Here is a 57,073-nt window from a genome sequence, read left to right as displayed (position 1 = left end):
GTCACGTACCAGCGGCCGTGCCGCTCGCGCAGCTCCAGGGTGCGGGGGGTCGAGACGGGCGCGCTGTCGTAGCCGGCGATGCGGTAGCGCAGGTCGGCCCGGACGGTGGCGCGGTCCCCGGTGCGCCGCACCGGGCCGAGGCGGTACGTCCATGAGCTGAGCGGCACCTGGGCGAGGTTCCGGAACTCGGCGCGCTCCGCGGCGAGCAGCGCGTGGGCCGCCGGGTCGACGGCCGCGAGGTAGCCGCTCTCGTCGCGGTGCAGCAGCGCCTCGGCCCTGCGGTCGAGGGTCCGGCCGATCTGCGGGGTGGCCCGGTCGGGCACCGCGGCGGGGGAACCGCAGCCTGCCAGCAGGAGCCCGGCGAGTCCCAGGAGGGCGTTACGGCGGCGCATGCCGGAGATCGTACGGGGGGCCGGCTCAGACGCGGGTGACGGAGGAGATCGGCATCATGCCGACGGGGTCGTAGCGCACCGGGGCGCCGGGGTAGGGGGCGTGGATGACCTGGCCGTTGCCGACGTACATCGCGATGTGGCTGGCGTCGGCGCGGTAGGCCACGAGGTCGCCGGGCCTGGCCTGGGAGAGCGGGATCTGGTGGCCCGCGTAGCGCTGGGCCTGGGAGGTGCGGGGCAGGCCGACGCCGGCGCGGGCGTACGACCACTGCATGAGGCCCGAACAGTCGAAGCCGGAGGGGCCGTTGGCACCCCACACGTACGGCCGGCCGACGGCCTGTCTGGCCGCCATGACGGCGGCGGCGGCGCGCGAGGAGGCGGGGCCGAGGCCGCCGGCCGGGGACAGGTCGTCGGCCCGGCCGGTCGAGCGCGAGGCGCGGCCGTAGGAGGCGCGGTCGGCGGTGGGCAGCGTGTTCAGCAGCCGCCGGGCCTTGGCGAGCTTGTCCTGGACGGTGCGTTTGTGCCGGGCGACGGTGGCCTTGCTCTGTTCCAGCTCGGCGAGTTCATGGGTGGCGGTGGCGCGTTCCTGGTTCAGGGTCCGCTGGGCCTGCTGGAGTTCGGCCAGGGCGCCCGACTGGCGTTCCCCTGCCCGGTCGAGCAGAGAGGCGCGTTCCAGGTAGGTGTCGGGGTCCGACGAGAGCAGCAGGGCGAGGGCGGGATCGATGCCGCCCGAGCGGTACTGGGCGCTCACCACCGAACCGAGCGCGCCGCGCATCTGGTTGATGCGGTCCTGGCCGCGTGCCACCCGGTCCCGTGAGCGGCCGAGGAGCTTGCGGAGCGCGTCGGCCCGCTCGTCGGCCTTGTCGTACTGCTCCGTGGCCCGTTCCGCCTGTTCGTACAGCCGGTCGACCTTGGACCGGGTGGTGTCGGGCGTGTCCTTGGGGGCCGCGCCCGCGGGGGCCGCGGCGAGTGCGGCGGCCGCCGTCGCCGCGGCGGCGGACAGGACCGTCACGCGGGTGGTCAGGACCAGGCCGGAATGTGAGGGACGCCGATGGGAGACCACGAGAGAGCCGCACTTCCTTCCGCTGTGCGCGCCGTACGCACCGGGCGCGCTCCGCGCGGCACCTGCCGCGCGGATGCAGACAGTAGCCGGGCGGACACGGGACGGCCAACGACCCCACCGGGCATACAAAGTGACGCCCCGCCGGAGACCAACAGGTCATCGGCGGGGCGCGGCGTCAGCGGAGGACGCGTTATTTCGCCCGAATGGGCGGGTGTCAGCGGCGGGAGAGCGGCTTAGCCGACGCGCACGCCGTAGTTGAACGGCATGTTGCTCATGGCTTCGTAGCGGACGTTGGCGCCCGGGTGCGGGGCGTGCAGCACCTGGCCGTTGCCCGCGTACAGGCCGATGTGGCTGCCGCCGCTGAAGATGACCAGGTCGCCCTGCTGGAGCTGGCTCGCCGAGAGGTGCGGGCCGGCGCCGCCCTGGGCCTGCGAGGTGCGCGGCAGCGAGACGCCGGCCTGGGCGTAGGCCCAGCCGGTGAGTCCCGAGCAGTCGAACGAGCCGGGGCCCGTCGCGCCGTAGACGTACGGCATGCCGATACGGGTCTGGGCGGCGGCGAAGGCGGCGGCGGCGCGCTGCGAGGCGGGCACGGAGGCGCCGAGGTCGACCCGGCTGCTGGCGCGGTTGGCGCGGCTCTCGTCGTCGGCGAGTGAGGCGCGCTCCTGGGCGGTGAGGGTGAGCAGCACCTTCTGCGTCTTGGCCAGCTTCTCCTGGACGTCCTTCTTCTTCTGGCCGAGTTCCTTGCGGGTGTCCGCGAGGTCCTTGACCTTGTCCTGGGCTTCCTTGCGCTCCTGGGCCAGCGTGCGCTGCTTCGCCTGGATCTGCTGGAGCGCGTCGGCCTGCTTGGCGCTCACCTGGTCCATGGTGGACGCCTTGTCCAGGTAGGTGTCCGGGTCCGAGGAGAGGAAGAGCTGCACCGAGGGGTCGATACCACCGCTGCGGTACTGGGCGCTCGCCATCGAACCGAGGCTGTCGCGCAGCTCGTTCAGCTCGTCCTGGCCGCGGGCCACCTTGTCGCGCAGGGCGTTCACCTGCTTGGTGAGCTTGTCCTGCTGCTCCTTGGCGCCGTTGAACTTCTCGGTGGCCACCTCGGCGTCGTGGCGCAGGCCTTCGACCTTGGCCTTGACGTCTTTCGTGGTGGGCTTCGGGTCGGCGTGCGCGGCCTGGGAGGTCAGCGCGACGGCGGCGGCGGCAGTGGCGGTGAGCACAGTCACACGGGTGCGGCTCGGAGGCTTGGGACGACGGTGGGACGCCACGAAGGCGAGCTCCTTCTTCCTCAGCCGCCTACCGGGCAAAGGGGGACACATGTCCCGGCTCCACATGTTCGGCTCCCCCGTGCTGAGCTGAACTGCGTGGATTCGGCGGTGCCTTCGCCGACACCCCGGATGGGTGATCGACCGCGCGAAGGTTCGACCTGACCTTAGTGACCTTCTTGTGATCAGTTCAAATCCTCACGAGAAAAATCTTGATCTCGAAGGCATAATTTACGTACAGCACACGTTCAGTGATGACTATTTGACGCCATGTTGTGACGTGAAGCCATCAATTCGGGCATTAGCCTCACCAGTTGCTCAGGCGCGCGAAAGCCGCTTCAGCAACAAGGCGGACGCGACCGGCCGGGCACCGGCCTTCGCCACTCCGTCGGCGACCTCGCGGTCGGTGGAGACCACCACGACGGGCCGGCCCGGCGGTTCCGCCCTGACCAACTGGCGGATCAGCTCGTCCGCCGTGACCCCCGGCTTGGAGAACAGCACCCGCACCCCGCGCGGCGGCGCGAGCAGTACGGGAGCGGCCAGTTCGGCGCCGTCGAAGACGCACGTCATCTCGGCGCCCGACTGCGCGGCGAGCATGGCGAGACCGCCCAGCAGCCGCAGCCGCTGCTTCTCCAGTGGCATCGTCGGATAACCGGTCTTGGTGACGTTGTAGCCGTCGACGAGCAGATGCGCCTGCGGCAGCGCCAGCAGTTGGTCGAGCAGCGCGGGGTCCGTGTCGGACAGCGCACGCGCCGCCACGTCCTTCGGCGACATCCGGCCGGGCTCGACCGCGTCGACCGTGTCGGCGGGCCGCGCGGAGGCGGGCGGCAGCGCCAGCTCGCGGCGCAGCCCCTGGGCCGACTCCAGCACCGTGTCCAGCAGCAGCCGCAGCCGCATGTCCTCGATCGAACGGCCCTCGCGCGCCGCGCGCCTGCTGGTCTCGACTGCGGACTCCGCCTCGGCGAGCCGCGCCCTGATCCGCCGGGTCTCGCTCTCGGCCGCCGACACCTGCGCCGCGCTCTCCGACCTGACGCCCTCCAGCTCCGCGTTGACCCGGCGCAGCGCCGCCTCGCCGCGCTTCACGTCGCTCTGCGCGCTGCGCAGCTTGCGGTGCAGCGACTCCGCGTCCTTGCGTACGGACTCCAGCTCGGCGCGCAGCCGCTCCGTCTCGCTCTTCGTCTGGGCACGGGCGGCGGCGAGATCGTCCCGCAACTGCGCCAGCTCGCGCCTGGCCTCCTCGTCGGCGCGCTCCGCCTCCGCCCGCAGGGCCTCCTCGCCCGCGGCGGTCACCAACTTCACCCATCCGGGGGGCCTGAGTACGTACGCGGCGGCGGCCACGTCGACCGGATCGGCGGCCGCCGGCGGCGATCCCGCCTCCAACGCCTCGGCCAGTTCGGGCTGCGCCGCGGCCAGCCGCTCGCCGATCCGCTGGCGGAACAGCGGGTCGCTCTCCAGCGCCGCCGCCATCGCGTTGCCGGCGAACTTCGCGCGCCTGTTCGGGGTGAAACGGGCGTACTGCCGCAGTTGCGTGGGCAGCTCGGCGACGGTCAGGCCGCCGAAAGCGTCCGAGACCAGCGCGACGACCCGCCGCCTGACCCCGTCGGGCAGCGGGCGGTCGAGCACCTCGGCGGCGTCGCCGTCGGCCGCGCCGGCCGACTCAGCACCGCTTGCGGGCTGCTCCACGATCCGTCACCCCACTACCCCTTTCGGGCGGCTCCCTCAGGAGCCGGCGCCCGGCCTGTCCACCAGCTCGATCTGATCCACCGCGTTGCACCAACGGCACCGCACGGACTCGATGGTCTCACTGACCACCTCGCGCTCCTCGACCTTCGGATCCCCTGCCAGGTCCAGATGGACGTACTCGACGGCCTTCGACGTACGTGTCACGTCGAACCGGGTGAGATTGCCGCACAGGGCACAACGCCACCGCTGCTCGGAAGTCGGCTGGGGAACCGTCGCCATCGTGCCGTCCTCTTCTCGTCGCCCGCCACCGCCGTTGCCCGCGGTGGCGTAACCCTACGGCCTTCCGCTTACCCACCGCCTACCCCGAACCCCGGCGAGGCACTCTGTACCGGTACGCCCCCGTACGACATGCTCTGTCAGTGAAAAGGTGGCGGACGACGGACGACGGCCCTGTGGTGACCTACGGCCTGATCGGGCTGTGCTGTCTGGCCTTCCTGGCCAGTCCGCTGTCCGGCTTCAATCCGGTGTACGGGAGAGGCGACGCGCTGCTCGCGGCGCAGAGCGCCTACTTCGAACGGTGGGGCGTCATCCCGAGCCAGTTGCTGACCGGGTCACCGCACGCGCTGCTCACCCCTCTCACCGCCCTGTTCGTGCACGGCAACTGGCTGCACCTGCTCGGCAACATGCTGTTCCTCTACGTCTTCGGCGCGATGGCCGAGGAGCGCATGGGCCGGCTGCGGTTCGCCGTGTTCTACCTCGTCGTCGGCTACCTCGCGCTGACCGCCTACGCCGTCGCCAACGCCTCGTCGCAGGAGACCCTGGTCGGGGCCTCGGGGGCGATCGCCGGCGTGCTCGGTGCCTTCCTCTACCTCTTCCCCAAGGCGCGGGTCACCAGCCTCTTCCCGTTCCTCTTCTTCCTGCCGCTGCGCTTCCCCGCCTGGATCGTGCTGGTCTTCTGGTTCGCCCTGCAGTACGTGGCGCAGCAGCAGACCCCGCCGGACGGCCCTGCCGTCGCCTATCTCGCGCACCTCGTGGGGTTCGGCGGAGGGTTCCTCTACGCCTGGGTGCGGTACTGGCGTACCGATAGAGTGGGGGGTCAGACCGGGGCCACCGAGGGAGAACGCCAACCGTGATCACCGCGATCGTGCTCATCAAGACCAGCGTGGACCGGATCCCCGAGATCGCGGAGGCCGTCGCGGCGCTGGACAGCGTCAGCGAGGTCTTCTCGGTGACGGGGACGTACGACCTGATCGCCATGGTGCGCGTGGCCAACCACGACGACCTGGCCGATGTCATCCCCGGCAGCATCAGCAAGATCAAGGGCGTCGAGGCCACGGACACGCACGTGGCGTTCCGTACGTACTCCCAGCACGACCTGGAAGCGGCCTTCTCGATCGGCCTCGACGCCTGAGTCCGCGCGGCCGGGCGCGTCCCGGTCCTTACGCGGCGTCGCGGTCCGGGACGCAGCGGCCGTCCTCGGTGCGGTAGCTCCACCGCGCGCCGTCGCGCACCAGCTCCGCCACGGCCGCCACGAACCGCTCCACATGCTCGTCGGGGGTGCCGGCGCCGAAGCTGACCCGGATCGCGTTCAGCGAGCGCTCGCCGGGCGCGGCCTCGGGGGCGCCGCACTCCCCCGGCTCCTGCGGGTCGCTGTCCAGCAGCGTCCGCACCAGCGGGTGCGCGCAGAACAGGCCGTCCCGCACCCCGATGCCGTACTCGGCGGAGAGCGCCGCCGCGAAGTGCGAGCTGTTCCAGCCCTCGACCACGAACGAGATGACGCCCACCCGGGGCGCGTCGTCCCCGAACAGCGACAGCACCTTGACCCCCGGCACCTCGGCGAGTCCGGCCCGCACCCGGCCGACCAGCTCCTGCTCCCTGGCCACCAGCGAGTCGAAGCCCGCATCGGTGAGCGCCTTGCAGGCGGAGGCGATGGCGTACACCCCGATCACGTTCGGCGAACCCGCCTCGTGCCGGGCCGAGTTGGCGTGCCAGTCGACGTCCACGCCACCGTCGTCGCGGCGCGTGACCTTACGGCTGGCGCCACCGCCCGCCAGATACGGCTCGGCGGCCAGCAGCCAGTCGGCGCGGCCCGCGAGCACCCCGGAGCCGAACGGCGCGTAGAGCTTGTGTCCGGAGAAGGCCACCCAGTCGACGTCCAGCGCGGCGATGTCCACCGGGTGGTGCGGCGCGAGCTGCGCGGCGTCGAGCACGATCCGCGCGCCGTTGGCGTGCGCGGCAGCGGCCAGTTCCCGTACGGGCCACAGCTCGCCCGTCACGTTCGAAGCCCCGGTCACACAGACCAGCGCGGGCCCCTCACCGGTGCGCGCGGCGAGCGTCCGCTCCAGGATCTCGACGGCCTGGGCCGGGGTCCTGGGCGCGTCCAGGTACGTCACGTCGCTCACACCGGAGGCCCGCCACGGCAGCAGCGCGGCGTGGTGCTCGGTCTCGAAGACGAAGACCTGACAGCCGGCCGGCACGGCGGCGGCGAGCAGGTTCAGCGAGTCGGTGGTGGAGCGGGTGAAGACGACCTGGTCGTCGGCGCGGCAGCCGAGGAACTCGGCCACGGTGCGGCGGCTGTTCTCGAACAGGTCGGTGGAGAGCTGCGACAGGTAGCCGGCGCCGCGGTGCACGCTGCCGTAGTACGGCGCGTACGCGGCGATGTCGTCCCACACCCGCTGCAGCGCGGGCGCGCTGGCCGCGTAGTCGAGCGCCGCGTAGCTGACCTCGCCGCCGGTGACCAGCGGCACGCTGACGTCGCGTCCGAGGACGGGCAGCGGGGCGGTGGTGGTGACGACATCGGAAAACACGGACATGCCAGACTCCCTGGGGACCAGGACCCCACAGCAGAGAGGGGTCCGCGCTTGCCGTAGACCTCGCTGCCTACGGCCTGGTCTTCACCCGGGGCACCCCGCCACGGACGGAGGGTTGCCGGACAGCAAGCCGGGGCCTTAACGCTGTCACTCATGACCTTGGAAAAGAGTCTGGCACAGGGTGCCGCCCGGCCTCAACCTCGTTCCACGTTCCGGACAGGGGTGAGACCGGGCCGCACACCACGGCCCGCGCGCGCCTTACACGCGCTGCGAGGCCGCCACCCAGCGCTCCAGCGTCCGCCCCGCGGCGCCCGAGTCGATCGACTCCGCCGCCCGCGCGAGCCCCGCCGAGAGCTGCATCGTGAGCGGGTCTCCCGTCTGGTCGAGCGCCACCAGGGCAGCCGCCGCGTTCAGCAGCACGGCGTCCCGTACGGGCCCTTCCTCGCCCGCCAGCACCCGGTGGGCCACCTCGGCGTTGTAGGCGGCGTCGGCGCCGCGCAGCGCCTCGACGGGGACGATTTCCAGGCCGACGTCGCGCGGGTCGAACGCCTCCTCGGTGACCTTGCCCTCACGGACCAGCCAGACCCGGGACGTCGCCGTCGTCGTCAGCTCGTCGAGCCCGTCGTCGCCGCGGAAGACCAGCGACGAGTTGCCGCGCTCGGCGAACACGCCGGCCACGATCGGCGCCATCCTCAGGTCGGCGACGCCGACCGCCTGGGCGCGCACCCGGGCCGGGTTGGTGAGCGGCCCGAGGATGTTGAAGGTGGTCTGGGTGCCGAGCTGGGCCCGTGCCGTCGCCGCGTGCCGCAGCGCGGGGTGGAACTTGACGGCGAAGCAGAAGGTGATACCCGCCTCCTCGGCGACCTCGACCACCCGCTCCGGCGTCAGCTCCAGATTGACGCCGAGCTGCCCCAGCACGTCCGAGGCGCCGCTCGCCGACGACGACGCGCGGCTGCCGTGCTTGACCACCTTCGCGCCGGTCCCGGCCACGACGATCGACGCCATGGTCGAGATGTTGACGGTCTTCGCCATGTCACCGCCGGTACCGACGATGTCGACGGTACGGCCGGGCACTTCGATGGTGCGGGCGTGCTCGTACATGCTGCGGACGAGCCCCGAGACCTCCTCGACCGTCTCGCCCTTCGCCCGCAGCGCCACGGCGAAGCCGGCGATCTGCACGTCGGTCGCCTCGCCGCTCATGATCTGGTTCATCGCCCAGGCGGTGTCCTCGACGGACAGGTCCTGGCCGCGCATGAGCGGGGTGAGGACGCCCGGCCAGGTGCGGGCCGCCACGGTGTCGCCTCCGACGGGGGTAACAGCGCTCATGCTCGCTCCTGGGTGTCTGGGGACCGGCCGCAGGGCCGGTGCGACGTGGCCGACGTGGCCGACGTGGCGGCAAGCCTATCGGCGCGCACCGGCGGTGAGATACGCCGAGGGGACGGCCGAGGGCCCCGGCCGGCCCCCTCGCGGGGTGCCGGGCCGGGGCCCTCGGTGGTGTCGGCTGTCGGGCCGGGGATCAGTGGTGGCCGTGGCCGCTCGTGATCTCCTTGTACTCCTCGGCCGTGGGCTTGGGGATCTGGTTCCCCTCGCCGTAGTAGCCCTTGCTGAGCTTGACCCTGGCCTTCTCGACGGGCGAGACCTTGCGCTCGACACCGTTCTCGTCGGTCGTGGGGCCGATCTCGTCCGGCGTGTACTGCTCGTGCGCCGTGAGCTTGTACAGGTCGCCCTGGGCGAGCGGGGTGTGCACCTCGACGAACTCGCCGTGCGGCAGCCGCTTGATGACCCCGGACTCGCGTCCGTGCAGCACCTTCTCGGCGTCCCTGCGCTGGAGTCCGATGCAGATCCGCTTGGTGAGGATGAACACCAGGACCGGGGCGACGAAGAACGCGATCCGGATGACCCAGGTGATCGTGTTGATCGACAGATGGAAGTGCGTGGCGATGAGGTCGTTGCCACCGCCGGCCAGCAGGATCATGTACCAGGTGATCCAGGCGACACCGAAGGCGGTGCGCGTCGGGGCGTTGCGCGGCCGGTCCAGGATGTGGTGCTCGCGCTTGTCGCCGGTGACCCAGGACTCGATGAACGGGTACACGGCGATGGCGGTGAGCACCAGCGGCAGGAGCAGCAGCGGGATGAACACGCCGAGCACGAGCGTGTGTCCGGCGAAGTTGATCTCCCAGCCGGGCATCGCTCGGATCAGGCCCTCGGGCATGCCCATGTACCAGTCGGGCTGGGCGCCGGTGGACACCTGGTCGGGCCGGTAGGGGCCGATGGCCCAGATCGGGTTGACCGAGGCGATGGCGGCGACGATGGCGATGACACCGAAGACCAGGAAGAAGAACCCGCCGGCCTTGGCCATGTAGACGGGGAGCAGCGGCATGCCGACGACGTTCTTGTTGGACTTGCCGGGGCCCGCGTACTGGGTGTGCTTGTGGTAGACGACCAGGATCAGGTGACCCACGATCAGGCCGAGCATGATGCCGGGCAGCAGCAGGATGTGGACCGAGTAGAACCGGGCCACGAAGTCGCCGCCGGGGAACTCCCCGCCGAAGATGAACGTCGAGAGGTACGAGCCGACGATCGGGACGGAGAGGATCGCGCCGTCCACGAACCGGACGCCGGTGCCGGAGAGCAGGTCGTCCGGGAGGGAGTAGCCGGTGAAGCCGGTGAACATACCGAGGACGAACAGCAGGAAGCCGAACATCCAGTTGATCTCGCGGGGCTTGCGGAACGCGCCCGTGAAGAACACGCGCATCATGTGCACGAACATGCCGGCGAGGAAGATCAGCGCGGCCCAGTGGTGGATCTGCCGGATCAGCAGACCGCCGCGGACGTCGAAGCTGATGTGGAGCGTCGAGTTGAACGCCTCCGACATCCGGATGCCCTGGAGCGGGACGTAACTGCCGTGGTACACCACCTCGTTCATCGACGGGTGGAAGAACAGCGTCAGATACACACCCGTGAGGATGATGATGATGAAGCTGTAGAGGCAGATCTCCCCGAGCATGAAGGACCAGTGGTCCGGGAAGATCTTGCGCATGTTGGACTTGGCGAGGGTGTAGATCCCCAGCCTGCCGTCGGCCCAGTCGGCGAGCTTCTCGCCCGCAGGCGCCGTACGGTTCGTCTCGTCAGTCGCAGTACTCATCCGCGCTCCCAGAAGGCAGGACCGACAGGCTCGTCGAAGTCGCCGAGTGCTTGCAGGTTACCCTCACTGTTCACGCCGATGCGCAGTTGCGGAAGGGCGTGGCCGGCCGGGCCGAAGAGCACGCGCGCGCCGTCGGCGAGGTCGAAGGTGGACTGGTGGCACGGGCAGAGCACGTGGTGTGTCTGCTGCTCGTACAGGCTGATCGGGCAGCCGACGTGGGTGCAGATCTTCGAGTACGCCACGATTCCCTCGTGGGACCACTCGAGTTCGCGCTTGTCCTTGATCTCGTCCGGCTGGATCCGCACGATCATCAGGGCCGCCTTGGCGATCTCCTTCTGGAACTCCTCCTGGTCCTCGCTGAGTCCCTCCGGCATGGCGAAGGTCAGCGAGCCCACGGCGACGTCCTCGGGGCGCAGCGGCAGATTCGTGTTCATGTTGATGAGCTGCTTGCCCTTGGCCCACAGCGTGACCCGGAACTTCTTCTCGGGCAGCGGACCCAGGTCGCGCAGCAGCACCACGCCGGCGAGCGGCACGACGGCCAGCGCGCCGAACATGGTGGTGCGGATCAGCTTGCGCCTGCCGAGGGCGGACTCCCTGGCGCCGGCCGCGAAGTCCGCGAGGACCTTGGCCTTGACCTCGGGGGACGCCTCGATCGGGTGGCGGTCGTCGGCGATCTCCTCGTCCGACATCAGCGTCCGGGCCCAGTGGACCGCGCCGGCGCCGATGCACAGCAGTGCGACACCCAGCGTCAGGCCCAGTGAGAAGTTCAGGATGCTGACGTGGCCGAACGGGAAGATGTACTCGATCTTGTCGACCGGGAAGATCACGTAGCACGCGATGAATCCGACCGTCGCCAGGATCGACAGCGTGAACAGGAAGGCGACCACGCGCTCGGACCGGTCGGCCGCCCGCTCGTCGATGTCCTGTACCCGCGGCTGGTGGGCCGGCAGGCCCGGGTCGGCGAAGGGGTCCTTCGCCGTGACCACCTCGCTGTGCGAGGTCTCCTGCGCACTCGGCAGGTTCTCTTCTGGAATCTCTTGGCTACTCATGACTTCTTGGCCTTAGCGGTGTGGGCCGCAACCCAGATGGCACCTGCGATGAGCGCGCCCAGACCGAAGATCCAGGCGAACAGTCCCTCACTGACGGGGCCGAGGCCACCGAGCGACAGGCCGCCGGGGCTCTCGGCCTCGGCTCCGTTCACCGACTTGATGTACGCGATGATGTCCTGCTTCTGCTGCTCGGGCATCGTCGTGTCGGGGAAGGACGGCATGTTCTGCGGGCCGGTCTGCATGGCCTCGTAGATGTGCTTGGGGTCGACACCGTCGAGGTTGGGGGCGACCTTCCCGTGTGTCAGGGCGCCGCCCTCACCGGTGAAGTTGTGGCACTGCGTGCAGTTCGTACGGAACAGTTCGCCGCCCTTGGCGATGTCGGCGCCCGCGGGGCTGTACTCCTTGGACGTCGGCACGCTCGGGCCGGCGCCGAAGGAGGCGACGTACGCGGCGAGCTGGTTGATCTCCTCCTGCGTGTAGATCACCTTCTTCGCCGGCACCTGGGCTCCGGGCTGCTGCGCGGGCATCCGGCCGGTCCCGACCTGGAAGTCCACGGCGGCCGCCCCGACACCTACCAGGCTCGGGCCGTCGGAACCGCCCTGACCGCCCATTCCGTGGCAGCTCGCGCAGCCCACGGCGAACAGCTTCTTGCCCTCGGTGATATTGGCGGTTGACTGGGAGCCCGCCTGGGCCTGGGCCTTGTCGGCGGGCGCGAACGCGGCATACAGCCCCCCGGTGGCCGCCAGCGCGAGGAGTAGGACGACGACCGCCGCCAGCGGATGGCGTCGTCGTGCGGAGAGCTTTTTCACGGATTACCCCGGTGTCAGGATCTTCAGCGTCGGTGCTTCTGGACTGTATGCGAGCGCGTCGGGCGCTCTGCCCGCTACTTGATCAGATAGATCGTGGCGAAAAGGCCGATCCAGACGACATCGACGAAGTGCCAGTAGTAGGACACGACGATGGCGGCGGTTGCCTGCTCATGGGTGAATCTCTTCGCCGCGTACGTCCTGCCGAGGACGAACAGGAACGCGATGAGACCCCCCGTCACGTGCATCCCGTGGAAGCCGGTGGTCAGGTAGAACACCGAGCCGTACGGGTCGGACGACAGCGAGATGCCGTCCTTCTTGACCAGCTCCGTGTACTCGAAGATCTGACCGCCGATGAAGATCGCGCCCATCACGAAGGTGATCGAGAACCAGGTGCGGAGCTTCTTCACGTCACCCCGCTCGGCGGCGAAGACGCCGAGCTGGCAGGTGAGGGAGGAGAGCACCAGGATCGTGGTGTTCGTCGCCGAGAACGGAACGTTCAGGCTCGACGCCACTTCCTTCCAGTGCGTGTCGCCCGTCACCGATCGAAGGGTGAAGTACATCGCGAAGAGGGCCGCGAAGAACATCAGCTCGGAACTCAACCAGATGATGGTTCCGACGCTGGTGAGGTTCGGCCGATTGACCGACGGGTGCGCGTGCCCGGTTTCTACTGTCGTTGCTGTCGCCACGACCGACATTATGTCGGTCGCTTATCCCGCCCTCACTCCCGGGGGTGCTGTTCGGTGTGTCCATGGCCCGTGTCCTGCCCGAACAGCCCAGTGAAGTGCTGCGATTACCGGTGCGGAACCGGTGCTGACACGCTGTCCGACGGAGTAGCATCCGCCCATCGGTACTGATGTGACGGAGGAAAAATGCAGCCGACTGCCACGGTGCTGGTCTACAGCGACAACGCGAACACCCGCGAGCAGGTGCGGCTGGCGGCGGGCCGCAGGCCCGCCGCGGACGTGCCCCCGGTCAAGTTCCTGGAGTGCGCGACTCTGCACGCGGTCCTCAAGGAACTCGACAAGGGCGGCATCGACGTCTGCGTGCTGGACGGGGAGACCGTGCCCGCCGGCGGTATGGGTGTCTGCCGGCAGATCAAGGACGAGATCTTCAACTGCCCGCCCGTGCTGCTGCTGATGGGGCGGCCCCAGGACGCCTGGCTGGCCACCTGGAGCCGCGCGGAGGCCGCTGTGACCCTCCCGGTCGAACCGGTCGGTTTCGCGGACACCCTGGCCTCCCTGCTGCGCCGCAGGCTCGCCGTGGGCGCCTGACGGCCTGTCCGCGCACGGCGGCGGTCAGAGCTGCGGCCGCAGCCTGGCCGGGTCGGCGGGGCCGGCGGCGCTGTTGGTGGTGCCCGCCCCGCTGCCCGCCGACGCCTGGAGGACGCTGCCCTGGGTCCACTTGTTCCAGGGCATGTTCCAGTCGCCGAAGCCGTTCCCGAAAGATTCCATCGTGTGGCCGTCGCTGTTGACGACCTTCACGATGTCGCCGGGCCGGACGGTGTTGAAGAACCACTCGGCGTTGTCGGTGGACATGCCGACACAGCCGTGGCTGACGTTGGCCGAGCCCTGCGAGCCGACCGACCACGGCGCGGCGTGCACGTACTCACCGCTCCAGGTGAGCCGGGTCGCCCAGTGGACGGGCAGGTCGTAGGACTCGCTGCTGCCCGCCGAGATGCCGACGGTGGTGCTGCGCATCTGGACGAACGCTTCCTTGCCCAGCACGACCTTGACGCCGTTGCGGGTGTCGAAGCCGGGCTTGCCCGTGGTCACCGGGATGCTGTTGATCTCCTTGCCGTCGCGCAGCACCGTCATGGTGTGCGAAGCGGCGTCGGTGATGGCTTCGAGCCGGTCGCCTGTGGTGAGCCTGAGCGGCTTGGCGGCGCCCCCGTACAGCTTGCCGGCGACCTTCACGCCCTCCAGGGTGCTGGTGGCGGTGACCGTCGCGTGGGCGGGCCAGTACTCCTTGGGCCTGAAGTGCAGGTTCTTGTCGTCCACCCAGTGCCAGCCGCCTTCGACGGCGGGGGTGGAGCGGACCTTCAGGGAGCGCTCGACGACGGCCCTCGCCGCCTTGGACTTGACCGGCGCGCTCAGCGCGGCGGTGACCGGCTGGCCGACGCCGTACTCCCCCGCGTCGGGGCCGAAGGTGACCTTGAGCTGCTTCTTGCCGGGCGCCGTCGCCGTCTGGAAGCTGTACGTACGGGCGCCGGGGGCGCCGTCGTCGTCCTCCGTGGCGATCTTGACGGTGTAGTGGGTGCCGGCGGTCAGCGGCGCCGTGGAGTGCCAGCGGGAGCCGTCGGCGGCCAGTTCGCCCTTGAGGTAGTGGCCGGCCGTGTCGGAGGCCGTGACGTCCGTGATGCGGCCGTCGCCGCTCTTGGCGGTGATCTCCAGCGGCTTGTCGAGGCCGACGAGGTCGCCCTTCGACGTGCCGCCGGGGGCGTGGAAGGAGATCTGGTCGGCGGCGTCGAACGGGGCGGCGGAGAGCGGGCTGCTGTCGCTGCCGGCGCACGCGGTCGCGCCCGCCCCGAGGGACACGACCAGCAGGGTGCAGCCGACTACGGTGCGGAAGCGTGGCGTGTGGTTCATGAGTCACACGGTATGAAGGTTCATCAGCCGCAGCACGATGAGTGTGGCAAACGGGGGGCCCCGGCACTCCGGCCGGAGTGTCGGGGCCCTGTCGCTTTTTCGGATGTGCTAGTGCCGTGACCGGCAATGTTTGCCCGACAGGGCAAAGCTTGCCGAGAGGGGCACTACCGCCGGGCGGTCACTGGTTCTGGTTCTCGCCGCGGTAGTACTCGAAGACCCAGCCCCACAGACCGACGACGATCAGCGGCGCCGAGAAGTAGAGCAGCCACCAGCCGATGGCCACGCCGAGGAACGCCAGAGCGCCACCGATGGCCAGCGAGAACGGCTGCCAACTGTGCGGGGAGAAGAACCCCACCTCGCCGGCCTCGTCGGCGACGTCGGCTTCCTTGTCGTCCTGGGCCAGCGAGTCCATCCGCCGGGCCGTGAAGGACAGGTAGAAGCCGATCATGATGGCGAGCGCGAAGGCCAGGAAGAGCGCCGTCGTGCCGGCCGCTTCCTTGGACCAGTAGCCGTAGACGATGGCGACGGCCAGGATGAAGAAGCCGAGCCAGAGGAACAGCCTGCCTTGGATCTTCACTTGCTGGCCTCCTTGCTACCGGTGAGGGCGGGGTCCGTGCCGCCGTGACCGACGTTCTCGAGCTGGTCGAGAGCGGCGATCTCCGGGTGGTGCAGGTCGAAGGCCGGCGATTCGGACCGGATACGCGGCAGCGTGATGAAGTTGTGCCGCGGCGGCGGGCAGGACGTCGCCCACTCCAGCGAACGGCCGTACCCCCACGGGTCGTCGACCTCGACCTTCTTGCCGTACTTCGCCGTCTTCCAGACGTTGTACAGGAAGGGCAGGATCGACAGGCCGAGCAGGAACGAGCTGATCGTGGAGATGGTGTTCAGCGCGGTGAACCCGTCGGCCGCCAGGTAGTCGGCGTACCGGCGCGGCATGCCTTCGGCGCCCAGCCAGTGCTGGACGAGGAAGGTCCCGTGGAAGCCGATGAACAGCGTCCAGAAGGTGATCTTGCCGAGCCGTTCGTCGAGCATCTTGCCGGTGAACTTCGGCCACCAGAAGTGGAATCCGGCGAACATCGCGAACACCACCGTGCCGAAGACGACGTAGTGGAAGTGCGCGACGACGAAGTACGAGTCGGACACGTGGAAGTCGATCGGCGGCGACGCCAGGATGACCCCGGTCAGACCGCCGAAGACGAAGGTGACCAGGAACCCGACCGTCCACAGCATCGGTGTCTCGAAGGACAGCGAGCCCTTCCACATCGTGCCGATCCAGTTGAAGAACTTCACCCCGGTCGGTACCGCGATGAGGAACGTCATGAAGGAGAAGAACGGCAGCAGCACACCGCCGGTGACGTACATGTGGTGCGCCCACACCGTCACGGACAGGCCCGCGATGGAGATCGTCGCGGCGACCAGACCGATGTAGCCGAACATCGGCTTGCGGCTGAAGACAGGGATCACCTCGGAGATGATCCCGAAGAAGGGCAAGGCGATGATGTACACCTCTGGATGGCCGAAGAACCAGAAGAGGTGTTGCCAGAGCAAGGCGCCGCCGTTGGCGGCGTCGAACACATGCGCCCCGAATTTCCGGTCGGCCTCCAGGGCGAAGAGCGCGGCGGCGAGCACCGGGAAGGCCAGCAGGACGAGAACGCCGGTGAGCAGCACGTTCCAGGTGAAGATCGGCATCCGGAACATCGTCATGCCGGGCGCGCGCATGCAGATGATCGTGGTGATGAAGTTGACCGAGCCGAGGATCGTGCCGAAGCCGGAGAAGGCCAGACCCATGATCCACATGTCGGCGCCGATGCCGGGCGAGCGGACCGCGTCCGACAGCGGCGAGTAGGCGAACCAACCGAAGTCGGCGGCGCCCTGCGGGGTGAGGAAGCCACCCACGGCGATCGTCGAGCCGAACAGGTAGAGCCAGTAGGCGAACATGTTCAGCCGCGGGAACGCCACGTCGGGCGCGCCGATCTGCAGCGGCATGATCCAGTTCGCGAAGCCGGCGAACAGCGGCGTCGCGAACATCAGCAGCATGATCGTGCCGTGCATCGTGAACGCCTGGTTGAACTGCTCGTTCGACATGATCTGCGTGCCGGGACGGGCGAGTTCGGCGCGCATGAAGAGCGCCATGATGCCGCCGATGCAGAAGAACGCGAACGACGTGATGAGGTACATCGTCCCGATCGTCTTGTGATCGGTCGTCGTCAGCCAGTTCACCACGATGGTTCCCGGCTGCTTGCGCCGGACCGGTAGCTCGTCCGGGTAGGGATCAGCCGGCGCGGCACCCTTGGGTTCGTTGAGGATGCTCACAGTTTCTTGTCCTCCGCGTTCCTGGCCGGGGCCGTCTGCGGGATACCGGCGGGGATGTAGCCGTTCTGACCCTTCTTGGCCAGGTCCTTCAGGTGCTGCTGGTAGCGCTCAGGAGAGACGACCTTCACGTTGAACAGCATGCGCGAGTGGTCGACACCGCAGAGTTCGGCGCACTTGCCGAGGAAGGTGCCTTCCTGGTTCGGCGTCACCTCGAAGGAGTTGGCGTGCCCCGGGATGACGTCCTGCTTCATCAGGAACGGCACCACCCAGAAGTCGTGGATGACGTCGCGCGAGGTCAGGATGAACCGGACCTTCTCGCCCTTGGCCAGCCACAGCGTCGGACCGGGGTTGCCGGTCTGCGGGTTCTTCTCGCCGGGGACACCCGCGTCGTAGACGCCTTCGGCGCCCTTGGGGAACGCCTTCGTGAACCGGGCGGGAATCGCGTCGAGCTGGCTGGGGATCTTCGTCCCCGTCGAGGCGCTGCCGTCCACGTTCTCGATGTAGTTGAAGCCCCAGCTCCACTGGTAGCCGACCACGTTCACCGTGTGGACCGGCTTGGGAGAGAGTTCGAGGAGCTTCGACTCGTCACGCGCGGTGAAGTAGAAGAACACCGAGACGATGATGAGCGGGACCACGGTGTACAGCGTCTCGATGGGGACGTTGTACCGGGTCTGTGGGGGGACCTCAATCTTCGTGCGGCTGCGCCGGTGGAAGATGACGCTCCACAGGATCAGACCCCATACCAGGACGCCCGTGACGAGCGCTGCCGCCCACGAGCCCTGCCAGAGGGAGAGGATCCGAGGGGCCTCTTCCGTCACCGGGGTGGGCATACCCAGGCGGGGGAAGTCCTTGTATGTGCAACCGGTTGCGGTTACCAGGATCAGGCCCGCAGTCAGCACCTGCGGCAGCTTCCGCCGCATCGGGCGCCGCGACGAGCGGTCGGAGCCGTTGGGACTCACGTAGCGCCTTCCCGAGAGTCTCGCCCGCGCGGCCGGCTGCGGCCGTCTCGGTCGGTCGCCGGCCCTGACGCGGGCAGGGGTTTGGATGTTTATGCGGACCAAACCCTACTGGACGCAATTTGGGGTCGCGCGGGGAGGGTGCCCAACGCGCCGTCCGACACCCCGAAGGGGTGGAATGCCAGCATCCGGGCCACTTCTGACGCTCACTTCGCGTGCGGGGTTAGCGTGGCGCGGTGCCGTACTTCGACTCAGCCTCCGCCGCCCCGCTGCATCCCGTCGCCCGCCAGGCCCTCCAGGCGTCCCTGGACGAGGGTTGGGCGGATCCCGCCCGGCTCTACCGGGAGGGCCGCCGGGCCGCGCTGCTCCTGGACGCGGCCAGGGAGGCGGCGGCCGACGCCGTGGGATGCCGTCCCGACGAACTCGTCTTCACTCCTTCGGGCACGCACGCGGTGCACGCCGGGATGTCCGGGGCTCTTTCCGGCCGTCGGCGTGTCGGACGCCATGTGGTCGTCTCGGCGGTGGAGCACTCCTCGGTGCTGAACAGCGCCGCCGCCCACGAGGCGGCGACCGGCGGCACGGTGACGGAGGTGCCGGTCGACCGGTACGGGGCCGTGTCGCCCGGCGCGTACGCCGAGGCGCTCGGCACGGGGACCGCGCTGGCCGCCCTGCAGTCCGCCAACCACGAGGTGGGTACGGAGCAGCCGGTGGCCGAGGTCGCCGAGGTGTGCCGGAGCAGGTCGGTGCCGCTGCTGGTGGACGCGGCGCAGTCGCTGGGCTGGGGGCCGGTGGACGGCGCCTGGTCGCTGCTGGCGGCGAGTGCCCACAAATGGGGCGGTCCGCCCGGGGTCGGGCTGCTCGCCGTACGCAAGGGGGTCAGGTTCGCGCCCCAAGGCCCCGCCGACGAGCGGGAGTCGGGGCGTACGCCGGGTTTCCAGAACATCCCGGCGATCGTGGCGGCCGTGGCGTCGCTGCGCGCGGTACGGGACGAGGCGGCCGGTGAGGCGGCGCGGCTGCGGGGGCTGGTGGAGCTGATCAGGGCCCGGGTGCCCGAACTCGTCCCCGATGTCGAGGTGGTGGGTGATCCGGCGCACCGGCTCCCGCATCTCGTCACGTTCTCGTGCCTCTACGTCGACGGGGAGGCGCTGCTGCACGAGCTGGACCGGGCGGACTTCTCCGTGTCGTCGGGCTCGTCGTGCACGAGCAGCACGCTGACCCCGAGCCATGTGCTGAAGGCGATGGGCGTGCTGTCGGAGGGGAACGTCCGGGTCTCGCTGCCGCTCGGCACCCCCGCGGCGGACGTCGAGCGGTTCCTCGGCGTGCTGCCGGCTGCCGTGGCGTCGGTACGGGCCCGGCTGGGCGCTCCGGTGACGCGGGTCGGCGCGAAGCCGGCGGGCGCGGGGTCGCTGCTGGTCGACGCGGTCGGCAGGCGCTGCCCGATCCCGGTGATCGAGCTGGCGAAGGTGATCGGTGACGTGCCGGTCGGCGGGACGGTGACGGTCCTCGCGGACGACGAGGCGGCGCGGCTCGACATCCCCGCGTGGTGCGAGATGCGCGGCCAGGAGTACGTGGGCGAGCAGCCGGCGGACCACGGTGTCGCGTATGTGGTCCGCCGGGTGTCGTAGCCGCGTGGCGTCGTACGAGCGGCCTCGTACAGGTGGCGTCGTACGGCCGGCTTCGTACGGCCGGCTTCGTACGGGTGGTACGGCGGCGGGTCAGGCCAGGTGGGCCTGGACCTCGGTGGCCGCGTCGTGGCCGTACGCCTTGGTGAAGCGCTCGATGAAGTGCGTCCTCGCCAGGGTGTACTCCTGCGTGCCGACCGTCTCGATCACCAGGGTCGCGAGCATGCAGCCGACCTGCGCCGCGCGCTCCAGGCTGACGCCCCAGGCGAGCCCGGAGAGGAAGCCGGCGCGGAAGGCGTCGCCGACGCCGGTCGGGTCGGCCTTGGTCTCCTCCAGCGCGCAGCCGACCTCGATCGGCTCCTCGCCGACGCGCTCGATGCGGACGCCGTTCTTGCCGAGGGTGGTGACGCGGTGGCCGACCCTGCCGAGGATCTCGGCGTCCGTCCAGCCGGTCTTGGACTCGATGAGCCCCTTCTCGTACTCGTTGGAGAAGAGGTACGCGGCGCCGTCCAGCAGGACGCGGATGTCGTCGCCCTCCATCCGCGCGATCTGCTGGGAGAAGTCGGCGGCGAACGGGATGCCCCGGGTGCGGCACTCCTCGGTGTGGCGGAGCATCGCCTCGGGGTCGTCGGCGCCGATCAGCACCAGGTCGAGGCCGCCGACGCGGTCGGCGATCTTCTTCAGCTCGATCTGCCGGGCCTCGCTCATGGCGCCCGTGTAGAAGGAGCCGATCTGGTTGTGGTCGGCGTCCGTCGTACAGACGAAGCGGGCCGTGTGCAGGACCTCGGAGATACGCACGGAACCGGTGTCGACGCCGTGCCGGTCGAGCCAGGCCCGGTACTCGTCGAAGTCCGAGCCGGCCGCGCCGACCAGGATCGGGCGGGTGCCCAGTTGGCCCATGCCGAAGCAGATGTTGGCCCCGACACCGCCCCTGCGCACGTCGAGGTTGTCGACCAGGAAGGACAGGGAGACCGTGTGGAGCTGTTCGGCGACCAGTTGGTCGGCGAAGCGGCCCGGGAAGGTCATCAGATGGTCAGTGGCGATGGAGCCGGAGACTGCGATTCGCACGGCGTGAACGCTCCTGGGGCGGAGAACGGTTGACAGTTCACGCTACCGGGTCGCACGGGCGGCCGGTCCGCTCGGCGTCGTCCCGTCGGCCGGCGGACCCGACGGCCGGTGGAGAGGAAACTACCGGATGGTAGGGGTTTGTCCGGCTGACGGAGCCTGCCTACCGTGGACGTATGGCAAACCACAGCGTGCTTTCCGAGAACGGTACGGCGGTCGGCGGGCCCGAGGCCGAGATCAGCCTGGCGCAGTTGCGCGGGGACTGCGCGCGGATGGCGCCGCACTGGCTGGCGCCCGCCCCATCGGCCGCAGCCCCTGTGCCGCCTTCCCATATCCGGGGGATCACGGTGCCGGCCGGTTCGGCGCTGCTGATCGCCGGAACGGCGCAGTACGGCGAGTGAGATCGCGCTGAGCGCCGGTCCTGGGGAACCGGCTGCGGGCCGCCGCCGTCCCAGGGGTGTCCACAGGACGGCGAGTCGGCCGAAGGAGCGCAGCGGTGACCGGTACGGAACAGCCCCGCGACAGCGCGGGAGACGGCGAAGGCGACAGCAGGCGGCGGAGGCGGCATCCGCTCGCCGTCGGGGCTGTCGCGGCAGCGGTACTGATCGCGGCGGGCGGCGGCGCGTACTTGGCGACCGCCGCCTCAGGGGACGGTGAGGCGAAGGCGGCGCACCACCCGCCCAAGCTGGCCCTCGACGGCTATACCGTGCCGACGGCGGCGACGGGTCCGGCGCCGAGCGCCCCCGAGGGGATCGCGCCGGGCGAGCCGAATCCGAACGGGGTCGTCTACCGCGCGGGGGGGAAGCTGCCGGCCGGGCCCAAGACCGCCAACGTCTACCAGCCGGGGCCGGGCGTGACGGCGGCGGAGGTGACCCGGCTGGCGAGCGCGCTCGGCGTGTCGGGCCCGCCGCAGGCGGACGGCACGGGCTGGCAGGTCGGCACCGACAAGGACGGTGCGGGGCCGCTGCTGCGGGTGGCGCGGCAGGCGCCCGGCACCTGGACGTTCAGCCGGTACGCGCCCTCGCCCGGCGGTGACAACTGCCTGAAGGGCAAAGCCTGTCCAAGCGGCGGAAGCGTCGGCGGGGGCAGCGTCGGGGGCACGGCCGACGGCGTCGACGGCGGCGTCGACAGCGGCGGCCCGGTGAGCGAGGAAGCGGCGAAGAAGGCGGCGGCGCCCGTGCTCAAGGCCGCGGGTCAGGGCGACGCCCGCCTGGACGCACGCCAGTTGATGGGCGCGGTCCGGGTGGTGAACGCGAATCCGCTGGTCGACGGCGTGCCGACGTACGGCTGGTCGACGGGGCTGCAGATCGGCGCCGACGGCACGGTGACCGGCGGCAGCGGTCAACTGAGCGCGCCCGCGAAGGGCGACAGCTATCCGGTGATCAGCGCGGCCGAGGCGCTGGAGCAACTGAACGGTACGGCGGCGGGCGCCGGCCGGGGCGGGGTCGGCGGCTGTGCGACGCCCGAGCCGCTGACCGGTGCGGAGAAGCCGGCCGCGCCGTGCACCCCGAAGCCGTCGGCGCCGCCGGAGGCCGTGGTGATCGACAAGGCCGAGTTCGGTCTCGCGGCGCAGAGCGTCGGCGGCCACCGGGTGCTCGTACCGTCCTGGCTGTTCGAGGTGTCGCCCGGCGGCAATCTGCCGTACACGCTCACCCAGCCGGCGGTGTCGCCCGAGTTCCTGGCACCGGCGCTGCCGCCGCACCAGGAGATGCCGGGCGGCCCGTCATCCGTGGGCCCGGGGAAGAGCGCGGGTGACGCCTTGGGCAAGCAGGTCGTCTCGTACAGCACCGAGGGCAGGAAGCTGACGGTGCGGTTCTGGGGCGGGGTCTGCGGCACGTACACGGCGCGCGCCGCCGAGAGCGGTACGGCGGTGCGGGTCGAGGTGGTGAAGCCGGTCCAGGACCCGGGGACGGCCTGTGTGGCGATGGCCGAGGAGCAGACGGCCTCGGTGACGCTGGAGCGCCCGCTGGGCGGCCGGCAGGTCGTGAACGGCGCGACGGGCGAGAAGCTCAGCGGCGGCTGAGCCGCGTACAAAAGGCGCCAGGCATGCGAAAGGCGGCGGTCCCGTAGGGGATCGCCGCCTTCTTCGGCTCTGTCCGGCAGCCGAAAAGATCTAGCTGAAGGAGTCACCGCAGGCGCAGGAGCCCGTCGCGTTCGGGTTGTCGATCGTGAAGCCCTGCTTCTCGATGGTGTCGACGAAGTCGATCGAGGCGCCGCCCAGGTACGGGGCGCTCATGCGGTCGGTGACGACCTTGACGCCGCCGAAGTCCTTGACGACATCGCCGTCGAGCGAGCGCTCGTCGAAGAACAACTGGTAGCGCAGACCGGAGCAGCCACCGGGCTGAACGGCGACGCGCAGTGCGAGGTCGTCCCGGCCTTCCTGGTCCAGCAGGGTCTTGACCTTGCCCGCGGCGGCGTCGGACAGGAGGATGCCGTCGCTCACGGTTGTGGTGTCGTCCGATACGGACATCTGCTTCTCTCCCGGGTTGTTCGGACTGCTTGCCGACAGTGCAACCGGCATGGCCGCTGATTCATTCCGGCCCTGGCATTTGTCTTTCTCTTCCCCTTCATGCTCGCACACCACGCGGGGGAACGGCACGGGGCAAGGTGCCCTTCGTCATGCGTCACATCGACGCGATCGGCATCGTCAAAGTGACGTGAAGGGGATATGATGGATAACGTCAATTAGACGAAAAGGCTCCTCCGCAGAGAAGAAAGGGTGCGTGACGTGACCACCACCACCGCCCAGCCCCGCCAGGATCTCGATGTCCGGCCGACCCCCCTCGCCCTGCTGCTGCTCGGCCGCGACGCCGACCCGCGCAGCGAGCGCGGCGTCGAGTGCCCGGGTGATCTGCCGTCGCCGTCCGACCCCGGCCTGGTGGAGCGCGCACGCGCCGCCAAGGAGAAGCTCGGGGACAAGGTGTTCGTCCTGGGCCACCACTACCAGCGCGACGAGGTCATCCAGTTCGCCGACGTGACCGGCGACTCCTTCAAGCTGGCCAGGGACGCGGCGGCCCGCCCGGAAGCGGAGTACATCGTCTTCTGCGGTGTGCACTTCATGGCCGAGTCCGCCGACATCCTCACCGGCGACGACCAGAAGGTCGTCCTGCCCGACCTCGCGGCCGGCTGCTCGATGGCCGACATGGCGACGGCCGAGCAGGTCGCCGAGTGCTGGGACGTGCTGACCGAGGCCGGGATCGCCGAGCAGGTCGTGCCCGTCTCGTACATGAACTCGTCCGCCGACATCAAGGCGTTCACCGGCAGGCACGGCGGCACCATCTGCACGTCGTCCAATGCCGAGCGCGCCCTGAACTGGGCCTTCGAGCAGGGCGAGAAGGTGCTGTTCCTGCCCGACCAGCACCTCGGGCGCAACACCGCCGTACGGGACCTCGGGATGTCCCTGGAGGACTGCGTCCTGTACAACCCGCACAAGCCGAACGGCGGGCTGACCGCCGAGCAGCTCAGGGACGCGAAGATGATCCTGTGGCGCGGCCACTGCTCCGTGCACGGCCGCTTCTCGCTGGACTCGGTGAACGACGTGCGCGAGCGGATACCGGGCGTCAATGTGCTGGTGCACCCGGAGTGCAAGCACGAGGTCGTGTCGGCCGCCGACTACGTCGGTTCGACGGAGTACATCATCAAGGCCCTGGAGGACGCCCCGGCCGGTTCCAAGTGGGCCATCGGTACGGAGCTGAATCTGGTCCAGCGGCTGGCGAACCGTTTCGCCGCCGAGGACAAGGAGATCGTCTTCCTCGACAAGACGGTCTGCTTCTGCTCCACCATGAACCGCATCGACCTGCCGCACCTGGTGTGGACGCTGGAGTCGCTGGCCGAGGGCAACGAGGTCAACCGGATCCAGGTCGACCAGGAGACGGCGGATCTCGCGCAGCTCGCGCTGGAGCGGATGCTGGCGCTGCCGTAGAGCGCGTCCGTGACGCACCAGGGGCCCCCGCCGTCCGGCGGGGGCCCCTGGGCGTTCCGTACGTCCTCCGTACGGCCGGTCAGGCGTTCGCGGGCTCCCTGTCCGGCTCGGCGGACGTGTCGTCCTGCTTCGCCGACCGCTTGGCCGCCTTCTTCTTCGCGCGGCGCTCCTTGCGCAGCTCCACCATCGCGTACAGCGTCGGTACGAGCAGCAGCGTCAGCAGCGTGGACGTGACCAGACCGCCGATCACCACGACCGCCAGCGGCTGGGCGATGAAGCCGCCCTCGCCGGTGACGCCCAGCGCCATCGGGAGAAGCGCGAAGATCGTCGCCAGGGCGGTCATCAGGATCGGGCGGAGCCGGTGCCGGCCGCCCTCGACCACCGCGTCGACCACGCTCAGACCCTGCGACCGGTACTGGTTGATCAGGTCGATCAGCACGATCGCGTTGGTCACCACGATGCCGATCAGCATCAGCATGCCGATCATCGCGGGCACACCCAGCGGCGTACCGGTGATGAGCAGCAGGCCCAGCGCGCCGGTGGCGGCGAACGGGATGGAGACCAGCAGGATCAGCGGCTGGATCAGCGACCTGAACGTGCCGACCAGCAGCATGAAGACGATCGCGACGGCCGCCAGCATGGCGAGGCCGAGCTTGACGAAGGCGTCGTCCTGGTCCTGCGAGACACCGCCGATGGTGGCGGTGGCACCGGCCGGCAGCTTCAGATCGTCGATCTTCGACTGGAGCGCGGTGCTGACGGCGCCGGTGTTGTCACCGGTCGGCCTGGCCGTGATCGTCGCGGCGCGGGCACCGTCGATCCGGGTCATGGTGACCGGTCCTGGCACCACCTTGACGTCGGCGATCTGGCCGAGCTTCACCGGGCCCAGCGGCAGGGCCTTGAGCTGGGCGATCGTGGTGGCCGGCCGGGCGGAGGTGACGACGACGTCGCGCTCGGTGTCGCCGAGCATCGCCTGCCCCGACTTCGTACCGCTGACCGCCTGGGCGACGGCCATACCGAGCGTCGTGTCGTCGAAACCGGCGTCGGCCGCCTTGGAGTTCGCCGTGACCGAGATACGCGGGATGCTCTGCGACAGGTCGCTCTGCACGTCCGTGACGTCGTCCAGCTTCGCGACGGCCGCCCGTACCTGGTCCGACGCCTTCTTCAGCGTGTCGGCCTCGGACGCCTTGACGACGACGCTCAGGTCCGTGCTGCCGAAGCCGCCGCCGGCGGCGACGGTGGTGTCACCGATGCCGTCGAGCTTGGCGAGGCCCTTCTCGATCTCGTCCTGGGTCTTCTCGTACGCCGAAGCGTCCTTCAGCGTCACCTGGTAGGACGCCTGGTTGGCGCCCGTGCCGCCGCCGAAGGCCGCCATGATCCCGGAGGAACCGACGGTGACCTGGTAGTCCTTGACCTCGTCCAGGCCCGCGAGGACCTTCTCGACCTTCTTCGCCGCCGCGTCGGCCGACGCCAGGTCGGTACCGGCGGGCAGCTTCTGCGTGACCGACAGGACGTCCTGGTCGCTCTGGTCGAAGAAGTTGGTCTTGATGAGACCCGAGATGCCGAACGTGCCGATCAGGATGACCACGGCGATGATCACGCTGGTGAGCCTGCGCCGGGTGGCCCAGCGCAGCACCGGTACGTAGATCCGCTGGAGCCGGCCGCGGGACTCCTTCTCCTCGGCGACCCTGCGGGCCTCCTCGGGGCTGACGCCGAGCGCCGACTTCGGCGGGCGCAGGAACCAGTACGAGAAGACGGGCACGACGGTCAGCGACACCAGCAGTGAGGCGAGCAGCGCCGCCGTCACGGTCAGCGAGAACGAACCGAAGAGTTCGCCGACGATGCCGCCGACGAGTCCGATCGGCAGGAACACCGCGACGGTGGTGAGGGTCGACGAGGTGACGGCGCCCGCCACCTCCTTGACCGCGGTGATGATGGCGCTGTGCCGTTCCTCGCCGTAGCTCAGATGGCGCTTGATGTTCTCCAGCACCACGATCGAGTCGTCCACGACCCGGCCGATGGCGATGGTCAGCGCGCCGAGCGTCAGCACGTTCAGCGACATGCCCTGGGTCCAGAGCACGATCAGCGCGAGGACCACGGAGAGCGGGATGGAGATCGCCGTGACCAGCGTCGAGCGGATCGACGCGAGGAACAGCAGGATGATGATCACGGCGAAGAGCAGCCCGAGAGCGCCTTCGGTGGTCAGCCCCGAGATGGACTTGGAGACGGCGGGACCCTGGTCGCTGGCGACCGTGATCTCCGAGCCCGGACCGAGGTCCTTGCGCATGTCGGACAGCTTGTCGTTGACCGCGTCCGAGATGGCGACGGCGCTGCCGTCGTTGTCCATCGTCACGTTGACGGCGAGGCTGGGCTTGCCGTCGGTGCGGGTCAGCGAGGTCGCTGCGGCCGGCTGCTGCTTGACGGTGGCGATGTCGCCGACCCGTACGGGCTTGGCCGCACCGCCCGCGTCCGCTCCGCCGCCGGGGCCGGCCGGCGGCGGGATCCGCAGGTCCTCGATCTGCTGGAGCGAGGTGTAGCTGCCGCCGACCTGGACGGTCCGGCTGGTGCCTTCCTCGGCGAACGAACCGGCGGGGACGGGCACACCGCCGGCCTTGAGGGCGGCCGAGAGCGACGCGGTGTTCAGCCCCGCCTGCGCGAGCTTCTTCGCGTCGGGCGTGACGGAGATCTGCAGGTCGCGCACACCGTCCACGGTGACCTGGCCGACGCCGTCGATGTCCTGGAGCGCCGGGACGACCGAGCGGTCGAGCTGGTCGGCGAGCGCCTGCTGGTCCTTGTCGGAGGTGACGGCGAGCACGACGGTCGGGATGTCGTCCGTGGAGCCCGCGATGACCTGCGGGTCGACGCCTTCCGGCATCTGGTTGCCCGCGCGGTTCACCGCCTGCTGCACATCGGCGACGAGCTGCTTCGTACCGTCGTCGCCGAAGTCGAAGCTGGCCATGACGACGGCGTTGCCCTCGCTGGCCGTCGAGGTGATGCTGCTGATGCCGTCGACGGCCTTGAGGTTGTTCTCCAGCGGCTCGACGACCTGCTTCTCGACCACATCCGGGGAGGCGCCCTGGTACGGGGCGAGCACCGAGACCACGGGCAGATCGATGGTGGGCAGCAGTTGCTGCTTGAGCTGGGGGATCGCTATCGCGCCGAAGACGAGCGCGATGATCGACATCAGCCCGATCAGGGCCCGTTGCGCGAGGCTGAATCTGGACAGCCAGGACATGGGGTCTCTCTTCTGTGGTGTACGCGGCAGTGGGGCACGGCCGTGGGGCGCGGCCCGGGTGGTTCGTGGTTGATCGTCGGCGGGGCCTGTCGCCCCCTACATACGATCAGCCATTCGGTGCGGCGGATCCGTCGCCCGCCAGACGCATTTCCTGGGGCGGCGAGTACCGCGCATGGAGTACGCGGAGGGTGGGGTGCTACTCCACCCTGGCCCGCACGAGGCCCGATTCGTAGGCGATTACCACCAATTGGGCCCGGTCTCGGGCGCCAAGCTTTGCCATCGCCCGGTTCACATGGGTCTTGACAGTGAGCGGGCTGACGCGCAGCCGCTCGGCGATCTCGTCGTTGGAGTGGCCGCCCGCCACCTGCACCAGCACCTCGCGCTCGCGCACGGTCAGCGCGGCGAGCCGCTTGGTGTACTCGGCCGGGGCAGGCCCCTCCGAGTCGGTGCCGCCCTGTGCGAGGAAGGTGGCGATGAGGCCCTTCGTCGCGACGGGCGACAGCAGGGCGTCGCCGGCGGCGGCGATCCGGATGGCGTTGAGCAGTTCGACGGGCTCCGCGCCCTTGCCGAGGAAGCCGGAGGCACCCGCGCGCAGCGACTGCACGACGTACTCGTCGACCTCGAAGGTGGTCAGCATGACGACATGCACCCCGGCGAGCGCGGGGTCGGCGCTGATCATGCGGGTCGCCGCAAGACCGTCCGTACCGGGCATCCGGATGTCCATCAGTACGACGTCGGGCGCGGCGGACCGGGCCAGTTCGACGGCCTGGGCGCCGTCGGCCGCCTCGCCGACGACCTCCATGTCGGGTTCGGAGTCGACCAGCACCCGGAAGGCGCTGCGCAGCAGGGTCTGGTCGTCGGCCAGCAGGACTCTGATCGTCATACGGTCTCCCCTGCCCGGCAGCCGCCGGTGCCCGTGGCGGGCCGCGCCTCGGCTGTCGCGCGCGGCTTCCCCTCCGCCTTCACGGGCAGTATCGCCTGCGTACGGAAGCCGCCTCCGTAGCGGGGTCCCGCGGTGAGCGATCCGCCGAGCGCGGTGACGCGCTCGCGCATGCCGAGCAGGCCGTGGCCGCCGCCGTCGGTCGGCTCCGCCGTCCCCGCCCCGTCGTCGAGGACCGTGATCTCCACGGTGGGGCCGACCCGTACGACGCTCACCTCGGCCCTGGCGCCGGGGCCCGCGTGCTTCTGCGAGTTGGTCAGGGCCTCCTGGATGATGCGGTACGCGGCGAGGTCGACGGCGGCGGGCAGCTCCACGTCGCCGTCGGTCACGTACTCGACGGGCAGCCCCGCGTTGCGGAACGTGTCGAGCAGCCCTTCGAGGTGGGCGAGGCCCGGGGCCGGTTCGGTGGGCGCCTCCGGGTCGCCGGACTGGCGCAGCAGCCCGACGGTGGCGCGCAGTTCGTTCAGCGCCGACCTGCTGGCCTCCCGTACGTGGGCCAGGGCCTCCTTCGCCTGGTCGGGCCGCTTGTCCATGACATGGGCGGCGACCCCGGCCTGGACGTTGACCAGGGCGATGTGGTGGGCGACGACGTCGTGCAGATCGCGGGCGATCCGCAGCCGCTCCTCGGCGACCCGGCGCCTGGCCTCCTCCTCACGGGTGCGCTCGGCGCGCTCGGCCCGTTCCCGTATGGCGTCGATGAACGCGCGGCGGCTGCGTACGGCGTCGCCCGCCGCGCTCGCCATGCCGGTCCAGGCGAAGATCGCCAGATTCTCCTGGGAGTACCAGGGGCCGGTGCTGAAGACCATCGCGACGGCGGTGAGGACGGCCATGGTGGCGAAGCCGATGCGCCAGGTGGTGGGGCGGTCGGTGCGCGCGGCGACGGTGTAGAGGGCGATGACGGCGCTGAACACGACGGGCGCGGGCGGATCGCCGGTCACCAGTTCCAGCACCGTCACCGCGCTGGTGCACAGCAGGACGGGCCGGGGCGCGCGCCGCCGCAGGACGAGCGCGGCGGCGGCGACGGCCATCAGCAGCAGGCTGAGCGCGCTGGGCGGCTCCGTGCTGAAGGTGGGGCCGCCCTGCCCTCGGTGCGGGTTCGCGAACGACCCGATCACCATGGAGACGAGCACGGTGACCGCGAGCGCGCCGTCGGGCGCGAGCGGATGCGCGCGCAGCCAGTGCCGGGTGCGCGCGAAGGCGGTTCCGTACGCGATGCCGAGGGAGGTCACATCTATGCACGGTACGGGGTCGGCTTCGCGCACCCGGGAAAACGGCGGGGTGCGCTCCGGCACACCCGGCGGCTCGGCTCACGCGGCAGGGCGGGAACACCCGGCAGCTCGGGAACACGACGGCGCCCCGCCTGGGGCGGGGCGCCGTCATATGCCGGGAGGTGCAGGAGTGGGGCGCCGTCAGACGGAGGGGATCAGCCCTTCGTCGCTGAGCAGCTCGCGTACCTCTTCGAGGGTCGCGCCCGGTGCGGGGAGGATCAGCTCCGACGGCTCCAGCGAGTCGTCGGGCAGCGGCTCGCCCAGCTCGCGCACCTTGTCGAGGAGGGCGTGGAAGGTGCGGCGGAAGCCGTCCCCGTCGCCGTTCCTGACCTCGGCGAGCAGCAGGTCGTCGAGCTTGTCCAGCTCGGCGACATGGCTGTCCGCCAGCCGCCGCTGGCCCTCCCCCATGATCCGAACGATCATGACGAATCCTTAACTCTTGTCGAACTTCGACTGGGACGGCGGCGCGTCCTTCTCACCGGCCGCGCCTGCGGCGCCTCCTTCGATCGCCTGCTGCGGCGACCCGCCGGCCAGCTCGGCCTTCATCCGCTGAAGTTCGAGCTCGACGTCCGAACCGCCGGAGATCCGGTCCAGCTCGGTGGCGATGTCGTCCTTCGCGAGCCCCGACTGGTCGTCGAGGGCGCCCGAAGCGAGCAGTTCGTCGATCGCGCCTGCCCTGGCCTGCAGTTGCGCGGTCTTGTCCTCGGCCCGCTGGATCGCCAGACCGACGTCGCCCATCTCCTCGGAGATTCCCGAGAACGATTCGGCGATCCGGGTCTGCGCCTGCGCCGCCGTGTACGTGGCCTTGATCGTCTCCTTCTTCGTACGGAAGGCGTCGACCTTGGCCTGGAGGCGCTGCGCCGCGAGGGTGAGCTTCTCCTCCTCGCCTTGCAGCGTGGTGTGCTGCGTCTCCAGATCACTCACCTGCTGCTGGAGCGCGGCGCGGCGGGACAGCGCCTCGCGCGCCAGGTCCTCCCGGCCGAGGGCGAGGGCCTTGCGACCCTGGTCCTCCAGCTTGGTCGACTGCCCCTGCAACTGGTTGAGCTGCAGCTCAAGCCGCTTGCGCGAGGTCGCCACATCGGCGACGCCGCGGCGTACCTTCTGAAGCAGCTCAAGCTGCTTCTGGTACGAGTAATCGAGGGTCTCGCGCGGATCCTCGGCCCGGTCAAGGGCCTTGTTTGCCTTCGCGCGGAAGATCATCCCCATACGCTTCATGACACCGCTCATGGGCTTCGCGCGCCCCCTTCTGACGGACTCCAGCTCCAGCACTCCTACAGAACCCACAGTACGGGGCCTGCATCCATTACCGCACTGTTCGAGCGCGGATGCGCTCCTCCCCAAGGACGACTGGGCCCCCCGGCCGTCCGGCGCAGGGAGTAGGTGACCGTCAGGGGAAGCGGAGGCAAAGTCCCCGCCGTGCCCCCTGTGTCCGGTCCGTTCCGGCTGATTCCGACTGTTTCCGTCATTGAGGACGCAGGCCGTTGCGGGATCGTTCCCCTCGGGGGTGGGGTCCATGCACGGCACCCCGTACCCTTGGGCTTTGTGTTCCGTAGCCGCGCCAAGGAAGAGAAGGTCCCCGGCACGAAGGTGTCGATCGACCTCTCCAAGCAGACCCGTGACCCGCAGGCCCCGAAGGGCCGCCCGACCCCCAAGCGCGCCCAGGCGCAGTCGCAGCGCCGACGCGCCTCGACGGCGCCGACCGACCGCAAGACGGCCACCAAGCAGCAGCGCGAGGCGCGGCGTGCCGACATGGCCAGGCAGCGGCAGGCTCTCGCCAACGGCGACGAGCGCTATCTGCCGGCCCGCGACAAGGGCCCGGTGCGCAAGTTCGTCCGCGACTACGTCGACTCGCGCTACTCGGCCGCCGAGTTCTTCCTGCCGCTCGCGGTCGTGATCCTCGTCCTGAGCATGGTGCGGATCGGCTCGCTGCAGAACATCGCGCTGCTGATGTGGCTCGTGGTGATCGTGGTGATCGTCGTCGACTCGATCGGGCTGTGGTTCCGGCTGAAGAAGCAGCTCGCGATCCGCTTCCCCGACACCCCGAAGCGCGGCGCCGTGCCGTACGGCCTGATGCGCACGCTCCAGGTCCGCCGGCTCCGGCTGCCGAAGCCGCAGGTCAAGCGCGGAGAGCGACCCTGACCGCGGACGTCCCCGGCTTCCCAGGGAAGCTGCGGGACGTCGTGCGTCAAGAGCTGGTCGCCCGGCAGCTCGATGAGCAGATCGCCGGGCGGTTCCCGGTCGGACAGCGGCTGCGGATCCTCGACGTCGGGATGGGACGGGGCGTCCAGGCGCTCCGGCTGGCCCGTGCGGGACACACGGTGACGGGCCTGGAGTCGGACTCCGAGTCGCTGTCGACGGCGCGTACGGCCCTGTCGGTCGAGCCCGAGGGCATACGTGAGCGGGTCCGGCTGCTGGAGGGCGACGGACTTGAGACCGGTGTGCACTTCCTGCCCGGCGGTTTCGACGTGGTGCTGTGCCACGGGGTGCTGATGTACGTCGAGGAGCCCGACGCGATGATCGCGGGGCTCGCCAGGATGCTGGCCCCCGGCGGCATGCTGTCGCTGCTCGTACGGAACGCGGACGCGCTGCCGCTGCGGCCCGGCTTCGCGGGCGACTGGCCGACGACGCTCGCCGCCTTCGACGCGCATCTGTACACCGACCGGCTGGGCGCGCGGGTGCGCGCCGACCGGCTCGACGACGTGACGGCGACGCTCGCCGGTATCGCGGCCCCGCTGCACGCCTGGTACGGGGTGCGGGTCTTCACGGACGGCGCGGGGGACGCGGCGGCGCCGGAGGGCGAGGAGCTGCGCCAGCTCCTCGCCGCCGAGGACCGCGCGGGGCGCACGGAGCCGTTCCGCAGGATCGCGGCGCTGCTGCATGTGTGCGGGGTCCGGGGCTGAGCTGTCCGGCCGGTCCGCGTGTCGGGCCGCCGCTCCCCTTGCCGCCACTCCCCTTGCCGCCGTTCCTTGATCTCCGGCGCCCTCTGATGATCTTCGGTACCCCCTGATCGGCGGCGCACCGCAGGCCGACCCCGATGGGCAAAAGGGATACTCCGGACATGGACGTATCTCTTCTCCGTGGCCGCACGCGCCGGCTGCTGCTCCCCCTGACCGCAGGCGTCTGCGCCGTGGCGCTGGCCGGCGGCTGCTCCGGCCCCGGTGCACCGGCCGCGGGCTCCGCCGAGTCCGAAGCGGACACGACGACGCAGGCCGCCGCCGTGCAGCGCGCGGACGGCGACAACCTGCAGAGCGACTACGAGAGCGTGATCAAGAACGCGCTGCCTTCGGTCGTGCAGATCGACGCCGGGGACGCGCTGGGCTCGGGCATCGTCTACGACGGCAAGGGCCATATCGTCACCAACGCCCATGTGGTGGGCAAGGGCAAGACCTTCAAGGTCACCGTCGCCACCCAGGAGCAGCCGCTCCAGGCCCGGCTGGTCTCCAGCTTCCCGCAGCAGGACCTCGCCGTGATCGAGCTGGAGAACCCGCCCAGCGGGCTGAAGGCCGCCACGTTCGGCGACTCGTCGAAGGTCGCCGTCGGGCAGATCGTCCTCGCGATGGGCTCGCCGCTCGGGCTTTCCAGCAGCGTCACGCAGGGCATCGTGTCGGCGGTCGGACGGACCGTCAGCGAGAGCGACTCGGGCGGCGGTACGGGCGCCACGATCGCCAACATGGTGCAGACGTCGGCCGCGATCAACCCCGGCAACAGCGGGGGCGCGCTGGTCAATCTCAACAGCGAGGTCATCGGCATCCCGACGCTCGCGGCGAGCGACCCGCAGATGGGCAACAGCGCGGCGCCCGGCATCGGCTTCGCGATCCCCGTCTCGATGGTGAAGACCGTCGCGGACCAGATCATCAAGAACGGCAAGGTCACCAACTCGGGCCGGGCCGCGCTCGGCATCACCGGGCGGACCGTGCTCGGCGACGACTTCCAGCCCGAGGGGGTCGCCGTCGTGACGGCGGTGAAGGGCGGGGCCGCGGCCAACGCCGGGATCAAGTCGGGGGACATCATCACCAAGCTCGGCGGCCGGAGCGTGACGACGATCGACTCGCTGTCGGAGATGCTCGCGTCCGACAAGCCGGGCCAGAAGGTCCAGGTCAGCTACGTGCGGGGCGGCTCGGTGAAGACCGTCCAGGTGACGCTCGGGGACATGTAGCCGAGCGGCGTACGGCGCGGCCCGCGGCCCCGGAGGGCTGCGGGCCGCGCGCACGTACCGGGGGTCAGCTCTGCTCGGCGTGCAGGCTCATCGGGCCGTAGATCTTCTTGCTGTCCTCGAAGAGCTGCACCTGGTCGGCGCCGCCCTCCTTGAGTTCCTTCCACGCCTCGCCGATCCAGGACTCGGCGTCCCCCTGCGTGGTGAACTCCTCCGGCTCGACGGCCGGCGGCACCTCCGTCCCGTCGGACTTCTCGAACCGCCACGTCCACGCCATGTGCGCCTCCCGGGTCCCGCGAGCTGATCAGTTTCCTGCCCGCAGCGTAGCCGGGCGCGCACCGTGAGCGCGGACACGGGAGGATCATCCCGTGGAACTCACTCTGCTCGGCACCGGAGCCCCCGAAGGACTCCCCCGCCCCGACTGCCCCTGCGCCGCTTGCGCCGCGGCCCGTGGCGCCGCCGCGCGCGCCGCGACCTCGCTGCTGGTGGACGGCGTCCTGCTGCTGGACCTCACCCCGGGAGCGGCGTTCGCAGCGGCGCGCGCCGGGCACACGCTGACCGGCGTACGGCAGGTCCTGCTCACCCATCCGCACGACGGCCCACCGGTGGAACTGCCCGCGGGGCTGCCGCCCGCCGGGCGGGTGGCGGACGGCCGGGTGCTGACGCTGCTCAGCGGGCACCGGGTGCGGGCGGTGGCGATGGACGCGCCGGGCACCGGGTACGAGGTGACGGCGCCCGGCGGCGAGCAACTGCTCTACCTGCCGCCGGGCGGCGCGCCCGCCGGGCTGCTGGCAGGGCAGGACAGGAACGTCACGTACGACCTGGTGGCCGCCGATGTCGTGGGGCGGCCCGAGGCCGTGGCGCGGCTGCGGGAGTCCGGGGCGATCGGCCGGGCCACCGATGTGCTGGCCGTCCATCTGGACCACGACGTACCGCCCGGCGCCGAACTGGCGCGGCGGCTCGCCGCGGCGGGCGCGCGGGCCGTGCCGGACGGTACGACGCTGACCGTCGGCGCCTACCAGGCCGTCCCTGACGTACCGCGCCGCACGCTGGTCACCGGCGGGGCGCGGTCCGGCAAGTCCTGGGAGGCCGAGCGGCGGCTGGCCGCGTTCCCCGGCGTGCTGTACGTCGCGACGGGCGGCACCCGGGCGGGGGACGCGGAGTGGGCCGAACGGGTCAGGACCCACCGCGAGCGCCGCCCCGCCTCCTGGCGTACGACCGAGACCTGCGACCTCGTACCGCTCCTCGCCGACGACGGCCCGCCGCTGCTGATCGACTGCCTGTCGCTGTGGCTGACGGACGCCATGGACCGGGTGAACGCCTGGGACGACGCGGCGTGGGCGACGGACGGCGAGAAGAGACTGCGCGAGCGCACGGCCGAACTGACCGCAGCGGTACGGGAGACCAGACGCACGGTGGTGGCGGTGACGAACGAGGCAGGCTCGGGCGTGGTGCCCGCGACGGCGTCGGGGCGCCGCTTCCGCGACGAACTGGGCAGGCTGAACGCCGCGTTCGCGGCGGAGTGCGAACACGTCCTGCTGGTGGTGGCCGGCCAGGCGCTGCCGCTGCGCGGCCAGGGCCTGGCCGACACATAGCGCCGTCCGCCCGCAGGGCGGGGCTTGCGGCGTCTGGTGCGTGCGATCGCAAGGCGGAGGTTCGTCCTCGTACTGGACACCCGCCGACAAGCCCGACAAGCCCGCCGAGCCCGCCGAGCCCGCCGAGCCGACAACGCGGCGAGCGTGCGTGCCAGGCGTCGCAAGCCAGGCGGGATGTGTCAGACAGGACCTAGCCGCGAGCAGGACAGGACTGAGCGGAGCCGCCCGGAAGTCTGCCGGTACTGTTCGGCGAATGAGCTCGCTGAATCTCGATGACTTCTCCGACCTGATCGAGCGCCCCGACGGCAACATGCGGCGCGAGGCCGAGGAACGGCGGGCGCGGCTCACCGTTCCGCCCGGTGCGCTCGGGCGCCTGGACGAGTTGGGCGAGTGGCTGTCGGCCGCGCAGCACTCCGTCCCCGTCAAGGCCGTCACCCAGCCCCGCGTGGTGGTCTTCGCGGGCGATCACGGGGTCGCCGCGCTCGACGTGTCGGGACGCCCTGCGGGCAGCGCGCATCTGCTGGTACGGGACGCCCTGGAGGGCGCGAGCCCGGCCGCCGTACTGGCGCGCCGCGCCGCGGTGCCGGTACGGATCGTGGACGCGGGGCTCGACTGCGACCCCGGGCTGCTGCCCGCCGAGGTGGTACGCCACCGGGTGCGGCGCGGCAGCGGTCGGATCGACGTCGAGGACGCCCTGACGGCCGAGGAGGCCGAGCAGGCCGTACGGCTCGGCATGGCGATCGCCGACGAGGAGGCGGACTCCGGCACCGATCTGATCGTCCTGGGCGACCTGAGCGTCGGCGGCACCACGCCTGCGGCCACCCTGATCGCCGCGCTGTGCGGCACGGACGCCAGCGTGGTCACGGGACGCGGCGGCGCCGGCATCGACGACCTGGCCTGGATGCGCAAGTGCGCGGCCGTACGGGACGCCCTGCGCAGGGCCCGCCCGGTACTCGGCGACCAGTTGGAGCTGCTGGCGGCGGTAGGCGGCGCCGACCTGGCGGCGACCACCGGCTTCCTGCTGCAGAGCGCGGTACGGAGAATGCCGGTGATCCTGGACGGCGTGGTCTCGGCGGCCTGCGCCCTGGTCGGCCAGCGGGCGGCGTTCCGCGCACCGGACTGGTGGCTGGCGGGCCAGGTGAGCGGAGAACCGGCCCAGGCGAAGGCGCTGGACCGGATGGCGATGACCCCGGTACTGGACCACGGCGTAAGGGCGGGCGGCGGCACGGGCGCGCTGCTGGCACTCCCCCTGGTCCAGGCGGCGGCAGCACTGGCGGCGGAACTGCCGGAGCGTCCGGACGCGGCCCCGGAAGCGGACCCGACCGCCTGACGGCCACGCCGGGCGCGGTGCTCACGGGGTAACCGGTGCGGGCGCTCGGTCCGTCGGCCTACGCGCAGGCATCGGATGCGCGCGAAAGACCGCCGGGGGCCGACGCGGCGCCGGTTCACCGGGCTCACCGCCCGCGAAGACGCGGACACCTGACGGGCTGTCAGCCAGTGACTCCGCGAAGCGGCACCGTCCGCCCGCAGGGCGCGCGGCCAGGCGCACGCCTCTGCCCGGTCACCGGCGGGTGCCGGACGCACCGCCCGCGTCCGGGCCCGGACGCGGACCCTTGACGCCCCCTCAGCCCGCAGGCGCGTGACGCCTCGGGCCCGTCACCGCCCCGGGCCCGGTGGCAGTGCCGGTTTGTCGGGGGCTCCGCCGATCAGGTCCTGGAAGCGGCGGCTCGGGCCCGACCAGCGGATGTCGTGGCGGTACGCGCGCCGTATCGCCCTGGCTCGCCTCTTCGGGCGGTGGCGGTAGAAGCGTTTCGCCCACGGGGAGACCGGGCGGGCCAGCCTGATCGCGCCCACCAGCGCGACGAACGGCACCAGCGTGCCGATCAGGGCCATCCGCAGCTTTCCCTTCACCGCCGTGATCAGCGCGAGGAGGAAGTCGACCACGATCGTCGCGATCACCGTGCCCCGGCCGTCCTGCTGGCTGTCCGACAGGGAGTTGACGCCGAGCGGGGCGAAGCCGCCGATCACCAGGAACGCCATCGCCGCTGCCAGCACCACGACTTCGACGCTCTGGCGGCCCTGCTCCGACCAGTAGACGTCGTCCAGGTGCAGGATCAGCGCGAACTCGTCCAGGACGAGCCCGGCGCCGAAGCCGAAGATCACCGAGAACACCGCCGCCGTGACGCCGTGGGTGCCGCTGCCCGCGGCGCCGAAGCCGCCGACCACGGTGAGCACCACGCCCGGCACCACATGGTGGATGTGCATGCCGCCGGGCGAGACGTTGCGGAACGGGCCCTTCCCCGCCCGGATCAGCCGGGTGATCGTCCGGGTCAGCAGGAAGCACACCACGAAGGACGCGAGGGCGAGCAGCATGGGCAGCTTGCCCGGCTCGACGATGTTCTGGTGGAACCAGTGGCCCATGCAGCGCGCTCCTGAATTGCCGTCAATTACCGGGTATGGCGGATTATGCGTAAGTTACCCGGCTGCGAGCCGCGTCGGCGCTCTTGGCTACCCTTCGGCCGGTGACCCCCACGGACGACACCTCCCGCGCCTCCGCCGCCGACGGCATACGTTTCGCCTTCGGCACCCTCACCGCGCTGCCGGTCGCCGTGTCCCGCTGGGACCGCGCGGCGGCCCGCGCCGGGATGCTGTGCGCGCCGCTCGCCGGGCTCGTCGTGGGGCTGTGCGCGGCGGCGGCCGGCGGGCTCGCGCTGCTCGCCGGGGCCGGTGCGCCGCTCGCCGCCGTGGCCTCCGTCGCCGTACCGGCCGTGCTCACCCGGGGCCTGCATCTCGACGGGCTCGCGGACACCGCCGACGGGCTGGGCAGCGGCAAGCCCGCCGAGGACGCGCTGCGGATCATGAAGCAGTCGGACATCGGCCCGTTCGGGGTGATCACGCTGCTCCTCGTGCTGGCGGCGCAGCTCGCCGCCTCGGCCGGGCTGTACGGCGCCGGTTGGGTGCAGGGCGCCGTGGCGTCCGTCGTCGCCGCCGTCGCCGCCCGGCTGGCGCTCACCCTGGCGTCCCGTACGGGCGTGCCGGCCGCCCGGCCGGAAGGGCTCGGGGCGGCGGTCGCCGGGGTCGTGCCGGTACGTACGGCCGTCGCCGTCGCCGTGCTGGTGACGCTCTGCTGCGCGGCGGTCGGCGCGCTCTTCGGGCCGGCCGGCGCCCTGCGCCACGGTCTCGCCGTACTCGCGGCCGTGGCGGCGGCCCATCTGCTGCTGCGGCACTGCGTGCGGCGGTTCGGCGGGGTCACGGGCGATGTCTTCGGCGCGCTCGCCGAGACCGCCGCCACTACCGCACTCGTCGTACTGACCCTGGGCTGATCCTGGACCGACCCGGCCGGAACACACGGCCAGAAGGGGCGGAAAGGGACGGGGCGTGAGGGGACCTCATCACTGAGCGTAGGCTCATTCTCGGCGCTCTCGGGCCGGAATACGATGCGGCGGGCCCGGTCGGCCCACCCCTCGACCGCCAACGAACTCAACGGAAGCGAGATTTCACCACCGTGACTGCTCTCACTCTGAAGCCCGACGGAGCGGCGACGCTCCGCACCGACGCGCTAGTCGTCGGCGTCGCGAAGGGCGCCAAGGGCCCCACCGTCGCTCCCGGCGCCGAGGCCGTGGACAAGGCGTTCGACGGAAAGCTCGCCGCCGTACTGCAGACCCTCGGTGCCTCGGGCGCCGAGGACGAGGTGACCAAGCTGCCCGCGCCCGCCGGGCTCAAGGCGCCGCTCGTGCTCGCCGTCGGGCTGGGCCCCGTACCGGAGAAGGGCGAGCCGTACGGCTCCGAGCAGCTCAGGCGCGCCGCCGGTACCGCGGCCCGCGCCCTGAAGGGCACCGCCAAGGCCGCGTTCGCGCTGCCCGTCGAGTCGGCCGGGGATGTCGCGGCCGTCGCCGAGGGCGCGCTCCTCGGGGCGTACGCCTTCACCACGTACCAGGGCGGCGAGCAGGCGAAGTCGGCGAAGAGCGCGGGCAGCGGCCCGAAGCAGCCGCTCGCCGACGTCACGGTCCTCGGCGGCAAGCCGCGCGACAAGGCGCACAAGGCGGCGGCGGAGCGCGCGGTCGCGCTGGCGGCGGAGATCAACCGCGCCCGCGACCTGATCAACACCCCGTCGAACGACCTCACTCCCGAGTCCTTCGCCGCCGTCGCGACGGCGGCGGGCAAGGAGCACGGCGTCAAGGTCGAGGTGCTCGACGAGAAGGCGCTCGCCAAGGGCGGCTACGGCGGCCTCATCGGCGTCGGCCAGGGCTCGGTCAACCCGCCGCGCCTGGTGCGCCTCGCGTACACGCACTCCAAGGCGGACAAGACCCTCGCCCTCGTCGGGAAGGGCATCACGTACGACTCGGGCGGCATCTCGCTCAAGCCGCCGGGCCACAACGAGACGATGAAGTGCGACATGAGCGGCGCGGCGGCCGTGTTCGCCGCCGTCATCACGGCGGCCCGGCTCGGCCTGCGCGTCAACGTGACGGGCTGGCTCGCCCTCGCCGAGAACATGCCGTCGGGCTCCGCCACCCGCCCGGGTGACGTCCTGCGCATGTACAGCGGCAAGACCGTCGAGGTGCTGAACACCGACGCCGAGGGCCGGCTCGTGCTGGCCGACGCGATCACCCGCGCCTCGGAGGAGAAGCCGGACGCGATCATCGACGTGGCGACGCTGACCGGTGCGATGGTGCTGGCGCTCGGCAACCGCACCTTCGGCATCATGGCGAACGACGACGCGTTCCGTACCGCCATCCACGACGTGGCGGGCGACGTCGGCGAGGCCGCCTGGCCGATGCCGCTCCCCGCCGACCTGCGCAAGGGCATGGACTCCCCCACCGCCGACATCGCCAACATGGGTGAGCGGATGGGCGGCGGCCTGGTCGCCGGGCTCTTCCTGCAGGAGTTCGTGGGCGAGGGCATCACCTGGGCCCACCTGGACATCGCGGGACCCGCCTTCCACGAGGGCGCGCCGTACGGCTACACCCCCAAGGGCGGCACGGGCTCCGGGATCCGCACGCTGGTCAGGCTGGCCGAGCGGACGGCCGACGGCGACCTGGGCTGAGGCCCGCAGGGCGCTTCGGCCCGTACGGACCGAGGTCCGCGCTCCGGGGGGTGACAGCGCCCGGAATAAACCGTTACGGTCCTGGGCTGCACAGGCTGGGACCGTAACGGCCGTCGCGGGGCACGATTTCGCCCTGGAAGAAATCCGTACGCCGGTCCGCACGCCAGTACGCGGTGCGGAGCCCGTGTCGCGGACCTCCGGCCGTACCGGACCCCGGCCCCGCGTCCCGTCGCCCGTCGACAAGTGCGAAGATGGGTCTTCGGCAGGACAGGGCCCCCACCACAGGGCCGAACAAAAGCGGCCGAACACCAGCCGCCGCCCGGTCATGCGAGACCGGCGACCGGCGCACATGCATGGAGGACGTGACGTGGCGAACGACGCCAGCACCGTTTTCGACCTAGTGATCCTCGGCGGCGGTAGCGGCGGGTACGCCGCGGCGCTGCGCGGAGCGCAGCTAGGCCTGGACGTCGCCCTGATCGAGAAGGGCAAGGTCGGCGGCACCTGCCTGCACAACGGCTGCATTCCCACCAAGGCCCTGCTGCATGCCGGCGAGATCGCCGACCAGGCACGCGAGTCCGAGCAGTTCGGTGTCAAGGCCACTTTCGAGGGCATCGACATGGCCGCGGTGCACAAGTACAAGGACGAGGTCATCGCCGGCCTCTACAAGGGCCTGCAGGGGCTTGTCGCCTCCCGCAAGGTGCACTACATCGAGGGTGAGGGCCGGCTGTCCTCGCCCACCTCCGTCGATGTGAACGGCCAGCGGATCCAGGGCCGCCACGTCCTGCTCGCGACCGGCTCGGTCCCGAGGTCGCTGCCCGGCCTGGAGATCGACGGCAACCGGATCATCTCGTCCGACCACGCGCTGAAGCTGGACCGCGTCCCGCAGTCCGCGATCATCCTGGGCGGCGGTGTCATCGGCGTCGAGTTCGCCTCGGCGTGGAAGTCCTTCGGCACGGACGTGACGATCGTCGAGGGTCTGAAGCACCTCGCACCGCTGGAGGACGAGAACAGCTCCAAGCTCCTGGAGCGCGCCTTCCGCAAGCGCGGTATCAAGTTCAACCTCGGCACGTTCTTCGACAAGGCCGAGTACACCGACGACGGTGTCCGGGTGACCCTGGCCGACGGCAAGACCTTCGAGGCGGAGGTGCTGCTGGTCGCGATCGGCCGCGGCCCCGTGTCGCAGGGCCTCGGTTACGAGGAGCAGGGCGTCGCCATGGACCGCGGCTTCGTCCTCGTCGACGAGTACATGCGGACGAACGTGGAGACGATCTCCGCCGTCGGCGACCTCGTCCCGACCCTCCAGCTCGCGCACGTCGGCTTCGCCGAGGGCATCCTCGTCGCCGAGCGGCTCGCCGGGCTGAACACGGTCCCGATCGACTACGACGGTGTGCCCCGGGTGACGTACTGCCACCCCGAGGTCGCCTCCGTCGGTATCACCGAGGCCAAGGCCAAGGAGATCTACGGCGCCGACAAGGTCGTCGCGCTGAAGTACAACCTCGCGGGCAACGGCCGCAGCAAGATCCTCAAGACCTCGGGCGAGGTCAAGCTCGTCCAGGTCAAGGACGGTGCCGTGGTCGGCGTCCACATGGTCGGTGACCGGATGGGCGAGCAGGTCGGCGAGGCTCAGCTCATCTACAACTGGGAAGCTCTGCCGGCCGAGGTCGCGCAGCTCATCCACGCGCACCCGACCCAGAGCGAGGCGCTCGGCGAGGCCCATCTCGCCCTGGCAGGCAAGCCGCTCCACTCCCACGACTGACCCCGAGCGCGACGACCACTACCGCACATTCGTTAGGAGCAACTGAAACCATGGCGGTTTCCGTAACCCTGCCGGCGCTCGGCGAGAGCGTCACCGAGGGCACTGTCACCCGCTGGCTGAAGGCCGAGGGCGAGCGCGTCGAGGCCGACGAGCCACTGCTTGAGGTGTCCACCGACAAGGTCGACACCGAGATCCCCGCCCCCGTCTCCGGCGTGCTGGCGTCCATCAAGGTCGCCGAGGACGAGACGGTGGAGGTCGGCGCCGAGCTGGCCCTCATCGACGACGGTTCGGGCGCGGCCGCCGAGGCGTCCGCACCGGCCGCCGAGCAGGCGCCGGCCCAGGAGGCACCGCAGCAGCAGGCACCGGCGCCGCAGGCCGCGCCCGAGCCCGCGGCCGCGGCACCGTCCACCGAGTCGCAGGCCGCGGCGCCCGCGCCGAGCGCCGAAGCGGCGTCCGGCGGCGGCAGCGCCGAGGGCACCGACGTGGTCCTTCCGGCGCTCGGCGAGAGCGTCACCGAGGGCACCGTCACCCGCTGGCTGAAGGAGGTCGGCGAGTCGGTCGAGGAGGACGAGCCGCTGCTCGAGGTGTCCACCGACAAGGTCGACACCGAGATCCCCGCGCCCGCCGCCGGTGTGCTGCTGGAGATCGTGGTCGGCGAGGACGAGACCGCCGAGGTCGGCGCGAAGCTCGCCGTCATCGGTGCTCCGGGCGCAGCGCCCGCCAAGGCCGAGGCCCCCGCGGCCCCGGCTCCGGCACCGGCCCCGCAGCAGCAGGCACCGGCCCCGACGCCCGCACCGGCGCCCGAGCCCGAGCCCACGCCCGCGCCCGCGCCCGCGCCGCAGCAGCAGGCACCGGCCCCGAAGGCCGCGCCCGCACCGGCCCCTGCACCTGCACCGGCCCCCGCGCCTGCGCAGCCCGCCCCCGCGCAGGCCGCTCCGAAGCAGGCAGCGCCGAAGCAGCCCGCCGCCACGGCCAGTGACGACGGCGCGTACGTGACCCCGCTGGTCCGCAAGCTCGCCGCCGAGAACGGCGTCGACCTGGGCTCGGTCAAGGGCACCGGCGTCGGTGGCCGGATCCGCAAGCAGGACGTCGTCGCGGCCGCCGAGGCGGCCAAGGCGGCGCAGGCGTCGGCCCCGGCCGCAGCCGCTCCCGCCGCCGCTGCGAAGGCGCCCAAGCTTGAGGCGTCCCCGCTGCGCGGCCAGACCGTCAAGATGACCCGGATGCGCAAGGTCATCGGCGACAACATGATGAAGGCGCTGCACGACCAGGCGCAGCTCACCTCCGTGGTCGAGGTCGACATCACCAAGCTGATGCGGCTGCGCGCCCAGGCCAAGGACGCCTTCGCGGCCCGCGAGGGCGTCAAGCTCTCCCCGATGCCGTTCTTCGTCAAGGCCGCCGCCCAGGCGCTGAAGGCCCACCCGGTCATCAACGCCCGGATCAACGCCGAGGACGGCACGATCACCTACTTCGACACCGAGAACATCGGTATCGCGGTGGACTCCGAGCGCGGTCTGATGACGCCGGTCATCAAGGGTGCGGGCGATCTGAACATCGCCGGTATCTCCAAGAAGACCGCCGAGCTGGCGGGCGCCGTGCGCGCCAGCAAGATCACGCCGGACGATCTGGCCGGTGCGACCTTCACCATCTCCAACACCGGTTCGCGCGGTGCGCTGTTCGACACGATCATCGTGCCCCCGAACCAGGCGGCGATCCTGGGCATCGGTGCCACGGTCCGCCGCCCGGTGGTCATCAACCACCCCGACCTGGGTGAGACCATCGCGGTCCGCGACATGACGTTCGTCGCGCTCTCCTACGACCACCGCCTGGTGGACGGCGCCGACGCGGCCCGCTACCTGACGGCCGTCAAGGCGATCCTGGAAGCCGGGGAGTTCGAGGTCGAACTCGGCCTCTAGCAGGAATCCGTACGGCAACGGCGCCCCTGTCCGGACTCTCCGGGCGGGGGCGCCGCCGTATCGTCTATCCAAAGGCCGATGTCCCCGAGGAGTGCCGCCCATGACCCCGCCCGTCGTCCACTCGCTGCGCGAACAGATCCGCGAGCACATCGTGGAGGGGATCGTCAGCGGCCGGTGGAAGCCGGGCGAGCGGATCGTGGAGCGCAGGATCGCCACCGAACTCCAGGTGAGCCAGACGCCGGTCCGGGAGGCGCTGCGCGAGCTGGAGAGTCTGCGGCTCATCGAGTCGGCGCCCAACAAGGGCGTACGGGTGCGCAATCTGACCGCGGCCGACCTGGAGGAGAGCTATCCCGTCCGGGCAGGGCTTGAGCAGATCGCGGCCGAACTGGCCGCCGGGAAGCTGGCCCTGGACTGCTCGGCGCTGGAGCCGCATGTGGCGGGGCTCTACGAGGCCGACCGCAGGGACGACGGTACGGCGCAGGTGCTGCACACCGTCGCCTTCCACCGGGAGCTGGTGCGGGCGGCCGGCAACAGCGTGCTGCTGCACACCTGGGAAGGGCTCGGTATCGAGGTGTTCACCGCGCTGTCGATCCGCTGGCTGGGCACGGTGCAGAAGTCGTACGCGGAGGAGCACCAGGCCCTGGTCGAGGCGTTCAAGCGGCGCGATCCCGCGATCGGCCCGCTGGTCAAGACTCATGTACTGGGCTGCGCGCCGCGCGCCTGATCAGCCTCCGACCGAAGCGTCGCACACACGAACGATCAAGGGTCACCGCGTGCCGCCTGAGCTGGCACGGGATGCCAATTTCTTCAGATCATGAACTTTTACCTGGTTACCCTTTGATCGATCATCGATCAGCGACTTACAGTGGACAGCGGGCTGCACCCAGCCCGTCGCCCTGTCCTGCCAGACAAGGGCCTTTCTCCACCCCCCTCCTGTCCGGAAGGCGGCGACCATGACCGACCCCGTAGGCAAGCTTCCGAGCGAGCTCGACCAGCTCCCGGACCGTGACACCGAGGAGACCGCCGAATGGGCGGCCTCCCTGGACGCCGTCACCGAGAACGCAGGACCGCACCGCGCCGCGTACCTGATGCGGCGCACCCTCCAGCACGCCGGTTCCGCCGGGGTCGCGCTGCCCGCGCTGCTGGAGAGCGACTACGTCAACACCATCCCGACGGCCGCCGAGCCCGCCTACCCGGGCGACGAGGCGCTGGAGGCCCGGATCACCGCATGGAACCGCTGGAACGCGGCCGCCATGGTGACCCGCGGCTCCCGGCTCGGCCTCGGCGGCCACATCGCCACGTACGCCTCGGTGGCCTGGCTCTACGAGACGGGCTTCGAGCACTTCTTCCGCGGGAAGGAGGCCGACGGCTCCGGCGACCAGCTCTATCTCCAGGGCCACGCCTCCCCCGGCATCTACGCCCGCGCCTTCCTCGACGGCCGGCTCTCCGCCGACCAGCTCGACCGCTTCCGCCAGGAGGCGGGCGGCGACGGACTGCCGTCGTACCCGCACCCGCGCCGGCTGCCCTGGCTGTGGGAGTTCCCCACCGTCTCCATGGGCATAGGCCCGATCTCCGCGATCTACCAGGCGCGCTTCAACCGCTACCTGGAGAACCGCGGCATCAAGGACACCTCCCACTCGCACGTCTGGGCGTTCCTCGGCGACGGCGAGATGGACGAGCCCGAGTCGACGGCCTCCCTCGCCCTCGCGGCGCGTGAGGGCCTGGACAATCTGACCTTCGTCATCAACTGCAACCTGCAGCGGCTCGACGGCCCCGTCCGGCCCAACTTCAAGATCGTGCAGGAGCTGGAGGCCCAGTTCAGGGGCGCCGGCTGGAACGTCGTCAAGTCCCTGTGGGGCCACGCCTGGGACTCCGTCATCGCGCAGGACACCGACGGCGCGCTGCTGCGGCGGCTGCGCGAGGTGCCGGACGCCCAGTTCCAGACGTACGCGACGCGCGACGCCGCGTACATCCGCGAGCACTTCTTCACCGACCCTTCGCTGCGCCGTATCGCGCAGGGCCTCACCGACGCCAAGCTGCTGGAGCTGTTCCAGACGTCCCGTGCGGGACACGAGCCCCGCAAGGTATACGCGGCCTACCGCGCGGCCATGGAACACAAGGGCGCGCCGACGGTGATCCTCGCGCAGACCGTGAAGGGCCACACGCTGGGCCCCGACTTCGAGTCGCGCAACGCGAACCACCAGATGAAGAAGCTGACCGGGAAGCAGTTCCGCGCCATGCGCGACCTGCTCGAACTGCCCATCCCCGACAGCGCGCTGGACGACGCCGTCGTGCCGTACTGGCACCCCGGCGAGAACTCGCCCGAGGTCCGGTACCTGCGTGAGCGCCGCGCGGCGCTCGGCGGCCCCGCGCCGGCCCGCAAGGTCGTCGCGAAACCGCTTCCGCAGCCGGCGGACAAGGCGTTCGACGCGCTCAAGAAGGGGTCGGGCAGCCAGGAGATCGCCACCACCATGGCGTTCGTCCGGCTGGCCAAGGACCTGATGCGGGACAAGGAGACCGGCAAGCGCTGGGTCCCGATCGTCCCCGACGAGGCCCGCACCTTCGGTATGGAGTCGCTGTTCCCGACGGCAGGGCTGTACTCGCCGAAGGGCCAGACGTACGACCCGGTCGACCGCGACCAGCTCCTGTACTACAAGGAGGCCAAGGACGGTCAGATCCTGAACGAGGGCATCACGGAGGCCGGTTCGCTGGCCGACTTCACCGCAGCCGCCACGTCGTACGCGACGCACGGCGAGCCGATGATCCCGTTCTACATCTTCTACTCGATGTTCGGCTTCCAGCGCACCGCCGACCAGTTCTGGGCGCTCGCCGACCAGCTCGGCCGGGGCTTCGTCATCGGCGCGACGGCAGGCCGTACGACCATGACGGGCGAGGGCCTCCAGCACGCGGACGGCCATTCGCATCTGATCGCCTCGACCAACCCGGCGGTGGTCAGCTACGACCCGGCGTTCGCCTACGAGGTCGCCGTCATCGTCAAGGACGGGCTGCGCCGGATGTACGGCCCGGACGCCGAGGACATCTTCTACTACCTGACGGTCTACAACGAGACCAAGGTGCAGCCGGCCATGCCCGCGGGCGTGGAGGAGGGCATCCTGCGCGGTCTGTACCGCTACCAAGAGGCGGCGCCCGCCGCCGCCGACGCCCCCAGGCTCCAGCTCCTCGCTTCCGGCACGGCGATCCACTGGGTGCTGGAGGCGCAGCAACTGCTCGCAGCCGACTGGGGTGTCGCAGCCGACGTGTGGTCGGCGCCGTCCTGGACGGAGCTGCGCAGGGACGCCCTGGAGGCGGACGAGGCGCTGCTCCGCGGTGAGGAGCGGATCCCGTACGTGACCCGTGCGCTGTCGGGGGCGCCGGGCCCGGTGCTCGCGGTCAGCGACTGGATGCGGCAGGTGCCGGACCAGATCAGCCAGTGGGTCGAGCAGGACTGGTCCTCGCTCGGCACGGACGGCTTCGGTCTCTCCGACACCCGGGAGGCGGCGCGCAGGCACTTCGGCGTCGACGCGCAGTCGGTCGTGGTGGCCGCGCTCGCGCAGCTCGCCCGGCGCGGCGAGGTCAAGCCGGAGACCGTCGTGGAGGCCCGTCAGCGCTACGGCCTCTGAGCCCGTTCCGAGCCCGTTTCCTGCCCGTTTCCGCGGGAACCCCCGTCGCCTTGAGCAGTTCGCGACGGGGGTTCCTCTGTATGCGATGCCGCTCTGGCTGCATGATGGGTGCCATGCGCGCAGCCCGACTGATCAAGATGGTGCTCCTGCTCCAGTCGAGGCCGTCCATGACCGCGGCCGAGCTGGCCAGGGAACTGGAGGTCTCCGAGCGGACCATCACCCGCGACGCCCAGGCACTCTCCGAGGCCGGGGTGCCGGTGTATGCGAACCGCGGCAGGACCGGCGGCTACCGGCTCGTCGGCGGCTACCGCACCGGTCTGACCGGTCTTGCCCGCAGCGAGGCCGAGGCGCTGTTCCTGTCCGGGGTGCCGGGCGCGCTGCGGGAGATGGGCCTGGACGACGTCGCCTCGGCCGCCCGGCTCAAGGTGTCGGCCGCGCTGCTGCCTTCGCTGCGGGACGCCCCCGACTCGGCAGCCCGGCGCTTCCACTTGGACGCCCCCGGCTGGTACCACGAGCCGCAGACGCCCGAGCTGCTCCAGGTGGTCGCCGAGGCGGTCTGGGGCGACCAACTGCTGTCGGCGCGCTACCGGCGCGAGGACGCCGAGGTGGAGCGGGAGCTGGCGCCGTACGGCCTCGTGCTCAAGGCCGGGGTCTGGTACTTGTGCGCCGACGCGAAGGGCGCCTTCCGGGTCTACCGGATCGACCGGTTCACCGCCGCCGAGCCCCTGAAGGAACGTTTCTCCCGAGATGAGTCCTTTGATCTGCCGAGCTTCTGGGAGCAGCGCTCCGCCGAGTTCGCCCGGTCGATCCTGCGGAGCGAGGTGGTCGTACGGCTCTCCCCCGACGGGGTGCGCAGGCTGCCGTACGCGGGTGACCGCGTCGCCGCCGGCGAGGCCATCGCGGCGGCCGGGGAGCCGGACGCCGACGGGCTGCTCACGGTCACCCTGCCGGTCGAGTCGGAGGAGGTGGCGTACGCCCAGCTCCTGGGTCTCGGCCCGGACGCCGAAATCCTTGAGCCGGCCTCGCTGCGCGACCGGTTCGCCGAGGCGGCGGCGCGGCTGCACGCGCTCTACGACCCGCCGGCCTGACCCAATGGCAGCCGCTTGGCAGCAGTTGGGAAGACCGCGCAGATAACTCTCGCCCATTGGCAGGCTGTTGTAGAGTTCGGCTGTGCCTGGAGACAGCGCCTTGACCGACGGACAACGGCGTCCGCGGGATGTGGTGGCGGACGCGTTGCGCGACCACATCTCGTCAGGAGAGCTGCGCGTCGGCGACCATATCCCCACCCAGGCCGAGTTGAGCCGGCGCTACGAGGCACCGCGCGGCGCGGTCCGCAGGGCGCTCGAAGTCCTGGAGAACGAGGGCCTGATCAAGCGGGCCCAGCAGGGCACTCCGCCGACCGTCGCACGGACCGCGCCGAGCGGCACGTCCCGGCTGCTGCCCGGACCGACCGCCAACGACGTGCCGACGCCCCGCGGCCATCCGCCGCGCCCCGCGGGGGTGTTCCTGGGCGAGCGGGTCGCGCTCTGCTTCCAGCAGCCGCACGTGACGATCGACGCGTACTGCCTCAACGGCGAGACCCTCGCCTCGGCGCTCGCGGGACCGCTCGTCGCCCTCGGCACCGCCGGCGTACCGACCCCGGAGCGGATCGCCGTACGGATCCTGCTGCCGAACGCGGAGGACCCGCTGGCGCTGCCGCAGGTCGTCGGGGAGCCGCACAACACCCGGCCGCGCGAGCGGCTGCGGGAGACCACCGGGCACATCTACGGCTCGCTGCGCCACTCGCTGCGCATGCTGAAGGTCAGGGGGCTGGTGCCGGAGGTGCGGGTGGAGGCCAGGAAGGTCTCCATATCGCCGACGCAGAAGGTGTACATCCTCAACGGCGAGGAGGTGCTGGCCGGGCACTACCAGGTGCAGACGCGCACGGTGGACCTCGACCGGGACGAACCGATCGAGATCTACGACATGCTCGGCGTCGAAGGGATGCTGTTCCGGCACGCGGCGGTCGACGAGGACCAGGTCACAGCGGCGTACGTGGAACAGACCCAGAAGTGGTTCGACTCCCTGTGGAACACCGTCGCCGTCCCGTGGGACTCAGGCTGATCCGACCAGCAGCAGAACCAGCAGGACGGTCGCGGCGCACAGCAGATCGCCGCCGGACCCCTTCTCCTCGCGCAGCGCCCGTACGAGCAGCGCGCACAGCAGCCCGAGCAGGGCTCCCTGGGGCCCGCAGGCCCCGATCACCTCGATGATCATGTCCGTTCGTGACAGCGCCCCCATGGCATCTCCTCCGGTTCACCTCTGCGTTCGCGGGACACCCTGCGGTTGGCACCCTTTGGCAGATGAGTTTCTGCGGAGTCAAGGCCAATGGTCGGGTATCGGTTCTCTCCTTGATACCCATCCGTAATGGCTGCCATTGAGCTGCAGCGGGCCCGGCCTGACCGAACAACCGGTCAAGTTGCCGGGCAGCCAATCGAGTTGACCGGTTGCTGCAGCCATCTGTCGGACGCCGCAGCCGAGTTGTAGCCTCAGCAGGGTGATGCCCACCGACCGGGGTGACGCCGAGGACCTTCCCCGCTACCGCTCCGTCGCGGATGATCTGCGCAGCAGGATCCTGGACGGGCGGCTCCCGGCGGGCGAGGCACTGCCCAAGCAGCAGCAGTTGCAGCGCCACTACCAGGTGGGCAGAGGCACCATCCAGAGCGCCCAGCAGATGCTGCGCGACGAGGGACTGCTGGAGGACGGGGCGCCCGGCAGGGCCGCGCGGGTTGCCAATCGGACGACCAACCTCCGGCCATTGGCCTACCACATCGCCCAGGCGTTCACCGCCCGGCATGTCGTCCTGGACGTCTGGTCGCTGACCACGGAACAGCTCAGCCAGGCGGTGCGCAACGAGGTCGAGGCGATCCTGGAGGGCCGCCGCAGCCCCCCGCTGACCATCACCGTCCGGGTCCTGCTCCCCGACCTGACGACCAGCCACCCGTACCCCCGCCACGCCGACGACCCGGCCGACCCCCGCCCGCTGCTGCGGCTGCGGCATGTCATCCGGACCTACGCGGGAGCGCTGGAGCACTCACTGACCCGGCTGGCGGAACGGGGGCTGGTCGAACAGGTCTCCGTCGCGATCAGGGGGCTGCCCACCATCCCGGGCGAGAAGCGCTACCTGATCAACGGCACGGAGATGCTGACCGCGTACTACTGGCTGGAACACGGCCAGATGCAGAACAACCCGGACGGCGCCTCGCTGGACGTCATCGAACTGCGCAGCGGCGATCTGTTCCGCTCGACACTGGACGGCGCCGACGCATCGGAACAAGCCAGATTCGACCAGGTCAAGCTCTGGTTCGACACCCGCTGGAACGAAGTGGCGCAGCCGCTGCAACTGGACTAGGACCTAGGCCCTGTCCGGACCTAGCGGTAGTCCTCGGCCGTCGCGTCCTTGCCGCCGGCGACGACCTCCGCGAAGTACGCCTCGGAGTCGGGGCTGCTGCCGTCCGCGTCGGTGAAGCCGTACTCCCGCGCCAGCCGCCCGCTCGACAGCGACCGGCCGTTCCAGCGCTCCCGCCGCGGATCACCGGCGAGCGCGGCGACCGCCCTGCCCACCAGAACGGGCGTCTCGGAGATCGCGAAATGCGGCTCCTGCGCGACGGCGTCGCGCCAGGTCTCCTCCGTCACCCCGAAGTGGTCCAGCATCTGCTCGGAGCGCAGAAAGCCGGGCGTCAGCGCGACGGCCGTACCGCCGAACTCCTTCAGCTCCTCCCCCAGCCCGTACGCCATCCGGATGGGCGCGTTCTTGGTGAGGTCGTAGAAGAGGTTCCCCCGGTACGCCTTGTTCGCCTCCGCGGTGCCGTCGGTGATCTCCACCACGAGCCCGCCGGGGCGCCGTACGAGCAGCGGCAGCGCCAAGCTGCTGGTGATCAGATGGGTCTTCACCCCCAGCTCCAGCATCCGCAGCCCCCGGTCGAGCCCGATCTCCCACAGCTTCGTGTCGAAGTCGATCAGATGCTCGCCACCCCACACGTCGTTGACGAGCACATCAAGCCGGCCCTGCTCCCGGTCGATCCGCTCGACCACCGCGCGCACCTGCGCGGGGTCCAGATGGTCGGCCTGTACGGCGATCCCGACGCCGCCCGCGGCCGTCACCAGCTCGGCCGTCTCCTCGATGGTCTCCGACGCCCGCCCGACCTCGCTCACCCGCTCGCGGGTGGTCCGCCCGGTGGCGTACACCGTCGCGCCCGCCGCACCGAGCTGTACGGCGATGGCCCGCCCCGCGCCCCGGGTGGCCCCCGCGACCAGGGCGATTCTTCCTGTCAGTGTCTTTTCGTGGTCCATGCGGCGACCCTCACACAGAAAGCAGACATCTTCTGTCCGCATAGGAAAGGTGTGAAATTCGGCCACTCCACGTGCGCCGTACCCCCGCAAGCACGATGCTGGACCCGTGATGGACGAGACGGAGTTCTGGGAGATCGTCGACAGCACCCGCGAGGCCGCCGAAGGCGACCCCGAGGACCAGGCCGACCTGCTGGTCGAGCGGCTGCTGCAGCTCGACCCCGAGTCGGTCCTGGACTTCGCCCGGCACTTCGAGGCCCGCTACAACCGCGCGTACCACTGGGACCTGTGGGGCGCGGCCGCCGTCCTGCTGGACGGCGCGAGCGACGACGCCTTCGACTACTTCCGCTGCTGGCTCATCGGCCAGGGCCGCGAGGTCTTCGAGGGGGCGCTGCACGACCCGGACAGCCTCGCCGACCTGCTGGACGGGTTCGACGAGGAGATCGACGGCGACGGCGAGGAACTGGGCTTCGCGGCGGACGAGGCGTACGAGCAGCTCACCGGAGTGGTGGCACCGGCCCTCGGCATCGCGGCGCAGGCGGCGGAGCCGGAGGGGACACCGGTCGACTTCGAGGACGCGGAGGCGCTGGCGGAGCGCTTCCCGCGCTTGACGGAGCGGTTCGGCTAAGCCTTCCCGGGCGCTCCTGGCTACAGCGTGAGCCCCATCAGGACGTCGTCCACGTACCGGCCGTCCAGGAAGAACTCCCCCGGCAGCACCCCCTCCACCACGAAGCCCGCCGCCTCGTACAGCCGCCTGGCCGGCGCGTTGTGCCCCAGGACCCGCAGCGTCAGCCGCCGCGCGCCCTGCGCCCGCGCCCGCCCGGCCGCCGCCCGCACCAGCGCCCGCCCCACGCCCTGGCCGCGCTCCCGGCCGTCCACGACCAGGCCCCTGATCTGCCGGACGTGCGCGGTGGCGGCCAGCGCGGTGGCGGGCGCCACGGCGACGTACCCGGCGAGCCGGCCGTCCACCTCGGCGACCAGGAAGTTCTCCGGCGGATGCCGGTCGTCGAAGAACGGCGCGTACGCCTGCGGCCTGGGCGTCACCGCGTGCAGCGGCGACCACATCTCGCGGTCGAGATCGGCCAGCTCCTGCTCGTCCGAGCGGAATGCGGGACGTATCTTCAGATCAGCCATGGCGCAACTGTGCCACCGGGGGTTCCCGGGGCAGGATGGGTTTCATGAGGATCGCGGTCACCGGTTCCACCGGGCTCATCGGTACAGCACTCGTACGCTCCCTGCGCGCGGACGGGCACGAGGTGGTGCGACTGGTCCGGCGGCCCTCCGACGCGGGCGACGAGGTCGAGTGGGACCCCGCGCGCCAGCACGTCGACGTACGCGGCCTGAACGGCTGCGAGGCGATCGTGCACCTGGCGGGCGCGGGGGTGGGCGACCACCGCTGGACCGACGAGTACAAGAAGGAGATCCGCGACAGCCGCGTCCTCGGTACGGCGGCCATCGCGGAGGCGTGCGCGGTCCTGGACGGCCCGCCCCGGGTGCTCGTCTCCGGCTCGGCGATCGGCTTCTACGGTGACACCGGCGACCGGGTGGTCGACGAGAACGCGCCGCCCGGCGACGGCTTCCTGCCGTCGGTCTGCGTGGAGTGGGAAGAGGCCACGGCGGCGGCGGTGGAAGCGGGCGTCCGCACGGTCCTCGCCCGCACGGGCCTGGTCGTCTCACGCGACGGCGGCGCGTGGGGCCGGCTCTTCCCGCTGTTCCGCGCGGGCTTGGGCGGCCGGCTGGGCGACGGCAAGCAGTACTGGAGCTTCATCGCGCTCCACGACCACGTGGCGGCGCTGCGGCACGCGATCGACACGCCGACGCTGGAGGGCCCGCTGAACCTGACGGCCCCGGAACCGGTCACGAACCGCGAGGTCACAACGGCGATGGGCCAGGCCCTGCACCGCCCGACCCCGTTCCCGGTACCGGCGGCGGCGCTGCGGGTGGCACTGGGCGAGATGTCGAGCGACGTGCTGGGCAGCCAACGGGTGATCCCGACGAAGCTGCTGGAGTCGGGTTTCACGTTCGGCTTCCCGACGATCGCGGACGCGATTGGCGCGGCGTAGCCGTCCGGCTCGGTTGACGCGTCGGGGTTGCGGTGCCGCCGTCCGGCGGGGCGTCGCCGTCCGGCGCGGTGCCGCCGTCCGGCGGGGTGTCGCCGTCCGGCGGGGGCGGCCGGGGTGACCGGTCTGGGTTGCGGTGGTCGCCGGGGGCCGTTCCGGGGTGGCCTCCTGCGCTGCACGATTTACGGCGCGTACTCGTCCCACACGCGGTGCACCCGGACATGCGCCGCAAATCACGCTTTACGCTCCGGACACCACCCCTGCACGACCCCCTTCAGCCCCGCCGTCCGGGACATCCGTACCCGGCCACCGGGGGAAGGTGACCGGGCGTCTACGCCTGGGACGCGGCCCCGGCCCGCACGCACCCACATGCCGCGCCCGCGTGGGCGCTGGGGCTGGGACTCACCCACGGGAGGGGGCCGGGGTCGCAGGAGGGGGGTGTCCGGACGTAAAGCGTAGGAGTTCTAGCGATCGAGCAGTCCGGACACCCCCCTCCGGAGGCCCCGGAACCCGGAACCGAACAAGCGCACCGCAACCACCACACCCGGCCGCCCCCGCCGGACGGCGACACCGCAGTCCGGACACCCCCCTCCGGTCGCCCCGGAACCCGGAACCGAACAAGCAGACCGCAACCACCACACCCGGCCGCCCCCGCCGGACGGCGACACCGCAGTCCGGACACCCCCCTCCGGAGGCCCGGACACCGGAACCAGCCGAACGGACCGCAACCCAGACCCGGCAACCAAAAACCGCGCCGGACGGCGACAGCGCACCGCGTCAAGACGCGTGCCACCGTGCACCCGCGCACGCGCGGACGTCCCCGACCGCCCCCTTACCTACGCTCAACTCCGAACTCGCCTATAGCCAGGGCCTGTTGGGAGGGACACGTGTTCAACAGCAGCACCAACACCACGCACCACACCGACGTCGTCGTCATCGGTGCCGGTATCGCCGGCCTCGCCGCGGCCCGTCATCTGCGCGATGCCGGTCTCGACGTCACCGTTCTGGAGGCCGCGCCCTATGTCGGCGGGCGGATGGCCACCGACGACGTGGACGGCTTCCGGCTCGACCGCCTGGGGCAGTTGCTCAGCGGCTCGTACGACGAGTTGCACCGGACGCCAGGGCTCGACGCCGTCGCGCTGCGGGCGTTCGCCCCCCAAGTGCTCGTGCATCGCGGCGGCGTACGGCGCGCGCAGGGCGCATGGGGCGCGCACGCAAGCATCTCGGCGCCTGCGCCCCACCAGGACCGCGCCGCACGGGACGTCTACGCGGACGCACCGGAACGCGCCCCGCTCGCCGCGCTGCTGCGCGACCCGGAACTCGCCACCTCGGGCCGCCGCGCCGAACTCGCGCTGCGGGACTTCGCGATGGGCGGACTGTACGTACCGCAGGGCGGCGCCGCCGTGCTCGCCGAGGCGCTTGCGGGAGCGCTCCCGGCCGGGTCGGTGCGTACGGAGGTGTCGGTCACCGAGGCGTCGATCGACCGCGTACGGACCAAGGAGCACGGCGAGTTCGCCTGCCGGTCACTGCTCGTGGCGACCGGCGCGCGGGCGGCGGCCGAGCTGCTGCCGGGGCTGCGGGTGCCGGCGTTCCATCCGGTGACGGTCCTTCACCACACGGCGCCGCAAGCGCCGTTGACGGAAACCGCGCTGCTGCTGGACGGCGACCAGGACGGCCCCGTCGCGCACACCGCCGTGATGAGCGCGGTGGATCCGAGCCGCGCCCCGGCCGGCCGGGCGCTCATCTCGTCCACCGTGCTCGGCGTCCCGCCCGCCGCCGGCGAGTTGGACCGTACGGTCCGGGCGCAGCTCGCCCGGATGTACGGATGCCCCACCGGCGACTGGGAGTTGCTCGGCGTGCACCACGACCCGGAGGCGGTGCCGGCCATGCCGCCGCCGTACGACCCGGTCCGCGCCGTGCGGCTGCTGGCCGGCCTGTACGTGTGCGGTGACCACCGGGACACCAACACCGTCCAGGGCGCGCTGTCTTCGGGCCGCAGGGCGGCGCGGGCGGTGCTGCGGGACATCGGCGCCAGGCCGGTTCGCGGGACGGTGGTGACTCCGCTGACGGCCGCCGCGTAACGCCGCTCAGCCCAGCGCCGCGACCCGGTCCCGGTACGTGCGTACCGCCATCGCGTCCCGGTACGGCTCCAGCCGCCGTTCGAACTCGCGCACGTACTCCACCGCGCGGGCCGACCGCATCTCCGTCGCCTGCTGGGCCGCCTCGGCGCCCAGCAGGCACGCCTGGTCCAGCTCGCCGAGGCCCAACCGGGCCGTGGCGAGGACGACGCGGCAGAACAGCCGGCTGCGGGCCAGCGCGGGGGCGCGGAGCTGGAGGGAGCGCTCGGCGTGCTGCGCGGCCGTGCGGTACTGCTGGAGGTCGCGGTGGCAGTGGCCGAAGTCGTCGGCGAGCTGCGCCTCGTCGAAGTGGCGCGCCCAGTGGGGCACGTCGTCGCCGGGTCTGGCGCTCTCCAGGGCGCGTTCGGCCCGTACGAGCGAG

At 71.0% G+C, this 57,073-nt stretch carries 52 protein-coding genes and 1 riboswitch (2 of these 53 only partly in view); of the genes, 24 read left to right on the top strand and 28 right to left on the bottom strand.

Features of this window, described 5'->3' with window-relative positions; all coding sequences use genetic code 11:
• The 5 genes from ACZ63I_RS25775 to ACZ63I_RS25755 all read right to left on the bottom strand — a co-directional run.
• Positions 1-392, bottom strand: partial view of a hypothetical protein gene (locus ACZ63I_RS25775; RefSeq protein WP_469341361.1) — the 5' end (the start) only. Its footprint begins 808 nt before the window's first position; only the first 392 of its 1,200 coding nucleotides appear in the window; the start codon lies at positions 390-392; the stop codon falls past the left edge of the window.
• A 25-nt stretch (positions 393-417) separates the two neighbouring features.
• Entirely contained in the window at positions 418-1,452 is a 1,035-nt protein-coding gene (locus ACZ63I_RS25770) for a C40 family peptidase (protein WP_469341360.1), read from the bottom strand.
• A gap of 233 nt (positions 1,453-1,685) precedes the next feature.
• On the bottom strand, positions 1,686-2,708 hold the full coding sequence (locus tag ACZ63I_RS25765) for an NlpC/P60 family protein (RefSeq protein ID WP_469341359.1): 1,023 nt from the start codon (positions 2,706-2,708) through the stop codon (positions 1,686-1,688).
• A gap of 315 nt (positions 2,709-3,023) precedes the next feature.
• Positions 3,024-4,388: an NYN domain-containing protein gene (locus ACZ63I_RS25760; RefSeq protein ID WP_469341358.1), complete on the bottom strand. Its 1,365-nt coding sequence runs from the start codon at positions 4,386-4,388 to the stop codon at positions 3,024-3,026.
• 36 nt (positions 4,389-4,424) lie between these two features.
• Positions 4,425-4,667, bottom strand: coding sequence for a hypothetical protein (locus ACZ63I_RS25755; RefSeq protein WP_041990606.1), 243 nt, complete (start codon positions 4,665-4,667; stop codon positions 4,425-4,427).
• Positions 4,668-4,807: 140 nt separating this feature from the next.
• On the opposite strand from ACZ63I_RS25755, the gene ACZ63I_RS25750 reads away from it, so the two are divergent.
• Both ACZ63I_RS25750 and ACZ63I_RS25745 read left to right on the top strand, forming a co-directional pair.
• Positions 4,808-5,521 (top strand): rhomboid family intramembrane serine protease, encoded by a 714-nt coding sequence (locus ACZ63I_RS25750; protein ID WP_469341357.1) that lies wholly within the window; start codon positions 4,808-4,810, stop codon positions 5,519-5,521.
• Positions 5,518-5,799, top strand: a complete 282-nt coding sequence (locus tag ACZ63I_RS25745) for an Lrp/AsnC family transcriptional regulator (protein WP_469341356.1) — start codon at positions 5,518-5,520, stop codon at positions 5,797-5,799. The genes ACZ63I_RS25750 and ACZ63I_RS25745 overlap by 4 nt, the downstream gene beginning before the upstream one ends.
• Before the next feature lie 28 nt (positions 5,800-5,827).
• Here the strand turns inward: ACZ63I_RS25745 and ACZ63I_RS25740 are convergent, their stop codons facing one another.
• From ACZ63I_RS25740 to ctaE, 6 genes are all read right to left on the bottom strand, one after another.
• Positions 5,828-7,201 (bottom strand): aminotransferase class V-fold PLP-dependent enzyme, encoded by a 1,374-nt coding sequence (locus ACZ63I_RS25740; protein WP_469341355.1) that lies wholly within the window; start codon positions 7,199-7,201, stop codon positions 5,828-5,830.
• A 39-nt stretch (positions 7,202-7,240) separates the two neighbouring features.
• Positions 7,241-7,357: riboswitch (SAM riboswitch) on the bottom strand.
• A 99-nt stretch (positions 7,358-7,456) separates the two neighbouring features.
• Entirely contained in the window at positions 7,457-8,524 is a 1,068-nt protein-coding gene (trpD, locus tag ACZ63I_RS25735; protein WP_469341354.1) for an anthranilate phosphoribosyltransferase, read from the bottom strand.
• 190 nt (positions 8,525-8,714) lie between these two features.
• Positions 8,715-10,343 carry a cytochrome bc1 complex cytochrome b subunit gene (qcrB, locus tag ACZ63I_RS25730; protein WP_469341353.1) on the bottom strand — a complete coding sequence of 543 codons (1,629 nt, stop codon included), beginning with the start codon at positions 10,341-10,343 and terminating at the stop codon, positions 8,715-8,717.
• On the bottom strand, positions 10,340-11,392 hold the full coding sequence (gene qcrA, locus ACZ63I_RS25725) for a cytochrome bc1 complex Rieske iron-sulfur subunit (protein WP_469341352.1): 1,053 nt from the start codon (positions 11,390-11,392) through the stop codon (positions 10,340-10,342). Before qcrA ends, qcrB begins: the two co-directional genes overlap by 4 nt.
• Entirely contained in the window at positions 11,389-12,201 is an 813-nt protein-coding gene (gene qcrC / locus ACZ63I_RS25720) for a cytochrome bc1 complex diheme cytochrome c subunit (RefSeq protein ID WP_469341351.1), read from the bottom strand. Before qcrC ends, qcrA begins: the two co-directional genes overlap by 4 nt.
• 74 nt (positions 12,202-12,275) lie before the next feature.
• Positions 12,276-12,896, bottom strand: coding sequence for an aa3-type cytochrome oxidase subunit III (gene ctaE, locus ACZ63I_RS25715; protein WP_469341350.1), 621 nt, complete (start codon positions 12,894-12,896; stop codon positions 12,276-12,278).
• Between the two features lie 174 nt (positions 12,897-13,070).
• On the opposite strand from ctaE, the gene ACZ63I_RS25710 reads away from it, so the two are divergent.
• A complete protein-coding gene (locus ACZ63I_RS25710; protein WP_041990588.1) occupies positions 13,071-13,472 on the top strand; it encodes a hypothetical protein in 402 nt (133 codons plus the stop codon).
• A gap of 24 nt (positions 13,473-13,496) precedes the next feature.
• Here ACZ63I_RS25710 and ACZ63I_RS25705 read toward each other — a convergent pair whose 3' ends face one another.
• The 4 genes from ACZ63I_RS25705 to ctaC all read right to left on the bottom strand — a co-directional run bounded on the left by ACZ63I_RS25705 (position 13,497) and on the right by ctaC (position 18,058).
• Positions 13,497-14,786 (bottom strand): L,D-transpeptidase, encoded by a 1,290-nt coding sequence (locus ACZ63I_RS25705; RefSeq protein ID WP_469341349.1) that lies wholly within the window; start codon positions 14,784-14,786, stop codon positions 13,497-13,499.
• A 178-nt stretch (positions 14,787-14,964) separates the two neighbouring features.
• On the bottom strand, positions 14,965-15,363 hold the full coding sequence (locus ACZ63I_RS25700) for a cytochrome c oxidase subunit 4 (RefSeq protein WP_469341348.1): 399 nt from the start codon (positions 15,361-15,363) through the stop codon (positions 14,965-14,967).
• Positions 15,360-17,099 carry an aa3-type cytochrome oxidase subunit I gene (gene ctaD, locus ACZ63I_RS25695; protein ID WP_469341347.1) on the bottom strand — a complete coding sequence of 580 codons (1,740 nt, stop codon included), beginning with the start codon at positions 17,097-17,099 and terminating at the stop codon, positions 15,360-15,362. The genes ACZ63I_RS25700 and ctaD overlap by 4 nt, the downstream gene beginning before the upstream one ends.
• Positions 17,096-18,058: an aa3-type cytochrome oxidase subunit II gene (gene ctaC / locus ACZ63I_RS25690; protein ID WP_469341346.1), complete on the bottom strand. Its 963-nt coding sequence runs from the start codon at positions 18,056-18,058 to the stop codon at positions 17,096-17,098. The genes ctaD and ctaC overlap by 4 nt, the downstream gene beginning before the upstream one ends.
• 233 nt (positions 18,059-18,291) lie before the next feature.
• On the opposite strand from ctaC, the gene ACZ63I_RS25685 reads away from it, so the two are divergent.
• Positions 18,292-19,680: an aminotransferase class V-fold PLP-dependent enzyme gene (locus ACZ63I_RS25685; protein WP_469341345.1), complete on the top strand. Its 1,389-nt coding sequence runs from the start codon at positions 18,292-18,294 to the stop codon at positions 19,678-19,680.
• A gap of 90 nt (positions 19,681-19,770) precedes the next feature.
• On the opposite strand, the gene ACZ63I_RS25680 is transcribed toward ACZ63I_RS25685, so the two are convergent.
• Entirely contained in the window at positions 19,771-20,745 is a 975-nt protein-coding gene (locus ACZ63I_RS25680) for a carbohydrate kinase family protein (protein ID WP_469341344.1), read from the bottom strand.
• A gap of 173 nt (positions 20,746-20,918) precedes the next feature.
• Here ACZ63I_RS25680 and ACZ63I_RS25675 point away from each other — a divergent pair, with 173 nt between their 5' ends.
• Both ACZ63I_RS25675 and ACZ63I_RS25670 read left to right on the top strand, forming a co-directional pair.
• Complete coding sequence (locus tag ACZ63I_RS25675) at positions 20,919-21,143, top strand: hypothetical protein (protein WP_469341343.1); 225 nt, start codon at positions 20,919-20,921, stop codon at positions 21,141-21,143.
• A gap of 95 nt (positions 21,144-21,238) precedes the next feature.
• Positions 21,239-22,765, top strand: coding sequence for a hypothetical protein (locus tag ACZ63I_RS25670; protein WP_469341342.1), 1,527 nt, complete (start codon positions 21,239-21,241; stop codon positions 22,763-22,765).
• Positions 22,766-22,855: 90 nt separating this feature from the next.
• Here the strand turns inward: ACZ63I_RS25670 and ACZ63I_RS25665 are convergent, their stop codons facing one another.
• A complete protein-coding gene (locus ACZ63I_RS25665) occupies positions 22,856-23,212 on the bottom strand; it encodes a HesB/IscA family protein (protein WP_041996613.1) in 357 nt (118 codons plus the stop codon).
• Between the two features lie 249 nt (positions 23,213-23,461).
• Here ACZ63I_RS25665 and nadA point away from each other — a divergent pair, with 249 nt between their 5' ends.
• Entirely contained in the window at positions 23,462-24,664 is a 1,203-nt protein-coding gene (gene nadA, locus ACZ63I_RS25660) for a quinolinate synthase NadA (protein ID WP_469341341.1), read from the top strand.
• 79 nt (positions 24,665-24,743) lie between these two features.
• On the opposite strand, the gene ACZ63I_RS25655 is transcribed toward nadA, so the two are convergent.
• The 5 genes from ACZ63I_RS25655 to ACZ63I_RS25635 form a co-directional block, all read right to left on the bottom strand.
• On the bottom strand, positions 24,744-27,896 hold the full coding sequence (locus tag ACZ63I_RS25655) for an efflux RND transporter permease subunit (RefSeq protein ID WP_469341340.1): 3,153 nt from the start codon (positions 27,894-27,896) through the stop codon (positions 24,744-24,746).
• 196 nt (positions 27,897-28,092) lie between these two features.
• On the bottom strand, positions 28,093-28,779 hold the full coding sequence (locus tag ACZ63I_RS25650) for a response regulator (RefSeq protein ID WP_469341339.1): 687 nt from the start codon (positions 28,777-28,779) through the stop codon (positions 28,093-28,095).
• The gene (locus ACZ63I_RS25645; protein WP_469341338.1) at positions 28,776-30,065 is read right to left on the bottom strand and encodes a sensor histidine kinase; all 1,290 of its coding nucleotides are present in this window, start codon (positions 30,063-30,065) and stop codon (positions 28,776-28,778) included. The genes ACZ63I_RS25650 and ACZ63I_RS25645 overlap by 4 nt, the downstream gene beginning before the upstream one ends.
• Positions 30,066-30,245: 180 nt before the next feature.
• Positions 30,246-30,527 carry a PspA-associated protein PspAA gene (gene pspAA, locus ACZ63I_RS25640; protein ID WP_469341337.1) on the bottom strand — a complete coding sequence of 94 codons (282 nt, stop codon included), beginning with the start codon at positions 30,525-30,527 and terminating at the stop codon, positions 30,246-30,248.
• A 9-nt stretch (positions 30,528-30,536) separates the two neighbouring features.
• Entirely contained in the window at positions 30,537-31,331 is a 795-nt protein-coding gene (locus ACZ63I_RS25635; RefSeq protein ID WP_198533305.1) for a PspA/IM30 family protein, read from the bottom strand.
• 315 nt (positions 31,332-31,646) lie between these two features.
• On the opposite strand from ACZ63I_RS25635, the gene ACZ63I_RS25630 reads away from it, so the two are divergent.
• From ACZ63I_RS25630 to ACZ63I_RS25620, 3 genes are all read left to right on the top strand, one after another.
• Positions 31,647-32,243 (top strand): DUF3043 domain-containing protein, encoded by a 597-nt coding sequence (locus tag ACZ63I_RS25630; protein ID WP_041990559.1) that lies wholly within the window; start codon positions 31,647-31,649, stop codon positions 32,241-32,243.
• 41 nt (positions 32,244-32,284) lie between these two features.
• Complete coding sequence (locus tag ACZ63I_RS25625; RefSeq protein WP_469341336.1) at positions 32,285-33,004, top strand: class I SAM-dependent methyltransferase; 720 nt, start codon at positions 32,285-32,287, stop codon at positions 33,002-33,004.
• Positions 33,005-33,162: 158 nt separating this feature from the next.
• Positions 33,163-34,260: a S1C family serine protease gene (locus tag ACZ63I_RS25620; RefSeq protein WP_469341335.1), complete on the top strand. Its 1,098-nt coding sequence runs from the start codon at positions 33,163-33,165 to the stop codon at positions 34,258-34,260.
• Between the two features lie 64 nt (positions 34,261-34,324).
• Here the strand turns inward: ACZ63I_RS25620 and ACZ63I_RS25615 are convergent, their stop codons facing one another.
• Positions 34,325-34,534, bottom strand: coding sequence for a hypothetical protein (locus ACZ63I_RS25615; protein ID WP_469341334.1), 210 nt, complete (start codon positions 34,532-34,534; stop codon positions 34,325-34,327).
• 91 nt (positions 34,535-34,625) lie between these two features.
• Here ACZ63I_RS25615 and ACZ63I_RS25610 point away from each other — a divergent pair, with 91 nt between their 5' ends.
• Complete coding sequence (locus ACZ63I_RS25610) at positions 34,626-35,852, top strand: bifunctional adenosylcobinamide kinase/adenosylcobinamide-phosphate guanylyltransferase (protein ID WP_469341333.1); 1,227 nt, start codon at positions 34,626-34,628, stop codon at positions 35,850-35,852.
• Between the two features lie 262 nt (positions 35,853-36,114).
• Positions 36,115-37,182, top strand: coding sequence for a nicotinate-nucleotide--dimethylbenzimidazole phosphoribosyltransferase (gene cobT, locus ACZ63I_RS25605; protein WP_469341378.1), 1,068 nt, complete (start codon positions 36,115-36,117; stop codon positions 37,180-37,182).
• Between the two features lie 326 nt (positions 37,183-37,508).
• Here the strand turns inward: cobT and ACZ63I_RS25600 are convergent, their stop codons facing one another.
• On the bottom strand, positions 37,509-38,273 hold the full coding sequence (locus ACZ63I_RS25600; protein WP_469341332.1) for a hypothetical protein: 765 nt from the start codon (positions 38,271-38,273) through the stop codon (positions 37,509-37,511).
• 101 nt (positions 38,274-38,374) lie between these two features.
• Between ACZ63I_RS25600 and ACZ63I_RS25595 the strand changes: the two genes are divergently transcribed.
• The 8 genes from ACZ63I_RS25595 to ACZ63I_RS25560 all read left to right on the top strand — a co-directional run bounded on the left by ACZ63I_RS25595 (position 38,375) and on the right by ACZ63I_RS25560 (position 50,288).
• Positions 38,375-39,175, top strand: coding sequence for an adenosylcobinamide-GDP ribazoletransferase (locus tag ACZ63I_RS25595; protein WP_469341331.1), 801 nt, complete (start codon positions 38,375-38,377; stop codon positions 39,173-39,175).
• A 182-nt stretch (positions 39,176-39,357) separates the two neighbouring features.
• Positions 39,358-40,896, top strand: a complete 1,539-nt coding sequence (locus ACZ63I_RS25590; RefSeq protein WP_469341330.1) for a leucyl aminopeptidase — start codon at positions 39,358-39,360, stop codon at positions 40,894-40,896.
• A 367-nt stretch (positions 40,897-41,263) separates the two neighbouring features.
• Complete coding sequence (gene lpdA, locus ACZ63I_RS25585) at positions 41,264-42,652, top strand: dihydrolipoyl dehydrogenase (RefSeq protein ID WP_469341329.1); 1,389 nt, start codon at positions 41,264-41,266, stop codon at positions 42,650-42,652.
• Positions 42,653-42,702: 50 nt separating this feature from the next.
• On the top strand, positions 42,703-44,565 hold the full coding sequence (gene sucB / locus ACZ63I_RS25580; protein ID WP_469341328.1) for a 2-oxoglutarate dehydrogenase, E2 component, dihydrolipoamide succinyltransferase: 1,863 nt from the start codon (positions 42,703-42,705) through the stop codon (positions 44,563-44,565).
• 100 nt (positions 44,566-44,665) lie between these two features.
• The gene (locus tag ACZ63I_RS25575) at positions 44,666-45,289 is read left to right on the top strand and encodes a GntR family transcriptional regulator (protein ID WP_469341327.1); all 624 of its coding nucleotides are present in this window, start codon (positions 44,666-44,668) and stop codon (positions 45,287-45,289) included.
• Positions 45,290-45,518: 229 nt separating this feature from the next.
• Complete coding sequence (gene aceE, locus ACZ63I_RS25570) at positions 45,519-48,185, top strand: pyruvate dehydrogenase (acetyl-transferring), homodimeric type (RefSeq protein ID WP_469341326.1); 2,667 nt, start codon at positions 45,519-45,521, stop codon at positions 48,183-48,185.
• A gap of 113 nt (positions 48,186-48,298) precedes the next feature.
• Positions 48,299-49,273: a helix-turn-helix transcriptional regulator gene (locus ACZ63I_RS25565; RefSeq protein WP_469341325.1), complete on the top strand. Its 975-nt coding sequence runs from the start codon at positions 48,299-48,301 to the stop codon at positions 49,271-49,273.
• Between the two features lie 100 nt (positions 49,274-49,373).
• On the top strand, positions 49,374-50,288 hold the full coding sequence (locus ACZ63I_RS25560; protein WP_469341324.1) for a winged helix-turn-helix domain-containing protein: 915 nt from the start codon (positions 49,374-49,376) through the stop codon (positions 50,286-50,288).
• Here the strand turns inward: ACZ63I_RS25560 and ACZ63I_RS25555 are convergent.
• Positions 50,280-50,465, bottom strand: a complete 186-nt coding sequence (locus ACZ63I_RS25555) for a hypothetical protein (protein WP_469341323.1) — start codon at positions 50,463-50,465, stop codon at positions 50,280-50,282. The two genes, ACZ63I_RS25560 and ACZ63I_RS25555, sit on opposite strands and share 9 nt — an antisense overlap.
• A 259-nt stretch (positions 50,466-50,724) precedes the next feature.
• Here ACZ63I_RS25555 and ACZ63I_RS25550 point away from each other — a divergent pair, with 259 nt between their 5' ends.
• Positions 50,725-51,576, top strand: a complete 852-nt coding sequence (locus tag ACZ63I_RS25550) for a winged helix-turn-helix domain-containing protein (protein WP_469341322.1) — start codon at positions 50,725-50,727, stop codon at positions 51,574-51,576.
• Positions 51,577-51,596: 20 nt separating this feature from the next.
• On the opposite strand, the gene ACZ63I_RS25545 is transcribed toward ACZ63I_RS25550, so the two are convergent.
• Entirely contained in the window at positions 51,597-52,517 is a 921-nt protein-coding gene (locus ACZ63I_RS25545; protein ID WP_469341321.1) for an SDR family oxidoreductase, read from the bottom strand.
• Positions 52,518-52,626: 109 nt separating this feature from the next.
• Between ACZ63I_RS25545 and ACZ63I_RS25540 the strand changes: the two genes are divergently transcribed.
• Positions 52,627-53,142 carry a DUF4240 domain-containing protein gene (locus ACZ63I_RS25540; protein WP_469341377.1) on the top strand — a complete coding sequence of 172 codons (516 nt, stop codon included), beginning with the start codon at positions 52,627-52,629 and terminating at the stop codon, positions 53,140-53,142.
• Between the two features lie 20 nt (positions 53,143-53,162).
• Here ACZ63I_RS25540 and ACZ63I_RS25535 read toward each other — a convergent pair whose 3' ends face one another.
• Positions 53,163-53,648, bottom strand: coding sequence for a GNAT family N-acetyltransferase (locus ACZ63I_RS25535; RefSeq protein ID WP_469341320.1), 486 nt, complete (start codon positions 53,646-53,648; stop codon positions 53,163-53,165).
• A gap of 35 nt (positions 53,649-53,683) precedes the next feature.
• Here ACZ63I_RS25535 and ACZ63I_RS25530 point away from each other — a divergent pair, with 35 nt between their 5' ends.
• Positions 53,684-54,577: a TIGR01777 family oxidoreductase gene (locus tag ACZ63I_RS25530; protein ID WP_469341319.1), complete on the top strand. Its 894-nt coding sequence runs from the start codon at positions 53,684-53,686 to the stop codon at positions 54,575-54,577.
• Positions 54,578-55,461: 884 nt separating this feature from the next.
• Complete coding sequence (locus tag ACZ63I_RS25525) at positions 55,462-56,655, top strand: NAD(P)/FAD-dependent oxidoreductase (protein WP_469341318.1); 1,194 nt, start codon at positions 55,462-55,464, stop codon at positions 56,653-56,655.
• A 6-nt stretch (positions 56,656-56,661) separates the two neighbouring features.
• Here ACZ63I_RS25525 and ACZ63I_RS25520 read toward each other — a convergent pair whose 3' ends face one another.
• Positions 56,662-57,073 carry the 3' portion of a regulator gene (locus tag ACZ63I_RS25520; protein ID WP_469341317.1) on the bottom strand. It continues 1,091 nt past the right edge of the window, so the window shows 412 of its 1,503 coding nt (coding positions 1,092-1,503); its start codon lies off the right edge, out of view; the stop codon is at positions 56,662-56,664.

This window comes from Streptomyces sp. NPDC087906 (assembly GCF_055584925.1).
This window is presented reverse-complemented; position numbering and strand designations above follow the sequence as displayed.

Bases quoted from the DNA above. Each gene is read 5' to 3' on its own strand.
- ACZ63I_RS25755 (WP_041990606.1), bottom strand. From the start codon at position 4,667: ATGGCGACGGTTCCCCAGCCGACTTCCGAGCAGCGGTGGCGTTGTGCC.
- ACZ63I_RS25740 (WP_469341355.1), bottom strand. From the start codon at position 7,201: ATGTCCGTGTTTTCCGATGTCGTCACCACCACCGCCCCGCTGCCCGTC.
- trpD (WP_469341354.1), bottom strand. From the start codon at position 8,524: ATGAGCGCTGTTACCCCCGTCGGAGGCGACACCGTGGCGGCCCGCACC.
- qcrB (WP_469341353.1), bottom strand. From the start codon at position 10,343: ATGAGTACTGCGACTGACGAGACGAACCGTACGGCGCCTGCGGGCGAG.
- qcrA (WP_469341352.1), bottom strand. From the start codon at position 11,392: ATGAGTAGCCAAGAGATTCCAGAAGAGAACCTGCCGAGTGCGCAGGAG.
- ctaE (WP_469341350.1), bottom strand. From the start codon at position 12,896: ATGTCGGTCGTGGCGACAGCAACGACAGTAGAAACCGGGCACGCGCAC.
- ACZ63I_RS25710 (WP_041990588.1), top strand. From the start codon at position 13,071: ATGCAGCCGACTGCCACGGTGCTGGTCTACAGCGACAACGCGAACACC.
- ACZ63I_RS25705 (WP_469341349.1), bottom strand. From the start codon at position 14,786: ATGAACCACACGCCACGCTTCCGCACCGTAGTCGGCTGCACCCTGCTG.
- ACZ63I_RS25675 (WP_469341343.1), top strand. From the start codon at position 20,919: ATGGCAAACCACAGCGTGCTTTCCGAGAACGGTACGGCGGTCGGCGGG.
- ACZ63I_RS25665 (WP_041996613.1), bottom strand. From the start codon at position 23,212: ATGTCCGTATCGGACGACACCACAACCGTGAGCGACGGCATCCTCCTG.
- ACZ63I_RS25655 (WP_469341340.1), bottom strand. From the start codon at position 27,896: ATGTCCTGGCTGTCCAGATTCAGCCTCGCGCAACGGGCCCTGATCGGG.
- ACZ63I_RS25650 (WP_469341339.1), bottom strand. From the start codon at position 28,779: ATGACGATCAGAGTCCTGCTGGCCGACGACCAGACCCTGCTGCGCAGC.
- pspAA (WP_469341337.1), bottom strand. From the start codon at position 30,527: ATGATCGTTCGGATCATGGGGGAGGGCCAGCGGCGGCTGGCGGACAGC.
- ACZ63I_RS25635 (WP_198533305.1), bottom strand. From the start codon at position 31,331: ATGAGCGGTGTCATGAAGCGTATGGGGATGATCTTCCGCGCGAAGGCA.
- ACZ63I_RS25620 (WP_469341335.1), top strand. From the start codon at position 33,163: ATGGACGTATCTCTTCTCCGTGGCCGCACGCGCCGGCTGCTGCTCCCC.
- ACZ63I_RS25615 (WP_469341334.1), bottom strand. From the start codon at position 34,534: ATGGCGTGGACGTGGCGGTTCGAGAAGTCCGACGGGACGGAGGTGCCG.
- ACZ63I_RS25600 (WP_469341332.1), bottom strand. From the start codon at position 38,273: ATGGGCCACTGGTTCCACCAGAACATCGTCGAGCCGGGCAAGCTGCCC.
- sucB (WP_469341328.1), top strand. From the start codon at position 42,703: ATGGCGGTTTCCGTAACCCTGCCGGCGCTCGGCGAGAGCGTCACCGAG.
- ACZ63I_RS25575 (WP_469341327.1), top strand. From the start codon at position 44,666: ATGACCCCGCCCGTCGTCCACTCGCTGCGCGAACAGATCCGCGAGCAC.
- aceE (WP_469341326.1), top strand. From the start codon at position 45,519: ATGACCGACCCCGTAGGCAAGCTTCCGAGCGAGCTCGACCAGCTCCCG.
- ACZ63I_RS25565 (WP_469341325.1), top strand. From the start codon at position 48,299: ATGCGCGCAGCCCGACTGATCAAGATGGTGCTCCTGCTCCAGTCGAGG.
- ACZ63I_RS25555 (WP_469341323.1), bottom strand. From the start codon at position 50,465: ATGGGGGCGCTGTCACGAACGGACATGATCATCGAGGTGATCGGGGCC.
- ACZ63I_RS25550 (WP_469341322.1), top strand. From the start codon at position 50,725: ATGCCCACCGACCGGGGTGACGCCGAGGACCTTCCCCGCTACCGCTCC.
- ACZ63I_RS25545 (WP_469341321.1), bottom strand. From the start codon at position 52,517: ATGGACCACGAAAAGACACTGACAGGAAGAATCGCCCTGGTCGCGGGG.
- ACZ63I_RS25540 (WP_469341377.1), top strand. From the start codon at position 52,627: ATGGACGAGACGGAGTTCTGGGAGATCGTCGACAGCACCCGCGAGGCC.
- ACZ63I_RS25535 (WP_469341320.1), bottom strand. From the start codon at position 53,648: ATGGCTGATCTGAAGATACGTCCCGCATTCCGCTCGGACGAGCAGGAG.
- ACZ63I_RS25530 (WP_469341319.1), top strand. From the start codon at position 53,684: ATGGGTTTCATGAGGATCGCGGTCACCGGTTCCACCGGGCTCATCGGT.